This is a genomic window from Rhizobacter sp. Root1238, from assembly GCF_001425825.1.
In the GTDB taxonomy this organism is placed as follows: Bacteria; Pseudomonadota; Gammaproteobacteria; order Burkholderiales; family Burkholderiaceae_C; genus Rhizobacter.
The window spans coordinates 1-54,362 of the sequence record NZ_LMDM01000049.1; the positions used below are offsets into that span (position 1 = coordinate 1).

General features: G+C 70.7%; 54 protein-coding genes (1 of these 54 running past the window's edge). 30 read left to right on the forward strand and 24 right to left on the reverse strand.

Features of this window, described 5'->3' with window-relative positions; genetic code table 11:
- Positions 1–163 precede the first annotated feature (163 nt).
- Positions 164–568: a hypothetical protein gene (locus ASC98_RS27110; RefSeq protein ID WP_056813161.1), complete on the forward strand. Its 405-nt coding sequence runs from the start codon at positions 164–166 to the stop codon at positions 566–568.
- Positions 569–581: 13 nt separating this feature from the next.
- On the opposite strand, the gene ASC98_RS27115 is transcribed toward ASC98_RS27110, so the two are convergent.
- Positions 582–941 carry a phage holin family protein gene (locus ASC98_RS27115; RefSeq protein WP_056813778.1) on the reverse strand — a complete coding sequence of 120 codons (360 nt, stop codon included), beginning with the start codon at positions 939–941 and terminating at the stop codon, positions 582–584.
- 283 nt (positions 942–1,224) lie between these two features.
- On the opposite strand from ASC98_RS27115, the gene ASC98_RS27120 reads away from it, so the two are divergent.
- Complete coding sequence (locus ASC98_RS27120) at positions 1,225–4,392, forward strand: S8 family serine peptidase (RefSeq protein WP_056813164.1); 3,168 nt, start codon at positions 1,225–1,227, stop codon at positions 4,390–4,392.
- Positions 4,393–4,452: 60 nt separating this feature from the next.
- Here ASC98_RS27120 and ASC98_RS27125 read toward each other — a convergent pair whose 3' ends face one another.
- Both ASC98_RS27125 and ASC98_RS30895 read right to left on the reverse strand, forming a co-directional pair.
- Positions 4,453–4,761 carry a hypothetical protein gene (locus tag ASC98_RS27125; protein WP_157597918.1) on the reverse strand — a complete coding sequence of 103 codons (309 nt, stop codon included), beginning with the start codon at positions 4,759–4,761 and terminating at the stop codon, positions 4,453–4,455.
- Positions 4,749–5,351 carry an RHS repeat-associated core domain-containing protein gene (locus tag ASC98_RS30895; protein WP_157597919.1) on the reverse strand — a complete coding sequence of 201 codons (603 nt, stop codon included), beginning with the start codon at positions 5,349–5,351 and terminating at the stop codon, positions 4,749–4,751. Before ASC98_RS30895 ends, ASC98_RS27125 begins: the two co-directional genes overlap by 13 nt.
- A gap of 224 nt (positions 5,352–5,575) precedes the next feature.
- Here ASC98_RS30895 and ASC98_RS27130 point away from each other — a divergent pair, with 224 nt between their 5' ends.
- From ASC98_RS27130 to ASC98_RS27175, 11 genes are all read left to right on the forward strand, one after another.
- Positions 5,576–6,286 (forward strand): energy transducer TonB, encoded by a 711-nt coding sequence (locus ASC98_RS27130; protein WP_056813169.1) that lies wholly within the window; start codon positions 5,576–5,578, stop codon positions 6,284–6,286.
- Complete coding sequence (locus tag ASC98_RS27135; RefSeq protein ID WP_056813173.1) at positions 6,283–7,035, forward strand: MotA/TolQ/ExbB proton channel family protein; 753 nt, start codon at positions 6,283–6,285, stop codon at positions 7,033–7,035. Before ASC98_RS27130 ends, ASC98_RS27135 begins: the two co-directional genes overlap by 4 nt.
- Before the next feature lie 15 nt (positions 7,036–7,050).
- A complete protein-coding gene (locus ASC98_RS27140) occupies positions 7,051–7,476 on the forward strand; it encodes a biopolymer transporter ExbD (protein WP_056813176.1) in 426 nt (141 codons plus the stop codon).
- On the forward strand, positions 7,473–7,637 hold the full coding sequence (locus tag ASC98_RS31405; RefSeq protein ID WP_200953014.1) for a hypothetical protein: 165 nt from the start codon (positions 7,473–7,475) through the stop codon (positions 7,635–7,637). Before ASC98_RS27140 ends, ASC98_RS31405 begins: the two co-directional genes overlap by 4 nt.
- Before the next feature lie 117 nt (positions 7,638–7,754).
- Positions 7,755–10,034: a catecholate siderophore receptor Fiu gene (locus ASC98_RS27145; RefSeq protein ID WP_056813179.1), complete on the forward strand. Its 2,280-nt coding sequence runs from the start codon at positions 7,755–7,757 to the stop codon at positions 10,032–10,034.
- An 82-nt stretch (positions 10,035–10,116) separates the two neighbouring features.
- A complete protein-coding gene (locus ASC98_RS27150; protein ID WP_056813182.1) occupies positions 10,117–10,797 on the forward strand; it encodes a Fe2+-dependent dioxygenase in 681 nt (226 codons plus the stop codon).
- A complete protein-coding gene (locus ASC98_RS27155) occupies positions 10,797–11,444 on the forward strand; it encodes a PepSY-associated TM helix domain-containing protein (RefSeq protein WP_056813185.1) in 648 nt (215 codons plus the stop codon). The genes ASC98_RS27150 and ASC98_RS27155 overlap by 1 nt, the downstream gene beginning before the upstream one ends.
- A gap of 34 nt (positions 11,445–11,478) precedes the next feature.
- On the forward strand, positions 11,479–11,997 hold the full coding sequence (locus tag ASC98_RS27160; RefSeq protein ID WP_056813188.1) for a DUF2271 domain-containing protein: 519 nt from the start codon (positions 11,479–11,481) through the stop codon (positions 11,995–11,997).
- 10 nt (positions 11,998–12,007) lie between these two features.
- Positions 12,008–12,853 (forward strand): DUF4198 domain-containing protein, encoded by an 846-nt coding sequence (locus ASC98_RS27165; RefSeq protein WP_056813191.1) that lies wholly within the window; start codon positions 12,008–12,010, stop codon positions 12,851–12,853.
- Between the two features lie 8 nt (positions 12,854–12,861).
- Positions 12,862–13,905: an FAD:protein FMN transferase gene (locus ASC98_RS27170; protein WP_056813192.1), complete on the forward strand. Its 1,044-nt coding sequence runs from the start codon at positions 12,862–12,864 to the stop codon at positions 13,903–13,905.
- 94 nt (positions 13,906–13,999) lie between these two features.
- Positions 14,000–15,373 carry a sulfite reductase subunit alpha gene (locus tag ASC98_RS27175; protein WP_056813193.1) on the forward strand — a complete coding sequence of 458 codons (1,374 nt, stop codon included), beginning with the start codon at positions 14,000–14,002 and terminating at the stop codon, positions 15,371–15,373.
- Positions 15,374–15,380: 7 nt separating this feature from the next.
- Here the strand turns inward: ASC98_RS27175 and ASC98_RS27180 are convergent, their stop codons facing one another.
- Positions 15,381–15,959 carry a DJ-1/PfpI family protein gene (locus tag ASC98_RS27180; protein ID WP_056813196.1) on the reverse strand — a complete coding sequence of 193 codons (579 nt, stop codon included), beginning with the start codon at positions 15,957–15,959 and terminating at the stop codon, positions 15,381–15,383.
- Positions 15,960–16,275: 316 nt separating this feature from the next.
- Between ASC98_RS27180 and ASC98_RS29890 the strand changes: the two genes are divergently transcribed.
- Positions 16,276–16,710: an SWIB/MDM2 domain-containing protein gene (locus ASC98_RS29890; RefSeq protein ID WP_073465225.1), complete on the forward strand. Its 435-nt coding sequence runs from the start codon at positions 16,276–16,278 to the stop codon at positions 16,708–16,710.
- A 65-nt stretch (positions 16,711–16,775) separates the two neighbouring features.
- Here the strand turns inward: ASC98_RS29890 and ASC98_RS27195 are convergent, their stop codons facing one another.
- On the reverse strand, positions 16,776–19,115 hold the full coding sequence (locus tag ASC98_RS27195) for an ATP-binding protein (RefSeq protein ID WP_162249266.1): 2,340 nt from the start codon (positions 19,113–19,115) through the stop codon (positions 16,776–16,778).
- Positions 19,116–19,312: 197 nt separating this feature from the next.
- Here ASC98_RS27195 and ASC98_RS27200 point away from each other — a divergent pair, with 197 nt between their 5' ends.
- Positions 19,313–19,858, forward strand: coding sequence for a hypothetical protein (locus ASC98_RS27200; protein WP_056813207.1), 546 nt, complete (start codon positions 19,313–19,315; stop codon positions 19,856–19,858).
- Positions 19,859–19,912: 54 nt separating this feature from the next.
- On the forward strand, positions 19,913–20,074 hold the full coding sequence (locus ASC98_RS27205; RefSeq protein WP_156154667.1) for a hypothetical protein: 162 nt from the start codon (positions 19,913–19,915) through the stop codon (positions 20,072–20,074).
- 104 nt (positions 20,075–20,178) lie between these two features.
- Here the strand turns inward: ASC98_RS27205 and ASC98_RS27210 are convergent, their stop codons facing one another.
- The 4 genes from ASC98_RS27210 to ASC98_RS27225 form a co-directional block, all read right to left on the reverse strand.
- Positions 20,179–20,784, reverse strand: coding sequence for a 2-hydroxychromene-2-carboxylate isomerase (locus tag ASC98_RS27210; protein WP_056813210.1), 606 nt, complete (start codon positions 20,782–20,784; stop codon positions 20,179–20,181).
- 67 nt (positions 20,785–20,851) lie between these two features.
- On the reverse strand, positions 20,852–23,851 hold the full coding sequence (gene uvrA, locus ASC98_RS27215; RefSeq protein ID WP_082541886.1) for an excinuclease ABC subunit UvrA: 3,000 nt from the start codon (positions 23,849–23,851) through the stop codon (positions 20,852–20,854).
- 101 nt (positions 23,852–23,952) lie between these two features.
- Positions 23,953–25,122 (reverse strand): hypothetical protein, encoded by a 1,170-nt coding sequence (locus ASC98_RS32205; RefSeq protein ID WP_056820592.1) that lies wholly within the window; start codon positions 25,120–25,122, stop codon positions 23,953–23,955.
- Positions 25,119–25,751, reverse strand: a complete 633-nt coding sequence (locus ASC98_RS27225; protein WP_056813217.1) for a sigma-70 family RNA polymerase sigma factor — start codon at positions 25,749–25,751, stop codon at positions 25,119–25,121. The genes ASC98_RS32205 and ASC98_RS27225 overlap by 4 nt, the downstream gene beginning before the upstream one ends.
- 156 nt (positions 25,752–25,907) lie before the next feature.
- Here ASC98_RS27225 and ASC98_RS27230 point away from each other — a divergent pair, with 156 nt between their 5' ends.
- The 5 genes from ASC98_RS27230 to ASC98_RS27250 are packed head-to-tail and all read left to right on the forward strand — an operon-like array spanning position 25,908 to position 30,496.
- Positions 25,908–27,443 (forward strand): vWA domain-containing protein, encoded by a 1,536-nt coding sequence (locus tag ASC98_RS27230; RefSeq protein WP_056813220.1) that lies wholly within the window; start codon positions 25,908–25,910, stop codon positions 27,441–27,443.
- Positions 27,444–27,500: 57 nt separating this feature from the next.
- Positions 27,501–28,109: a TetR/AcrR family transcriptional regulator gene (locus tag ASC98_RS27235; protein ID WP_056813222.1), complete on the forward strand. Its 609-nt coding sequence runs from the start codon at positions 27,501–27,503 to the stop codon at positions 28,107–28,109.
- 37 nt (positions 28,110–28,146) lie between these two features.
- Complete coding sequence (locus tag ASC98_RS27240; protein WP_056813225.1) at positions 28,147–29,178, forward strand: MBL fold metallo-hydrolase; 1,032 nt, start codon at positions 28,147–28,149, stop codon at positions 29,176–29,178.
- A 53-nt stretch (positions 29,179–29,231) separates the two neighbouring features.
- The gene (locus ASC98_RS30905) at positions 29,232–29,642 is read left to right on the forward strand and encodes an Ig-like domain-containing protein (RefSeq protein WP_056813228.1); all 411 of its coding nucleotides are present in this window, start codon (positions 29,232–29,234) and stop codon (positions 29,640–29,642) included.
- The gene (locus ASC98_RS27250) at positions 29,642–30,496 is read left to right on the forward strand and encodes a MipA/OmpV family protein (protein WP_056813231.1); all 855 of its coding nucleotides are present in this window, start codon (positions 29,642–29,644) and stop codon (positions 30,494–30,496) included. Before ASC98_RS30905 ends, ASC98_RS27250 begins: the two co-directional genes overlap by 1 nt.
- Here the strand turns inward: ASC98_RS27250 and ASC98_RS27255 are convergent.
- Positions 30,493–30,918 carry a hypothetical protein gene (locus ASC98_RS27255; protein ID WP_056813234.1) on the reverse strand — a complete coding sequence of 142 codons (426 nt, stop codon included), beginning with the start codon at positions 30,916–30,918 and terminating at the stop codon, positions 30,493–30,495. The two genes, ASC98_RS27250 and ASC98_RS27255, sit on opposite strands and share 4 nt — an antisense overlap.
- 275 nt (positions 30,919–31,193) lie before the next feature.
- Between ASC98_RS27255 and ASC98_RS31410 the strand changes: the two genes are divergently transcribed.
- Complete coding sequence (locus ASC98_RS31410; RefSeq protein ID WP_056813237.1) at positions 31,194–34,817, forward strand: hypothetical protein; 3,624 nt, start codon at positions 31,194–31,196, stop codon at positions 34,815–34,817.
- A 6-nt stretch (positions 34,818–34,823) separates the two neighbouring features.
- Here the strand turns inward: ASC98_RS31410 and ASC98_RS27265 are convergent, their stop codons facing one another.
- Together ASC98_RS27265 and recQ are read right to left on the reverse strand one after the other, a co-directional pair.
- Positions 34,824–35,615 carry a CPBP family intramembrane glutamic endopeptidase gene (locus ASC98_RS27265; RefSeq protein ID WP_056813240.1) on the reverse strand — a complete coding sequence of 264 codons (792 nt, stop codon included), beginning with the start codon at positions 35,613–35,615 and terminating at the stop codon, positions 34,824–34,826.
- Positions 35,612–37,486: a DNA helicase RecQ gene (gene recQ / locus ASC98_RS27270; protein WP_056813244.1), complete on the reverse strand. Its 1,875-nt coding sequence runs from the start codon at positions 37,484–37,486 to the stop codon at positions 35,612–35,614. The genes ASC98_RS27265 and recQ overlap by 4 nt, the downstream gene beginning before the upstream one ends.
- A 109-nt stretch (positions 37,487–37,595) precedes the next feature.
- Between recQ and ASC98_RS27275 the strand changes: the two genes are divergently transcribed.
- Complete coding sequence (locus ASC98_RS27275) at positions 37,596–38,114, forward strand: cupin domain-containing protein (RefSeq protein WP_056813246.1); 519 nt, start codon at positions 37,596–37,598, stop codon at positions 38,112–38,114.
- Here the strand turns inward: ASC98_RS27275 and ASC98_RS27280 are convergent, their stop codons facing one another.
- Positions 38,115–38,705: a hypothetical protein gene (locus ASC98_RS27280; protein ID WP_056813249.1), complete on the reverse strand. Its 591-nt coding sequence runs from the start codon at positions 38,703–38,705 to the stop codon at positions 38,115–38,117.
- Positions 38,706–38,902: 197 nt separating this feature from the next.
- Here ASC98_RS27280 and ssb point away from each other — a divergent pair, with 197 nt between their 5' ends.
- From ssb to ASC98_RS27295, 3 genes are all read left to right on the forward strand, one after another.
- The gene (ssb, locus tag ASC98_RS27285; protein WP_056813252.1) at positions 38,903–39,442 is read left to right on the forward strand and encodes a single-stranded DNA-binding protein; all 540 of its coding nucleotides are present in this window, start codon (positions 38,903–38,905) and stop codon (positions 39,440–39,442) included.
- 102 nt (positions 39,443–39,544) lie between these two features.
- Complete coding sequence (wrbA, locus tag ASC98_RS27290) at positions 39,545–40,147, forward strand: NAD(P)H:quinone oxidoreductase (protein ID WP_056813255.1); 603 nt, start codon at positions 39,545–39,547, stop codon at positions 40,145–40,147.
- A 75-nt stretch (positions 40,148–40,222) separates the two neighbouring features.
- Positions 40,223–40,651 (forward strand): hypothetical protein, encoded by a 429-nt coding sequence (locus ASC98_RS27295; protein WP_200953015.1) that lies wholly within the window; start codon positions 40,223–40,225, stop codon positions 40,649–40,651.
- Between the two features lie 18 nt (positions 40,652–40,669).
- Here the strand turns inward: ASC98_RS27295 and ASC98_RS27300 are convergent, their stop codons facing one another.
- Together ASC98_RS27300 and ASC98_RS27305 are read right to left on the reverse strand one after the other, a co-directional pair.
- On the reverse strand, positions 40,670–41,272 hold the full coding sequence (locus ASC98_RS27300; protein WP_082541888.1) for a hypothetical protein: 603 nt from the start codon (positions 41,270–41,272) through the stop codon (positions 40,670–40,672).
- A gap of 8 nt (positions 41,273–41,280) precedes the next feature.
- Positions 41,281–42,126, reverse strand: a complete 846-nt coding sequence (locus ASC98_RS27305) for an outer membrane beta-barrel protein (RefSeq protein WP_056813258.1) — start codon at positions 42,124–42,126, stop codon at positions 41,281–41,283.
- Between the two features lie 184 nt (positions 42,127–42,310).
- Here ASC98_RS27305 and ASC98_RS27310 point away from each other — a divergent pair, with 184 nt between their 5' ends.
- Positions 42,311–42,616, forward strand: a complete 306-nt coding sequence (locus tag ASC98_RS27310) for a hypothetical protein (protein WP_056813263.1) — start codon at positions 42,311–42,313, stop codon at positions 42,614–42,616.
- Positions 42,617–42,625: 9 nt separating this feature from the next.
- Here ASC98_RS27310 and ASC98_RS27315 read toward each other — a convergent pair whose 3' ends face one another.
- Genes ASC98_RS27315 through ASC98_RS30920 form a run of 5 tightly spaced genes read right to left on the reverse strand, consistent with a single transcriptional unit; the run spans position 42,626 to position 46,559 of the window.
- Positions 42,626–43,888, reverse strand: a complete 1,263-nt coding sequence (locus ASC98_RS27315) for a cytochrome c (protein WP_056813265.1) — start codon at positions 43,886–43,888, stop codon at positions 42,626–42,628.
- Positions 43,885–44,592, reverse strand: coding sequence for a c-type cytochrome (locus ASC98_RS27320; protein WP_056813268.1), 708 nt, complete (start codon positions 44,590–44,592; stop codon positions 43,885–43,887). The genes ASC98_RS27315 and ASC98_RS27320 overlap by 4 nt, the downstream gene beginning before the upstream one ends.
- A 49-nt stretch (positions 44,593–44,641) precedes the next feature.
- Positions 44,642–45,277 (reverse strand): FMN-binding negative transcriptional regulator, encoded by a 636-nt coding sequence (locus ASC98_RS27325; protein WP_056813270.1) that lies wholly within the window; start codon positions 45,275–45,277, stop codon positions 44,642–44,644.
- A gap of 17 nt (positions 45,278–45,294) precedes the next feature.
- The gene (locus ASC98_RS30915) at positions 45,295–45,774 is read right to left on the reverse strand and encodes an OsmC family protein (protein ID WP_056813275.1); all 480 of its coding nucleotides are present in this window, start codon (positions 45,772–45,774) and stop codon (positions 45,295–45,297) included.
- The gene (locus ASC98_RS30920; RefSeq protein ID WP_056813278.1) at positions 45,771–46,559 is read right to left on the reverse strand and encodes an isocitrate lyase/phosphoenolpyruvate mutase family protein; all 789 of its coding nucleotides are present in this window, start codon (positions 46,557–46,559) and stop codon (positions 45,771–45,773) included. Before ASC98_RS30920 ends, ASC98_RS30915 begins: the two co-directional genes overlap by 4 nt.
- Before the next feature lie 76 nt (positions 46,560–46,635).
- Between ASC98_RS30920 and ASC98_RS27340 the strand changes: the two genes are divergently transcribed.
- Positions 46,636–48,090, forward strand: a complete 1,455-nt coding sequence (locus ASC98_RS27340; protein ID WP_056813281.1) for a PLP-dependent aminotransferase family protein — start codon at positions 46,636–46,638, stop codon at positions 48,088–48,090.
- A gap of 30 nt (positions 48,091–48,120) precedes the next feature.
- Here ASC98_RS27340 and ASC98_RS27345 read toward each other — a convergent pair whose 3' ends face one another.
- Together ASC98_RS27345 and ASC98_RS27350 are read right to left on the reverse strand one after the other, a co-directional pair.
- Positions 48,121–50,613 carry a bifunctional diguanylate cyclase/phosphodiesterase gene (locus ASC98_RS27345; protein WP_082541889.1) on the reverse strand — a complete coding sequence of 831 codons (2,493 nt, stop codon included), beginning with the start codon at positions 50,611–50,613 and terminating at the stop codon, positions 48,121–48,123.
- Positions 50,610–51,239: a hypothetical protein gene (locus ASC98_RS27350; protein ID WP_056813284.1), complete on the reverse strand. Its 630-nt coding sequence runs from the start codon at positions 51,237–51,239 to the stop codon at positions 50,610–50,612. The genes ASC98_RS27345 and ASC98_RS27350 overlap by 4 nt, the downstream gene beginning before the upstream one ends.
- A gap of 254 nt (positions 51,240–51,493) precedes the next feature.
- Here ASC98_RS27350 and ASC98_RS27355 point away from each other — a divergent pair, with 254 nt between their 5' ends.
- Positions 51,494–52,036: a CAP domain-containing protein gene (locus ASC98_RS27355; protein WP_235581414.1), complete on the forward strand. Its 543-nt coding sequence runs from the start codon at positions 51,494–51,496 to the stop codon at positions 52,034–52,036.
- A 7-nt stretch (positions 52,037–52,043) separates the two neighbouring features.
- Here the strand turns inward: ASC98_RS27355 and mnmA are convergent, their stop codons facing one another.
- On the reverse strand, positions 52,044–53,147 hold the full coding sequence (gene mnmA, locus ASC98_RS27360) for a tRNA 2-thiouridine(34) synthase MnmA (RefSeq protein ID WP_056813290.1): 1,104 nt from the start codon (positions 53,145–53,147) through the stop codon (positions 52,044–52,046).
- 1 nt (position 53,148) lies between these two features.
- A complete protein-coding gene (locus ASC98_RS27365) occupies positions 53,149–53,646 on the reverse strand; it encodes an NUDIX hydrolase (RefSeq protein WP_056813293.1) in 498 nt (165 codons plus the stop codon).
- A 139-nt stretch (positions 53,647–53,785) separates the two neighbouring features.
- On the opposite strand from ASC98_RS27365, the gene ASC98_RS27370 reads away from it, so the two are divergent.
- Positions 53,786–54,362, forward strand: the 5' portion of a protein-coding gene (locus ASC98_RS27370; RefSeq protein WP_056813296.1) for a Re/Si-specific NAD(P)(+) transhydrogenase subunit alpha. It continues 539 nt past the right edge of the window; the window shows 577 of its 1,116 coding nt (coding positions 1–577); the start codon lies at positions 53,786–53,788; the stop codon falls past the right edge of the window.

The window sequence follows — 54,362 nt, forward strand, 5'->3', positions numbered from 1 at the left end:
CCTCGCAGCGATCGCCTCGTTCTTCGTCTTCGTCTTGCTTGGCATACATGCTCCTGGTCGTCATGCTATGCCTCGCACACAAAATTACTGACAGGCTCAGCAAAATGACACGACCACGGTCAGCGGAGTCGCCCACGAGCCGAGTTCAGCAGGCTTCAATTCCTTGACCGAGTTGACCAGGCAGATCGAGAGTCGCGAGTACGAGCCCGCAAACTACCAGTACGCCGAGCCCGCTCGTGCCGACAATGGAAAGGGCGGCTTCCGGTCACATTGCATCGAGACTCTGGATGTCGTCGAGGACCATTGCCAAGCCGATGACACAGAGAAGGCTTACAACGTCTTCTATGGCTACGCGACCAGCGTTGCCGAACAGACGCAGCCTCAGCAGGTCCACCTGATCAACTACGCAGAACTGCTGTGGATCGCGAATTTCGTGCAAAGCAGCCTGCCTCAACTGTGTTCGCACTCCGTCAACGGCCAGAATGCCGCCTTCAGGACGTTGATTTTCAACATGCGCACGCAGGCTCTGCGTCTGCCTGATCCACAGTGCCAGGAAGCTCGCGGCTGATAACGCCGAGTCTTCAACCGGCCTTCGACGAAAACACCGCCTCCAGAGCGGTATCGATCACCACCCCGCACAAGCTGTAGATCAACGACCCGATCAGCGCCGCGAAGAACCCGGCGACCGCCAGCCCGCTGAGCAGCTGCGCCGCGAAATAGAACATCAGCGCGTTGATCACGAACAGGAACAGCCCGAGCGTCAGCACCGTGACCGGCAGCGTCAGCAGCACCAGGACCGGCCGCAGCAGCGCGTTCAACAGGCCCAGCACCAGCGCGGCCAGCATCGCCGAGCCGAAGCTGGTCACCGTGACGCCAGGGTAGAGGTGGGCCACCAGCAGCAACGCGGCGGCCAGCAGGAGCCAGCGGACGAGGGTCTTCATCCGCGTGAGCATACCCGCGGCCCTCGCGCGGCCGCAATCGGGAGGGCGCCCGTCGCAGCGCCGGCCCGGGCCGTGGTCCGACGACCCAGGGTTTTCCGCTCCCCCTAGGGATAGGGGGCATGCATTGTCACGCCTTGACACACCGAAGCCGGGCCGCCGAGCATCCAGCTTCCCATCAACCCCACGCACAGCGCCGTCGCACGCACCCGTGCACAGCGCTGTCCCGGTCCCGCTTTCATGCAGTCGGACGGATCGGGTGGACGTGCCCCACAAGGAGTGTCTCGTGTCTATCCGAATTTCCTGGAAAGCCGGGCTGGCGGTCGTTGCCGCGCTCGTCCTGTCCGCCTGCGGCGGCGGAGGCAGCAGCGGCAGCGACGGCGCGCCCGATACCGCGTCCGCCGCGGATGCGCCGCTCGCCGATGCCCCGGTGCGCACCGTGCAGCAGATCGCTCTGCCCGGCGGCCGTGCCGACGTGCTCGATGCGCGCCTGTCGAAGGCGGCCGGTGCGGTCGACGTGTGGGTGACGCTCGACGACGCGCCGGTGGCCGCTGCCGCCGCGCAGCTCGCGATCGCCGCGTCGACCACCGAACGCACGCTGAGCGTGAAGACGCTGCGCGAAGCGCCGCAGGCCACGCGCGAAGCGCTGGCCGCGCACCGCAAGTCGGTGCTGTCGCACCAGGACGCGCTGCAGTCGCGCCTGAGCACGCTCGGCGCCCGGGAACTCGGCCGCGTCCACATGGCGCACAACGCCATCGCGGTGCGCGTCGACGCCTCGCAGCTGAAGGCCATCGCCGCGCTGCCGGGCGTCGCCAAGGTGCGCCGCGTCAACCACTACGAGATGAGCCTGAGCGAGACGGTGCCGTACATCGGCGCGGCCGCCGCGCAGCAGGCGGGGGCCGACGGCACCGGCGTGCGTGTGGCGGTGCTCGATTCGGGCATCGACTACACCCACCGGAACCTCGGCGGCGCCGGCACGCCGGAGGCCTACCTGAAGGCCTACGGCACCGACCCGAGCGATGCGCGCAACACCACCATCGACCCGAGCGTCTACCCGACCGCGAAGGTCGTCGGCGGCTTCGACTTCGTCGGTGACGTGTGGCCGAACGGCCCGCGCACCGAAGACCCGAACCCGATCGACTTCCAGGGCCACGGCACGCACGTCGCCGACATCATCGGCGGCAAGAGCCTGGACGGCACCCACAAGGGCGTCGCGCCCGGCGCGAAGCTGCTCGCGGTGCGGGTGTGCAGCGCGGTGGCGACCAGTTGCAACGGCGTGGCCATCCTGAAGGGCCTCGACTGGGCGCTCGACCCGAACGGCGACGGCGACACCTCCGACGCCGTCGACGTCGTCAACCTGTCGCTCGGCTCCGACTACGGCCAGGTGATCGACGACTCGACCGAAGCCATCTCGACGCTGGTGGATGCCGGCGTCGTCGCGGTGGTGGCCGCAGGGAATGCGGCGAACAAGCCGTACATCGTCAGCTCGCCGTCGATCGCCCCCGGGGCCATCAGCGTCGCGCAGACGCAGGTGCCGAGCGCGGTGGCCTTCGGCCTGAAGATCAATTCGCCGGCCTCGATCGCCGGCACCTACGGCAACACCGCGACGGTCGACTGGGCGCCGATCGCCGGCGGCTTCAGCGGCGACGTGGTCTTCGTCGGCACCGCCTGCCCGGGCGAGGCGCTGAAGGCCGATCCGGCCGGCAAGGTCGCGCTGATCGATCGCGGCACCTGCTCGGTCAGCCTGAAGGTGGATGCGGCCGGCGCGGCCGGTGCCACCGGCGTGCTGCTCGGCCTGGTCGCCCCTGGCGACGCGGTGTCGTTCAGCAATGGCGGCGGCACCCACTTCGTGCCGACGCTGGTGATCACGCAGTCGACCTCGAACAAGATCAAGGCCAACATCGCGGCACCGGTCAACGTGACGGTCAGCGACGGCACCAAGGTCGCCCTGGTCGGCAGCATGGCCAGCACCTCGGCGCGCGGCCCGAGCATCAGCTACCAGACCATCAAGCCCGAGATCGGCGCGCCCGGCGCGTCGGTGTCGGCGGTGGCCGGCAGTGCGACCGGCGAAGAGGCCTTCGGCGGCACCTCGGGGGCGACACCGATGATCGCCGGCTCGGCGGCCATCCTGATCGGCAAGTACCCGAACCGCACGCCGCTGCAGATCAAGTCGATGCTGATGAACAGCGCCAACACGGCGGTCTACACCAACCCGGCGCTGCTGCCGGGCGTGCTGGCGCCGATCACGCGCATCGGCGCGGGCGAGGTGCGGGTCAACAAGGCGCTGGCGCTGAACGCCATCGCCTACGAACCGACCTCGCTGTCGGCGGCGCTGTCGTTCGGCGCGCAGGAGGTGTCGGCCCCGGCCGAGTACGAGAAGAAGCTGGTGGTCGAGAACTTCGGCAGCACTGCCAAGACCTTCGCGATCAAGAGCGCCTTCCGCTTCGCTGACGACCAGGCCAGCGGCGCGGTGACGGTCTCGGCGCCGAGCTCGGTGAAGGTGGCGGCGGGCGGCCGCCAGACGATCACCGTGAAGCTGCGCGTGAACCCGGCGAAGCTGCCCGAGTGGACGCTCGACAGCGGCGCACTGGGCGGCAGCGGCGACCTGCTCGATGCACCGGAATACGACGGCTACCTGACGCTGACCGCCGGCACCGAACTGCTGAGCGTGCCGTGGCACATCCTGCCGCGCAAGGCGGCGCAGACGCTCGCGGTGGCGGCGGTGCGCCCGAACTGGCCGGGCGGCATCATCCTGATGGGCAACGTCGGCGCGGCCGACACCGAGTTCGACATCTTCGCGCTCACCGGCACCAGCAAGAAGGCCGATCCGTCCGAGCTGCCGAAGCCGGGCGACAACTTCGCGTTCATCGACATGCGCGCGATCGGCGTGCGCTACGTGGCCGATGCGGGGGCGCTGCAGTTCGCGCTGAGCACCTTCGGGCGGCGCGCGACGGCGAACTACCCGGCCGGCTTCGAGGTCGACATCGACGTCGACCGCGACGGCGTGCCGGACTTCGCGGTCTACAACGCGGAGCAGGGCGGGTTCGGTGTCACCGGCATCAACCTGATCAACGTGGTGAACCTCGCGACCGGCGTGGGAGGCGCCTATTACTACGCGGATGCGGACTTCAACTCGGCCAACATGATCATGACGGTGCCGCTCGCGGCACTGGGCCTGACGCCGGACCAGCAGTTCGACTTCACCGCGAGCGCGGCCGACAACTACTACACCGGCAACGTGACCGATGCGTTCGACAAGATGACCTTCACGCCGGCCAAGCCGCGCTACGCGGTCAACGGCGACAGCAGCGGCATCGTGCGCAGCCTGCGCATCCAGCGCGTGGACACGCTGACGCCGGTGGGCGGCGCGACGGCGTCGCCGTCGCAGACCGGCTTCCTGGTGATGCTGCGCCGCGAGGCGGGCACGGAAGCCCAGGTGATCGTCGCGAAGTGACGTGACGGCTTGAACCGACGGGCCGCGTTCGCGCGGCCCGTTTTCATTGGCGCGGCGAGTTCATCGGCAGAAGCGGAGATGCTCGCCGTCGGTCGCCTGCAGGTAGACCGAATCGGCCTTGACCGACAGGAACTCGACGGCTGACGCGGCGGAATGCGCATTGCACGCTTCCAGCCGGGTGCTGCGTCGGATCTTGTCGAGCATCAGCTCGCGTTCATGGATGCGGCCGTCGTTGAAGCCGACCGCGCGATAGGCATCGCGTGTGCGCACGTGAACCCATGCCGAGACGCAGATCAGCGCGGTGCAGATCAGCACGAGTGTCACGATGGCCCCACGAGGCCAGGGCCGAGGGCCGTTCATCTTGGGCATGTGCAGCGACGAATGACGGGGGTTTGTCCCGAGCGGAATCCCCAGTCATTCTCAATCACCCCGTGGGGCGCAGCGGAAATGGACCGGCCACTGGTCGATGCGATGCCAACGTGCCCCTGCCAGGCCAGCAGGTCACCGGGTTGTGCCGGCCCCGTGACGACCGGCCATCCGGGAACGGTGTAGCCCGACGTCGACAGGCTTTGTGCTCCGGGTGGGTACATCTCCAATGCGCGTGCGAGGACGCTGCCACCGATGTTCGGAAGGTGGTATCCGGCTGTCTCGAATTGCTCGTCGGCAAACAGATTGCACTTGTAAGTTCCCGGCCCGAATGCCCTGTTGACGTCTGATCGATCGGCGGCCCTGCTCCAGTCTCGTCGGTCCGAGCGTGCCAGCTGGAGAACATCGAGCGACTCGCCGCAGGGGCACAGCCCGTCCGGATCGACGTAGCGCAGCGGGTCGCCGTTGGCGTACGTATATGTGCTGGTGCCCGCAGCGAGTCCGAAGGGATCGGACTGGACATAGCCAGCCAGGGAGGGCTGCGTGAGCGCCCCACTGAGGGCAATCACCAGACAGCCGCGTGCGTGTTTCATGAGATGCCCCGATCTTCGAGTGGATGTGAGCGGCGCAGTCTAGGAAGCCGGGTTCGGCCGCTCAACCCGGCCGGATGTCTCACTCGAAAACCCTCACGCATTGAACTGCATCGCCTCGGTCGAACTCGGTCAACGCCATCCAATGAGAATCGTTCTCGTTTGTGTTAAAGTTTTTGAAGTAGTTTGAAGTTCTCCCCGCAGTACCCGCACCTCCAACCTCTGCCATGGCCGCCGTTCCCGTCTCCGCGACGCATCCGCCGTTGCCGCCGCTCAGCCGTCGGCCGGTGCGGACCGACGGGCTGTCGCGGGCTCAGTTGCGTGGCGTGGTCGCGGCGATTGCGGCGATCCACGTCGGCGCCGGCTGGGCGATCCTGCAGGTGCCCGCGGTGCGCGAGGCCGTCGTGCAGGCCGCGCCGATCTTCGTCAACCTGATCGCGCCGCCGGCCCCGCCCACGCCGCCCGCCCCGCCGCCTCCGCCGGTGAAACCGGTCACCCGCACGCCGCCGCCACCGACCCCGCTGGTCACCGCCGCGCCGTCGCCCGCACCGGCCGCGTTCGTCGCGCCGCCGCCGCCGGTCGAGCTGCCCCCCCCGCCCGCGCCGGTCGCGGTCGAAGCGCCACCCGCCCCGCCCGCGCCCCCGGCACCGCCGAAGCAGATCCCGGCGTCCGCGGTGCGCTACCTGAAGGCCGAGCCGCCGGAGTACCCGCGCGCCTCGAAGCGCCTGAAGGAAACCGGCAGCGTCGTCGTGCGCGTCTGGATCGATGAAGGCGGCCTGCCGCAATCGGTGCAGGTCGGCAAGTCGTCCGGCTATCCGCGGCTCGACGAAGCCGCCGTCGACGCGGTGCGCAAGTTCCGCTTCGAGCCCTACACCGAGAACGGCCGCCCGACCGCGGGCTGGGCCCTGATCCCGTTGAATTTTGATCTGGAGAAATGACCGTGAACGCAGACGCTGGCTTGGGATTCGGCCACTTCATCGCCCAGAGCGACGTGGTGGGCAAGACGCTGCTCGGCATCCTGGTGCTGATGTCGATCGCGTCGTGGGTGATCATCGCGATCAAGGGCCTGTCGCTGATCTCGCGCCGCCGCCACAGCCAGAGCTTCCTGAACTTCTTCTGGAATGCGACCTCGCTCGAGGCCGTCGCCAACGAGATCACCACGCACGGCGTGCACGACCCGTTCTCGCACCTGACCAGCCACGCGATGCATGCGCAGGCCCACCACGCGAAGTACGGCGCCGCCAAGCTCGAAGAGGCCGGCACCTCGGGCGAATTCGTCACGCGCACCATCAAGAAGGTGCTCGACGAGGAAACCACGCGGCTCGAGAACGGCCTCGCGATGCTGGCCACCGTCGGCGCCACCGCGCCCTTCGTCGGGCTGTTCGGCACGGTGTGGGGCGTCTACCACGCGCTGGTCGCGATCGGCATGAGCGGCGCCGGCACGCTGGACAAGGTCGCCGGCCCGGTCGGCGAGGCGTTGATCATGACCGGCCTGGGCCTCGCGGTCGCGATCCCCGCGGTGATGGGCTACAACTGGCTGACGCGCGCCAACCGCGTGATGTCGTCCAAGCTCGATGCCTTCGCGTACGAGCTGCACACCTTCGTGTCGATGGGCCAGCCGCTGGGCAATGAAGCCGCCCAACCGGCCAACGTGCGCGCACTGGCCACGCGGCCGGCCGCCGCCTGACGCGAGGTCGCCATCATGGCCTTCGCCAGTTTCGATTCGAAGAACGCCAGTGCCCCGATGGCGGAGATCAACATGGTCCCGCTGATCGACGTGATGCTGGTGCTGCTGGTGATCTTCATCATCACCGCGCCGCTGCTGACCAATGCCGTCAAGCTGGAGCTGCCGAAGGCGAGTTCGCAGGTCAACCAGTCGCCGGCCGACAAGGTCGAGTTCGCGATCGACGCCGGCGGCCTGCTGTACTGGAACGGCGAGGTCGTCACCCGGCCCGAGGCGCAGAAGCGCTTCGCCGCCGAAAGCGGCAAGCAGCCGCAACCCGAGATCCACCTGCGCGCCGACCAGGCGGTGGCCTACCGCTACGTCGCGCAGACGCTGGCCGATGCGTCGAAGGCCGGCCTGACCAAGGTCGGCTTCGTCAGCGAGCCGGAAGCGGCGCAGCCATGAACGCGACGCTGCGCCTGTGGGGCTGGCCGGTCGGCCTGGCGGTGCTGAGCGCCGTCGGCCTGCTGTCGGCGCTGCTCGGCGACGGCGCCTGGGATGCGCTGTCATGGGCCGCGCTCGGCCTGCCCACCGGCATCGCGGGCTGGTACGCACTGCGCCGCTGACACGAGTTTCTCCATCCAGCCGGCGCCGGTCTCGGGCCGGCTGTTTTTACGATTCCACACGGTCCCGCCAGCCACCGCGCGAGCCACGACAACAACAAACCCCACCAGGAGCACCCCTTGGCCTACATCAAGAGCCGCAAGCACGCGGCAAGCAAGACATCCGCGTTGGCCCAGATCGGCCTGATGGCCGTCGCGTTGCCGGTGGCAGCGCAGACCGCACCGGTCGCCGACGCCCCGAAGAAGCCGGATGCCCCCGAAACCACGCTGCCCGCGCTGCGCGTCACCGGCCAGTCCGGCAGCGAGTTCAAGGCCGACAACGCGTCGAGCCCGAAGTTCACGCAGCCGCTGCTGGACACGCCGCAGACCATCACGGTGATCAAGAAGGAAGTGCTGCAGCAGCAGGTCGCGACCACGCTCGCCGAGGCATTGCGCAACACCCCGGGCATCACGATGCAGCTCGGCGAGAACGGCAACACGACGACCGGCGACTCGATCTTCATGCGCGGCTTCGACACGACGAACAGCATCTTCGTCGACGGCATCCGCGACCTGGGCAACATCTCGCGCGACGTGTTCAACGTCGAGCAGGTCGAGGTGATCAAGGGCCCGTCGGGCTCCGACAACGGCCGCGGCGCGTCGTCGGGCTATGTCAACCTGGTGTCGAAGACCGCCGGCCGCGAGGCCTTCGACAACGGCACGCTGACGGTCGGCACCGCCAGCCGCGTGCGCGCCACGGCCGACCTGAACCGTCCGCTGGACCTCGGCATCCCGGGCTCGGCGCTGCGCCTGAACGTGCTCGCGCAGGACTACGGCACGCCCGGCCGCGACGAGGTCAAGAGCAAGCGCTTCGGCTTCGCGCCGTCGCTGGTGCTCGGCCTCGGCACGCCGACGCGCACCACCTTCAACTACCTGTACGTCGACCAGAAGAACGTGCCGGACGGCGGCGTGTCGACCTTCGGCGTGTCCGACTGGCGTCCCGCCACGGGCATGGTGTCCGGCGCACCGGTCGATTCGAAGAACTTCTACGGTTCGACCGACGATTTCGACGACATCACGCTGCACATGTTCACCGCGCGCGTCGAGCACGACCTGTCGGCCGGCACCACGCTGCGCAACACGACGCGCCTGGGCCACACCGAGCAGGACTTCGTGCTGACCGGCGTCAACGCCGTGACCTCGCCCACCGGCACCGACCCCGCCACCTGGACCGTCGCGCGCACCCGCCAGGGCCGCCACCAGACGAACGAGATCCTGACCAACCAGACCAACCTGAGCACCGAGTTCAAGACCGGCGGCATCGGGCACTCGCTGTCGACCGGCTTCGAGTTCATCTACGAGCGCCAGAACCAGGTCAACAAGTCGGTACTCGGCGCGGCGCAAGGCGCGGCCAACCTGTACCACCCCAGCACCGGCGACGTGTTCCGCCCGCTCAGCGACACCGGGGCTTACACCAAGGGCAGCACGCTGAGCGCGGCGGCCTACGCCTTCGACACGCTGAAGTTCTCGGAGCAGTGGCTGCTGAACGGCGGGCTGCGCTGGGAGAAATTCCACACCGAGACCAACAGCGCCACCTACAGCGCGACGGCGACGCCCAACCTGGTCCAGAACCCGGGCCTCGGGCTGACCGACAACCTGCTGAGCTGGAAGGTCGGCGCGCTGTTCAAGCCGACGCAGGACGGCAGCGTCTACCTGACGGTGTCGAACTCCTACCAGCCGCCGGGCGGCGCGAACTTCTCGCTGAACGCCGCGAGCACCAACCAGGCGAGTCCGAACACCGATCCGCAGGAAGGCAGCAACATCGAGCTCGGCACCAAGTGGGACCTGTTCGGCGGCAAGCTGGCGGCCACCGCGGCGATCTACCGCAGCGAGAACAAGAACGAGCTGGTTTCCGACGGTGCCACGTCTCCGACCTTCACGCAGGTGGGCAAGCGCCGCGTCGACGGTGTCGAGCTCGGCCTGGTCGGCCAGGTGACGCCGGCGCTGAACCTGAGTGCGGGCGTGGCCTACATGGACCCGAAGATCATCCGCGGCGTGCCGGCCGGTGCCAGTGCGACCAACGGCGGCCTGATCGTCTACTCGCCGAAGGTGACCTTCAGCTCGTGGGCCTCGTACAAGGCGCTCGACAAGCTGACCGTCGGCGGCGGCGTGCGCTATGTCGACACCGTCGCGCGCAGCAGCAACCTCACCCCGGGCACCACGCCCAACCTGATCAACACCGAGTCGTACACGGTGGCCGATGCGATGGTGGCGTACGACCTCAGCAAGAACGTCTCGTTGCAGCTGAACGTCAACAACCTGTTCGACAAGGAGTACGTCGCGTCGGTCAACAATGGCGGCTCGCGCTACAAGCCGGGCGAACCGCGCAGCGCACTGCTGAGCGCCAACTTCAAGTACTGAAAATGAGGCCCCCACGTCGCTTCGCTCCTGCCCCCCGAGGGGGCGCTCAGCCTCCTTGGGGCGGCCCGGCGGAGGCTGGACGATGATGCTCCACGTGCCCGGCGTGCTGACGCCGTCCCAGGTCGCCGAGATCCGCGAGGCCATCGATGCGGCCGACTGGAACGACGGCCGCGAGACGGTCGGCGCGCAGGGTGCGCAGGTCAAGCGCAACCGCCAGCTGCCCGAGGCCGGGCCGCTGACGCAGCGCTTCGGCGCGGTCATCCTGAAGGCGCTGGAAGCGAATCCACTGTTCGTCTCGGCCGCGCTGCCGCTGCGCTACGTGCCGCCGCTGTTCAACCGCTATGAAGGCGGCGAGCAGTACGGCCTGCACGTCGACGGCGCGGTGCGCGCAGTGCCCGGCACGAGCCTGCGGCTGCGCACCGACCTGTCGTGCACGCTGTTCCTGGCCGACCCCGGCGACTACGACGGCGGCGAACTGGAGGTGATGGACACCTACGGCGCACACGAGGTCAAGCTGCCGGCCGGCGACCTGATCCTCTACCCGTCGAGCAGCCTGCACCGGGTGCTGCCGGTCACGCGCGGCGCGCGCGTCTGCTCGTTCTTCTGGCTGCAGAGCCTGGTGCGCGACGATGCGCAACGCGGCATGCTGTTCGAGCTCGACCAGGCCATCCAGCACCTGCGCGAGCGCCATGGCGACACCACCGAGCTGCTCGCGCTGACCGGCCACTATCACAACCTGCTGCGGATGTGGTCCGAGGTCTGATGGACTCCGCAGCACCCGCGAAGCATGCGACGGCCTCCGCGCCGCAGCGCGCCTACTGGCTGAAGACGCTGCACCAGTGGCACTGGATCAGCTCGGCGCTGAGCCTGGTCGGCCTGCTGCTGTTCACCGTCACCGGTTTCACGCTGAACCACGCGTCGCAGATCGAAGCGAAGCCGCAGGTCGCGAAGCGCGCGGCGCAGGTGCCGCCCGCGCTGCTGCCGCTGGTCACCGCGACGCCGGCAGACGACAAGCAGCCGCTGCCGCCGGCGCTGGCCGCCTGGGTCGAGCAATCGCTCGCGATCGAGGTTTCCGGCCGCGCGGCCGAATGGTCGCCCGAAGAGATTTACCTGCCGTTGCCGCGGCCCGGTGGCGACGCCTGGCTGCGCATCGATCGCGCCGAGGGCGCTCTCGAATACGAACGCACCGACCGCGGCTGGATCTCGTACCTGAACGACCTGCACAAGGGCCGCCACACCGGCGCGGCCTGGAGCTGGTTCATCGACCTGTTCGCCGCGTCGTGCCTGGTGTTCTCGGTGACCGGGCTGTTCATCCTGAAGATGCACGCCGCCAAGCGCCCGAGCACCTGGCCGGTGGTGGCCGGCGGCCTGGTGCTGCCGCTGCTGCTGGCGATCCTGTTCATCCATTGATCCCGCATTCCTGAATCTCTGCAGAAGGACCCCCATGAAACTGAGCTATTCGATGGCGATGGGCGCGGCCGCCGCGCTGGCCGCGCCGGCTTTCGCGGCCGATGCGAGCCTGAAGCTGGAGCTGCCGCAACTGAGCGTGGCCGAGTACCACAAGCCCTATGTGGCGGTGTGGGTCGAGAAGGCGTCGGACCAGGGCTTCGCGTCCAACGTCGCGCTCTGGTACGACCTGAAGAAGCGCGACAACGGCGGCGCGAAGTGGCTGAAGGACATGCGCAGCTGGTGGCGCAAGAGCGGGCGCGAGCTGCAGACGCCGATCGACGGCGTCACCGCGGCGACCCGCGCGCCGGGCGAGCACGTGATCGGCCTGTCGAGCGCGAAGGGGCTGGCCGCGCTGCCGCCGGGCAGCTACCAGCTGGTGGTCGAGGCGGCGCGCGAGAACGGCGGCCGCGAGGTGGTGCGCCTGCCGTTCGACTGGCCGGTGAAGGCGCCGCAGACCGCGAAGGCGCAGGGCGAGCATGAGCTCGGCGCCGTTGCGCTCGAACTGAAGCCCTGAGGAGCCGCGCATGAAGACACTTCACCGAATGAACCTCGCGCTGCTTGCCGCGGTCGCGTCGGCCACGCTGTTGCCCGGCGCCGCGCAGGCGCACCGCACCTGGCTGGTGCCGTCGGCCACCGTCGTCAGCGGCCGCGACGCCGCCGTCACGGTCGACGCCGCGGTCTCCGAAGACCTGTTCGAGTACGACACCAACGCGCTGGCGCTGGACAAGCTCAGCGTCGTCGCGCCCGACGGCAGCCTCGTTGCGCCCGAGAACCTCAGCACCGCGCGCCGCCGCAGCAGCTTCGACGTGAAGCTCGCGCAGCCGGGCACCTACCGCATCGTCAACAGCAGCGAGAGCGTGTTTGCGAACTACAAGCTGAACGGCGAGCCGAAGCGCTGGCGCGGCACCGCCGAGGCGATGGCCAAGGAGATCCCGGCCGATGCGAAGGAGCTGCAGGTCACGCGCATGCAGAGCCGCGTCGAGACCTGGGTCAGCAATGAGGCGAAGGGCGAGAAGGCCGACAAGCCGGCCACCGACAAGGCTTTCGCGCCGCAAGGCAGCGGGCTGGAGTTCATCCCGCTGACCGCGCCGACCGACCTGAGCGCCGGCGACAGCTCCAGCTTCCGCGTGCTGCTCGACGGCAAGCCCGCCGCCAACCTCGACGTGACGATCCTGCGCGGCGGCAACCGCTACCGCTACAAGCTCGGCGAGATCGCGCTGAAGACCGATGCGCAAGGCCAGTTCAGCGTCAAGTGGCCGGAGGCCGGGCGCTACTGGATCGGCGTCAGCCACAGCGTGCGCGCGGCCGAAGGTACGCTGCCGACGCGTCGCGTGAACGCCAGCGCGACGGTCGAAGTGCTGCCGCAGTAAAGACGACGATGCAGACGGCGCGGGTGCTGGTCCCGCAGCGCATCGCGACCCGCGCGCCGGCGCTCGGCGCGCAGGTGCATGCGCTGCAGGGCGTCACGATGGGCACGAGCTGGTCGGTGCGCGTCGTCGGCCCGCGCGCGCTCGACCTCGCGCCGGTGGCGCAGGCGATCCAGCAGGAGCTGGACCTCGTCGTCGCGCAGATGAGCCCATGGGAAGCGGGCTCGGACATCAGCCGCTTCAACCGGGCGCCGGCCGGCAGCTGGCACGCGTTGCCCGAGGCCTTTGCCGAGGTGCTGGATGGCGCGCTGCAGGTCGCGCGCGACAGCGACGGCGCCTACGACCCGACCGCCGGCGCGCTGGTCGACGCCTGGGGCTTCGGGCCGCGGCAGCGCCACGACGAGCCCGGCTTCATGCCGCCCGGCGAGGTGGCGGTGCAGGCGGCGCGGGCCGTCAGCGGTTGGCAGCGGCTGCAGACCGGCCTGCGTGGCGTGCGGCAACCCGGCGGCCTGCGGCTGGACCTGTCGGCGATTGCGAAAGGCCATGCGGTCGACCGCGTCGTGCAGCGGCTCGCACGTGCATTCGGGCTCGACGACGTGCTGGTCGAGGTCGGCGGCGAGCTGCGCGGCGAGGGCGTCAAACCCGACGGGCAACCGTGGTGGGTTGCGCTGGAACCGGTACCGCGCTGGCATGACGGCGGCTGGCAGGTCGATGCCGATTCCGGATTGACGCCGACGCGTGTCGCGCTGCACGGCCTCGCCGTCGCGACCTCGGGCGACCACCGGCGCTTCTTCATGCACGATGACCGCCGCTACCCGCACACGATCGACCCGCGGACCGGCCGGCCGATCGACCACGGCGTGGCGGTCGTGACGGTGCTCGACGCGTCGTGCATGCGCGCGGATGCGCTGTCGACGGCGCTGACGGTGATGGGGCCGCAGGCCGGCCTGCCGTGGGCCGCGCAGCGCGGCATCGCGGCCTTGTTCGTCACGCGGCGCGCCGACGGCGGGCTCGACGAGCACGTCACGCCGGCGTTCGCGGCGCTCGAACAGTGAAACATCCCCCCCGAAGCGCCTTCGGCGCCTCCCCCCAGGGGGCGCCGCCAGCGGCCCGGCAAAGCCGGTTCCGCGGCGTCCGCTGGATCACGCCATGAGCCCCGCGTCACGCACGTTGTGGGCGTGCGCCGTCGCGCTCGCCTACCTCGCGTTCTGCGCCTTCATCGCGTGGCGCGAACGGCGCCGGCGCGGCGCGGCGTCGCGCGATGCCGCCGCGCTCGACCATGCCGACGCGAGCGCCGCACCGGTGCTGGTCGCGTTCGCGAGCCAGACCGGCTTCGCCGAACAGCTCGCGTGGCAGACCGCGCGGCTGCTGCACACCGCCGGCGTGCCGGTGCGGCTGCTGCCGCTCGGCGAATTGCGGCCCGACGAACTCGCGCGCACCGAGCGGGCGCTGTTCATCGTCAGCACCTATGGCGAGGGCGACGCGCCCGATGCGGCCTCGGCCTTCGCACGCCACATGGTCGACGGCGGCCAGCCGCTGCCGCAGCTGCACCACGCGGTGCTGGCGCTCGGCGACCGCAGCTACGCGCAGTTCTGCGGCTTCGGCCGCCGGCTCGACGGCTGGCTGCAGGTGCAGGGCGCGACGCCGCTGTTCGAGCGCATCGAGCTCGACAACGACGACGCGGCGGCACTGAAGCAGTGGCAGCAGCAGGTCGCCCACCTCGCCGGCACGGTCGACCTGCCCGATTGGCAGGCGCCGAGTTTCGACGACTGGCGGCTGGTCGCGCGGCGCGTGCTGAACGACGGCAGCAGCGCCGCGCCGGTGTGCCACCTGGAACTGGAGCCGGCCGACGGCGCGCCGCTGCCCGCGTGGCAGGCGGGCGACCTGGTGCAGGTGCAAGCACCGGCCGACCCGCAACGACCGCGGGAGTACACGATCGCGTCGGTGCCCGCGGCGGGCCGGCTGCACCTGATGGTGCGGCAGGAGCGGCATGCGGATGGCGGTCTCGGCGTCGCGTCGGGCTGGCTGACCGCGCAGCTGCAGCCGGGCGATCGGGTGCCGCTGCGGCTGCGCGCGCACGGCAGTTTCCGGATCGGCGACAACGCGGCGCGCCCGCTGGTGCTGATCGGCAACGGCACCGGCCTGGCGGGCCTCAGAAGCCACCTGATGGCGCGCGCGGAAGCTCGGGCACCCGAGGCCTGCTGGCTGCTGTTCGGCGAGCGCCAGGCCGCGCATGACGCGCATTACGCCGACGACACCGATCGCTGGCAGGCGGCCGGCGTGCTCGCGCAGGTCGACCGGGTGTTCTCGCGCGACCAGCCCGAGCGGCACTACGTGCAGCACCGCGTGCTCGAAGAAGCCGCGCGGCTGCGCGAATGGGTGGCCGGCGGCGCCGCAATCTATGTGTGCGGCAGCCTGGCGGGCATGGCCGCCGGCGTCGACGACGCGCTCACGCAGGTGCTCGGCGCGGCGCAGCTGGCCGCATTGGCAGACGCCGGCCGCTACCGGCGCGACGTGTACTGAGCCTGCGTCAAAGCTGGATCCGGGTGCCCAGCACGGTGAGGAACTGCGACAGCCAGGCCGCATGCGCCGGCCAGGCCGGGGCGGTGACGAGCTTGCCGTCGGTCACCGCCTGGTCGACCTCGATCGCCGCATAGCTCGCGCCGGCCAGCTCCACCTCGGCCGCGCAGGCCGGGTAGGCCGACACCCGCTTGCCGCGGATCACGCCGGCCGCCGCGAGCAACTGCGCACCGTGGCACACCGCGGCGATCGGCTTGTCGGCGCGCGAGAAGTGCTGCACCAGCGCGATCACGGACTTGTTCATGCGCAGGTACTCGGGCGCCCGCCCGCCGGGAATCAGCAGCGCGTCGTAGTCCTCGCCCTTCACCGACGCGAAGCTCGCGTTCAGCGTGAAGCGGTGGCCGGGCTTCTCGGAGTAGGTCTGCTGGCCCTCGAAATCGTGCACCGCGGTCATCACGAAATCGCCGGCCTGCTTGTCCGGACAGGCTGCATGCACCGTGTGGCCGACCATCTGCAGCGCCTGGAACGGCACCATGGTCTCGTAGTCCTCGGCGTAGTCGCCGACCAGCATCAGGATCTTCTTGCCCATCGTTCGTCTCCTTCGACAGAGAACGGCGACGCACCATGCGAGGCCGTCGAGACGCATTCTGCGAGCGTTCGACGCGCAGCGCGAATGCCCCTCGACGGCACGTGTCGAGCACCTCGAGAGCACGCAGGTGAGGCTCACAGGCGACAAAACATCGCGCGAAGGCGCATGAATGCGTGTTTTACCTATGAAAACTGCTTCTCAATGCAGCACTCTCGCAGTAGTATTCGCTCCGCACGTGGACCTGGAGAACCGAGAGCTCATGCGGCTCTCACCCAACCCGGGCACATCAACAACGTTATTGATGGAGAAATTCAACATGGCAACTGCGAAACCGCCCGCTCGGAAAGCGGCTCCTGCAAAGAAAGCGGCACCGGCCAAGAAGGCTGCACCCGCGAAGAAAGTAGCGGCCAAGAAGGCCGCCCCGGCCAAGAAGGCCGCTCCCGCCAAGAAGGCAGCGCCGGCCAAGAAGGCCGCTGCGAAGAAGGCCGCTCCGGCCAAGAAGCGCACCCCGAACGCTGCCTTCATGAAGGCCATGACCCCGAGCCCGACGCTGGCTGCCGTGATCGGCGCCAACCCGCTGCCGCGCACGGAAGTGACCAAGAAGGTGTGGGAGTACATCAAGAAGAACGACCTGCAGGACAAGGCCAAGCGCACGATGATCAACGCCGACGCCAAGCTGAAGGAAATCTTCAAGAAGGCCCAGGTCTCGATGTTCGAGATGACCAAGCTGATCAACGGCCACCTGAAGTAATCAGGTTCCGTTCACCTCAAAAAGCCGCCTCCCACGAGGCGGCTTTTTTCATGGTGGCGCGTCACCTACGGGGGCGGGCCCACCATCGCCTTGGCGACGGCATCCAGCACGCGCGCGACATTGATCGGCTTGGTCCAGTAGTCGTCGAAACCGGCCGCGAGCGCGGCGTCGATCTGCGGCTGCATCGCGTCGGCCGACAGCGCGATGCAGCGCAGGCCGGCGGTGCGCGCATCGGTGCGCAGCTGGCGGATCAGCGCGATGCCGCTGGTGTCCGGCAGGTTCATGTCGATCAGCAGCAGGTCCGGGGCCTGCTCGCACGCGGCCCTGAGGCCGGCGGCGCCGTCGTTGGCGACGCTCAGCCGCCACTGCGGGCGGCCTTTGAAGACCTCCTGCATCAGCATCACGTTCAGCGGCTCGTCCTCGATGTACAGCACGTGCTTCTGCGCCGCGGCGGGTGCCGTTGCGGGCGCGGCCGACGGCGCGGCGGCACCGGGCCCCGGCACGGCACGGCCGGCCGGCAGCAGCAGCGTGAAGGTCGAACCCTCGCCCGGCGTGCTGCGCAACTGCAGCTCGCCCTGCATCGCGGCCGCCAGCGTGCGTGCGATCACGAGCCCGAGCCCGCTGCCTTCGATGCGGCGCTGCTCGGCGCCGAGCCGGTTGAACGGCTGGAACAGCTGCAGTTGCTGCGCGGTCGAGAGCCCCTCGCCCTCGTCGCGCACCGCCACCGCGACGCGTTCGCCCTGGTGCTGCAGCGCGAGCTCGACGGTGCCGCCGGGGCGGTTGTACTTGATCGCGTTCGACAGCAGGTTCAACAGCACCTGCTCGACCGCGCGCGCATCGGCGGTCGCCCAGCAGCCGCCCGGACAGTGCGGCGCGAGCAGCCGGATGCCGGCGTTGTCGGCCAGCGGCTGGATCATCGCGAGGCAGCTGCCGGCCGCGGCGGCGAGGTCGACCGGCGCCGGCTTCAGCGAGAAATCCTCCTGCTCGATGCGCGCCAGGTTCAGCACGTCGTTGATCAGTTCCAGCAGGTGGCGGCCGGCGTGCATCACGCTGTCGATGCGGCGGCGCTGGTCGGGCGCGAGCGGGTGCAGCCGGTCGAGCGACATCAGCTGTGCGAAGCCGAGGATGCCGTTCAGCGGCGTGCGCAGCTCATGGCTGACGCGCGACAGGAACTCGCTCTTCGCGCGGTTCGCCTGCTCGGCCGCCTGCTTGTCGCGGCGCAGTTGCTCCAGCGCCGCCTGCTGCGTGATGTCGCGGCAGGTGCCGACCAGGCCGTCGACACGGCCGGCGGCGTCGTGCGTGCAACGCGCGAAGAGTTCGAGCATCGCCGGCACGCCGTCGGAGCGCAGCAAGCGGTAGCGGGTCTCCAGGCGGCCGTCGGTGGCCAGTGCGCGCTGCATCGCGGCCTCGGTGGCGGCGCGGTCGTCGGGATGCACCGCCGCGATGAAATCGGCGAGCGTGTGGTGCGCGAGCGGCCACGGCTGGTCGTGGTTCGTGCAGGCGCGCCGGTCGAAGCTGACCTCGCCGGTCGCGAGCGAATACTGCGCGACGCCGATGCCCGCCGCCTCGGCGGCCATGCTCCAGCGCTCCTCGCTGCCGCGCAGCGCGATCTCGGCCTGCTTCTGCGCGGTGGTGTCGGCGGTGAAGCCGTGCCACAGCGTCGAGCCGTCGGCCAGCCGTTCGGGCATCGCACGCGTTTCCATCCAGCGCACGCTGCCGTCGTCGCGCACGATGCGGTAGCTGCGCTGCCACGGCGACAGCGCACGTGCCGAGGCCTCGATGCTGTCGGCGTAGCCGCGCTGGTCGTCGGGGTGAAGCAGCCGGAACGGCACGGTCGGGTCGCCGCCGTTGCCGTCGCGCGGCGGCTCCACGCCGAACAGCTCGCGCGAGGCGTCGCTCGCATACGGGTAGCTGACCGTGCCGTCGGGGTGCAGCTGGAACTGGAAGATCACGCCCGGCACCTGCGACGACAGCTTGCGCAGCAGCTCGGCCTGCGCATGCGCGTGGCGCTCGGCGGCGATGTGCATCGACACGTCGCGCGCGGTGCCGCGGTAGCCGGTGAACTGCCCCTGCGCATCGAACACCGGCACCGCGCTGCGCGAGATCTGCAGCACGCCGCGGCCGGTGTGCTTGTCGGTCAGCACGCGCGTGATCGGCCGGTGCTCGTGCAGCAGCTGGTGGAAGCCGCGACCGCCGGGCAGCGGGTGGGCGAGCTCGTCGAGCAGCGGCGAATCGGCGATCTGCTGGCCGATGATCGACTGCGGCGGCAGCCCGGTGATGGCCTCGAACGCGCCCGAGACCCAGGTGTAGCGCAACTGCGCATCGGTCTCCCACATCCAATCGCCCGAGGCACGCGCGAAATCGAGCAGGCGCGCGCGCTCCAGGTCGGGCGGTGGGGGGTGCATGGCGGACATTGTCGAGCAGCGTCGCGCGCCACTCAAGCGGCGTGAACCCGCGCGCCGGCATCGTCGGCAGCTTGTCACGCAAGGCTGTAGGGCAACTCCCACACCCGCAAATTGGTTTGTCCGGCAGACCGCGGCACACGCCCTGCCTAAGCTTGCCGCACCGGCTCTCAGGCCATTCCCATCGAGGAGATATCAACATGACCAAGCAACAATCGCTCTCGTGCATCACCGCCGCCGTCGCCGCGCTGATGTTCAGCACCAGCGCCTTCGCCGCCGACAAGACCGCCTACGACCAGGCCAAGGCCTCGGCCAAATCGACGTATGAGGCATCGCACAAGCAGTGCGAATCCTTGTCGGGCAATGCCAAGGACATCTGCGTCGCCGAAGCGAAGGCTGCCCGCGTGAAGACCGAGGCGATGGCCGAAGCCGACTACAAGGGCACCGCGAAGGCGACCTACAAGGCGAAGGAAGACATCGCCGAGGCCGACTACAAGGTCGCGAAGGAACGCTGCGACGACAAGGCCGGCAACGACAAGGACGTCTGCGTGAAGGAAGCCAAGGCCGTCGAGACCAAGGCCAAGGCCGATGCGAAGGCCGAGCGCGACACCAAGAAGGCGAATGCCGAAGCCACCGACGACAAGAAGACGGCGGCCTACAAGGCTGAAGCCGAGAAGTGCGACGCGCTGGCCGGCGATGCGAAGACGGCTTGCGTGAACAGCGCGAAGGCCAAGTACAACATGTGATGACGGGTGCGCACGCCGGCCGCGAGGCCGGCGGCGTGCCGACCGGAGACCACCATGAGCTTCTTCATCGCTGCAACCATCACCGTCGTCACGGCGGTCGGTCTCCTGGTCGCGTTGATCGCGCTGCTGCTGCAGCCGAACGTCGAGGAGTTGATCCAGGGCAACTGGGTCACCGATGCGTCGGACGCAGAAGGCTCCGCCGTTCGCAATGGGTAGATGACGACCCCTCGCCCGGCGGGTACGCCGGGCGGTCCCCCGCGGGGACCGCGGGCCGGCTTGGGAGCGGCCCGGCGCTCGGCCCGCTCCCGCTCGGCGGGTGCTCAGCCCTGCTGCAGGCGCCGCTGCACGAAATCGAGCCGGTCCTGCCCCCAGAAGATCTCGCCGTCGATCACGTAGCTCGGCGCGCCGAACACGCCGGCCGCGATCGCTTCTTCCGAATCCTGTTCATAGCGCTCGTGCACCGCCTGCGAGTGCGCGTCGTCCATGCGCTGCGCCGGCAGGCCCTGCTCGGCCACGATCGCCTGCAGCACCGCCAGGTCGGCGATGTTGCGTTCTTCGACCCACACCGCCCGCAGCACCGCCGTCGTGATGCGCAGCGCCGCATCGGTGCCGTCCTTCATGTCGACCGCGATGATCAGCTGCGAGGCGTCATCGCTGTTGACCGGGAAGTACTTCGGCTGCAGGTTGATCGGCTGGTTCAGCCACGCGCTGAAGCGCTTCAGCTCGACCAGGCGGTAGGCCTGGCGTTGCGGCGCGCGCTTCGACAGCGGCAGGCCGCCCGACACCGGAAACACCTTGCCGCCCAGGTCGACCGGCAGCACGTTGACCTTGGCACCGGCGGCCGCCGCGATCTCGCAGAAGCGCTGGTGGCCGAGGTAGGTGTAGGGCGAGTGCGGGGACAGGTAGTAATCAACAGTCAGGCTCACGGCAGGCTCCTCTCGAAGGGCTGCAGTCTAGCCACGTCCGGTGACACCGGTCGTGCGGGTGTTCCCGTCACTCGGCCAGCAGGGGCTTCAGGTACTGCCCGGTGAAGCTTGCCGGGTTTGCTGCTATGTCTTCCGGCGTGCCGCTCGCCACCACCATGCCGCCGCCGGCGCCGCCCTCGGGACCCATGTCGACCAGCCAGTCGGCGGTCTTGATGACGTCCAGGTTGTGCTCGATCACGACGATGGTGTTGCCGGCGTCGCGCAGCTGGTGCAGCACCCGCAGCAGCAGGTCGATGTCGGCGAAATGCAGCCCGGTGGTCGGCTCGTCGAGGATGTACAGCGTGCGGCCGGTGTCGCGCTTGGACAGCTCCAGCGCCAGCTTGACCCGCTGCGCCTCGCCGCCCGACAGCGTGGTCGCGCTCTGGCCGAGCCGCACGTAGCCGAGGCCGACGTCGAGCAGCGTCTGCAGCTTGCGCGCGATGTTGGGCACGGCGTTGAAGTACGCATGCGCGTCCTCCACCGTCATCTCCAGCACCTCGGTGATGTTGCGGCCCTTGTAGAGCACCTCCAGCGTCTCGCGGTTGTAGCGCTTGCCGTGGCACACGTCGCAGGGCACGTAGACGTCGGGCAGGAAGTGCATCTCGACCTTCAGCACGCCGTCGCCCTGGCAGGCCTCGCAGCGGCCGCCGGCCACGTTGAAGCTGAAGCGGCCGGCGCCGTAGCCGCGCTCCTTCGCGGTGTTCATTTCGGCGAACAGCTCGCGGATCGGCGTGAACAGCCCGGTGTAGGTGGCCGGGTTGCTGCGCGGCGTGCGGCCGATCGGGCTCTGGTCGACATTGATGACCTTGTCGAAGACGTCCAGGCCCTCGATGCTGTCGTGCGCCTCGGGTTCGGCATGGCTGCCGTACAGCTTGCGCGCGACCGTGGCATACAGCGTGTCGTTGACCAGCGTGCTCTTGCCCGAGCCGGACACGCCGGTCACGCAGGTCAGCAGCCCGACCGGGATCTCGACCGTCACGCCCTTCAGGTTGTTGCCGCGCGCGTTGACGATGCGCAGCGACTGCGGCCCGGCGTCGTCGTCCTTGCGGTCCTGCAGCCGGTGGCGCTTTGCCGGCACCGCGATGCGCAGCACGCGCGACAGGTAGCGGCCGGTCAGCGATTCGGCGCTGGCCGCCACCGCGTCGGGCGTGCCCTGCGCGATCACGTGGCCGCCGTGCACGCCGGCGCCCGGGCCCATGTCGATCACGTGGTCGGCGGCGCGGATCGCGTCTTCGTCATGCTCCACCACCAGCACGCTGTTGCCGATGTCGCGCAGGTGGCGCAGCGTTCCGATCAGGCGGTCGTTGTCGCGCTGGTGCAGACCGATGCTCGGTTCGTCGAGCACGTACATCACGCCGGTCAGCCCGGAGCCGATCTGGCTGGCCAGCCGGATGCGCTGCGCCTCGCCGCCCGACAGCGTGTCGGCGCTGCGGTCCAGGCTCAGGTAGTTCAGCCCGACGTCGTTCAGGAACTTCAGCCGCGAGCGGATCTCGCGCACCACCTTGTCGGCGATCTCGGCCTTCGCGCCGCGCAGCTTCAGGCTGCCGAAGTAGTGCAGGCACTCGCGCAGCGTGAAGTGCTCGACGCGGTAGATCGGCTCGCCCTTCCTGTTGCCGGCGTCGCTGCCCGCGTGGTCGTCTTCACCCTGCAGGAACACGTTGCGCGCCTCGCGCCGCAGCCGCGTGCCTTCGCAGTCGGGGCACGGGCGGGCGGCCTGGTAGCGGGCCAGGTCCTCGCGCACCGCGGCCGAGTCGGTTTCCTTGTAGCGCCGCTCGAAGGTCGGGATGATCCCTTCGAACGGGTGCATGCGCTTGACGCTGCGCGGCTTGCCCTTCGCGCTGCCGCTGCCTTCGCCCTCGTAGACGAACGCGATGTCCTCGTCGCCGGAGCCGTACAGCAGCACCTGCTGCCCCTGCTTCGGCAACTCTTCGAACGGCTGGTCGATGTCGAACTTGTAGTGCTTGGCGACGCTCTCGAGCAGCGAGAAGGTGTAGCCGTTGCGGCGGTCCCAGCCCTTCACCGCGCCGCTGGCCAGGCTCAGCGACGGGAAGGCGACGACGCGCTCCGGGTCGAACGCGGTCACCAGCCCCAGTCCGTCGCAGCTCGGGCAGGCGCCGACCGGCGAGTTGAACGAGAACAGCCGCGGCTCCAGCTCGCTCAGCGAGTAGCTGCAGATCGGGCACGCGAACTTGCTGGAGAACAGGTGCTCGCGGCCATGGTCCATCTCGAGCGCCATCGCGCGGCCCTGCGCAATGCGCAGCGCCGCCTCGAAGCTCTCGGCCAGGCGCTGGCGCAGCCCGCTGGCGGCCGCGTCGGGCTGCACCTTCACGCGGTCGATCACGACGTCGATGTCGTGCTTCTCGGCCTTCTTCAGCTTCGGCAGCTCGGCGGCCTCGTGCGTCTGCCCGTCGATGCGGAAGCGGATGTAGCCCTGGGCCTGCATCTCGGCGAACAGGTCGGTGAACTCGCCCTTGCGGTCGCGCACCACCGGCGCCAGCACCATCAGCCTGGTCTCTTCGGGCAGCGCGAGCACGGTGTCGACCATCTGGCTGACGCTCTGCGCCTGCAGCGGAACATGGTGGTCGGGACAGAACGGCGTGCCGGCGCGCGCATACAGCAGGCGCAGGTAGTCGTGGATCTCGGTGACGGTGCCGACGGTGGAGCGCGGGTTGTGGCTGGTCGCCTTCTGCTCGATGCTGATCGCCGGGCTCAGCCCCTCTATCACGTCGACGTCGGGCTTGTCCATCAGCTGCAGGAACTGGCGCGCATAGGCGCTCAGGCTCTCGACGTAGCGCCGGTGGCCCTCGGCATACAGCGTGTCGAACGCGAGGCTCGACTTGCCCGAGCCGCTCAGCCCGGTGATCACCACCAGCTTGTTGCGCGGGATGTCGAGGTCGATGTTCTTCAGGTTGTGCGTGCGGGCGCCGCGCACGCGGATCAGCGGCAGCTCGATCGAGGCGCCCGGAGTGGGTGGGGTCGCGGCGGAGGCCGCCGCAACGGCAGGGGCAGGGGGTCGGGGCGCGGGCATCGGGTCGCAGGCACGAAACCGGACATCATAAAGGCCCGAGGTTTCATGCGGTGGTCACGGGTCACCGCCGACCCGCGGATGCCGGCAGATCCGCCGCCCCGTCAGGGCGTCGCCTGCTCCAGCGCCTGGCGCAGTGCCGCCAGCGTCGCCGCATCCAGCGGCGCGCGCCATGTCTCGCCGACATCGCGCCGCTCCCACACCAACGCATCGTCGGTGACCTGCAGGCGTTGCGTGACCTCGCCGTCGCGCAACAGCTGCAGCTCGGTGCCCGGCGCCGGTCGGACGTTGCCGAGGCTCTGCCAGCGCCCGCGCGATGCGGCGTCCAGGCGGCCGAGCCACTGGCTCACGGCATTGTCGAACGGGTGCTGCGGGCCGCCGGGGCGCTGCCAGTACCAGTGCGTCGCGTCGCTGGTGATCTGCTGGCGCAACTGCGCGATGGCCGGGCCGCCGGCGAATCCGGCCTGCAGGCCGGCCGGCGCGGCCGCGTCGGGGACCACGGCCAGCGAGGCCGGTGCGGCCGCCTTGGCCGGGGCGACGCGCGCTGGGCGATCGGCGGTGCCGTCGCTGCGCTCGCGGCTCTCGTTGCGGCTGCGTTCGCTCAAGGTGCCGGCCGCGGCGGCAGGCGGCGGTGGCGCTGCAACTGGCGCGGGCGCGGGCGCGGGCGTGGGCGTGGGCGTGGGCGTGGGCGTGGGCGTGGGCGCCGGCGCGGTCGGTCGCGGCATCTGCAGCGTCGATTCCTCGGCCACGATGCGCGGGTCGGTGGCCGTGTCGCGACGCGGGGCGTCTTGCGCCTGCCGCGGCGCTGCGGGCGGCTGCTTCGGCTTCTCGGTGCGCACCGACGGCGCGGGTGCGGGCGCCGGCGCTGGCGCGGCCGCCCCCGCGATCGATGCTTCGGCGCCCTTCTTCTTCTCCGACGCCGGGGATGCCGGCTCCGCGGCCGGTGCAGCCGGCGCCTGCACCGCGGCACGCGGCGGCAGGGCCTCTTCCGGCGGGCGCTCGCGCCACAGCAGGCCGGCGAAACCGATCACCACGACTCCGGCCAGCGCACCGGCAAAGCGCGGGCTGCCGATCCACTGCCACAGCCGCCGTGGCCACGATGGTGCCGCTGCCGCCACCCGGCGCCCCTCGCGCGCCTTCGCCTGCGCCTCGCGCAGGATCAGGTCGCGCAGCGCCGCCGGCGCCGCCGCGTCGGCGTCCGGCGCATGGCGCAGCGCCTGCCGCAGGTGGCGGTCGCGTTCGATGTCGTGCTCGGTGCCGGCCGGGTCGCTCATCGCGAAGCCTCCGTGCCGTTCAACGGCGCGAGGTACGCCCCCATGCAGCTGCGCAGCTTGCTCATCGCATAGCGCAGCCGTGTCTTCGCGGTCTCGAAGCCGACCTCCAGCGCGCGCGCCACCTCGGCCAGCGGCAGCTCGTCGTCGTGGTGCAGCAGGAAGGCGCTGCGCTGCGGCAGCGGCAGCTCCTCCAGGCAGGCCAGCAGGCGCTCGCCGGCCCGGCGCCAGAACGCGATGTCCTCGCCCTGCGGCGCCGGCCACTGCTGCCACGGCACGCCGTTCGCCGCGTCGGGCTCCCACGGCGCTTCGTCGTCATCGGTCGTGATCGACACCTCGCGGCCGCTGCGCCGCCACACATCGATCACCCGGTGGTGCGCCAGCGTGAACAGCCAGGTGCGAAAGCTCGCGCCCTGCGGCTGCCAGCTGGCGCGGGCATGGACCACGCGCAGCCAGGTGTCCTGGAACACCTCGTCGGCCTGCGCCGCGAGCGCGCTGCCGAGCAGCCGGCGCACGAAGCGGTACAGCCCGGCCTGGTGGCGGGTGTACAGGGCTTCGAAGGCGGCCGCGTCGCCGCGCGCATAGGCACTCATCAGCTGGTCGTCGTCGGTGGTGTCGGGGCCGGGTTGCATGGCATGGCAGTCTGCCTGATACCGATGGTGTTACGCGCGGCGGCACGCAACGGGGTGAAACGACGGGCCGCAAAAAGAATTCGCACCCGGTTCACCCCATCGTGCCGGCTGCCGCGTGTCAGCCCGGGTCACGTTCCGACAACCCTGGAGACCCGCATGGACACGATGAAGACCCCGCGCCGCACGCTCACTTCGGTGCTGATCGCCTCGCTGCTGCTGGCCGCCTGCGCCGGCAGCCTGGACGGCAACCTCGCGCAGGCCGCCGAGCCCTGGCCGCCGGTCTGGCAGGACGCGCCGCCGCAGCTCGACGATGCACCGCCCGCGTTCAGCCCGCCGTCCGCGACCAGCTGCCACCGCCTGCCCGCGATGCGCGAGGTGCCCGGCGGCGCGGGCCAACAAGGCAACCGGCGCCTGGGCCGCGCCGACCGCATCGAGCGGGAATCGCTGAAGGCCGAACTGAAGGCCGCGCCGGAGCGGCGCGACGAGCCGGCGATGGCGGTGGGATCGGCGGCCGATTCGGTGCGCGAGCGCGCAGGGGCCCCGGTGTCGCCGGCCGCGAAAGCCGCGCCCGAGCCGAGCGCGTCGTTCGCGCCCGAGCCCTGGCCGGCACCGCCTGCACCGCAGCCGACGAAGCCCCGTCCGGCGCGCGAGACCGTCACCGCCGGCATGGTCGACGACAACGCCGACTTCGGCGAGTACCTCGCGTACCGGCAGCGCAACGCCGGCCTGCCGGTGCGCGAGCGCGACATCGCCGAGCGTTACCTGCTCGAGGTCACCGATGCGCAGGGCGATCCGGTGCACGATGCCGAGGTGGCGATCCAGCGCCCCGGCCTCGCGCAGCCGGTGATGTGGGCGCGGACCGACACCGCCGGCCGGGTCTGGCTGCACCCGCGCGCCTTCCTGCCGCAAGGCGTGCAGGGGGATCGCGTGCTCGGCATCGCGGTGCGCAAGAACGGCGTGCAGGGCCGCGCCCAGCTGCAGCGCGGCCAGGCGAGTGCGGTGCAGGTGCGGCTCGGCCAGCCGGTGGCCGCGCAGCGTGCGCGGCTCGACCTGGTCTTCATGGTCGACGCGACCGGCTCGATGGGCGATGAGATCGCCAAACTGAAGCACTCGATGCACGCGATGGCGCAGCAGATCGCGCAGCTGCCGTTGCAGCCCGACGTCTGCTGGGGCCTGGTGGCCTACCGCGACCGCGGCGATGCGTTCCTGACGCGCACGCAGGACTTCACCGACGACCTGCGCGGCTTCCAGCAGGTGCTCGGCCAGCTGCAGGCGAACGGCGGCGGCGACACGCCGGAGGCGCTGAACGAAGCGCTGCACGAGGTGGTGCACGGCCTGAGCTGGCGGCGCGACGCGGCCCGCATGGTGGTGCTGGTGGCCGATGCGCCGCCGCACCTGGACTACGGCGGCCCGCAGTACGACACCGACATGCAGGCCGCGCTCGCGAAGGGCATCAAGCTGTTCGCGGTCGGCGCGAGCGGGCTCGATCCGGTCGGCGAGTACATCTACCGGCAGATGGCGCAGTACACCGCCGGCCGCTTCGTGTTCCTGACCTACCGCGACGGCGCCGACCCGGCCAGCGGCCCCGGCACGCAGACGACGCACGACGTGAAGCAGTACTCGGTGCAGACGCTGGACCGGCTGGTCGTGAAGCTGGTGGGGGATGAGCTGGCCAAGCTGAAGCGCACTTGACAATATGTGCGCATGATGTAAAGTTGATGCAACCGATCAACTTGCATCGAATGCGTCATGCCCCCCGAGACCCTTGAGCCGACCAGCGCGCGCCGCGACGCCATCCTGCAGGCCGCGGCCGGCGTCTTCCTGCGCTACGGCTACCGCAAGACCTCGATGGACGACCTGGCGCGCGCCGCCGAGCTGTCGCGCCAGGGCCTCTACCTGCACTTCGCCAACAAGGAGGCGCTGTTCAAGGAGGTGGTGGTGCAGCTGATCGGCCAGAGCCGCGCCACGATGCGCGCGGCGCTGGCGCGCGACGAGCTGCCGATCGAAGAGCGCCTGCTGGCCGCCTTCATGGCGCTGAAGTCGCAGGCCGACGGCACCGAGCTGCCGCAGGAGCACCTGGCCGAGCTGTTCGCGACCGCGACGCAGCTGGTCGGCCCGGTGCTCGACGAGCTGGAGCAGGCGCTGGTCGCCGACCTGTCGCGCGCGCTGACGTCGAGCGGCGTCGCCGCCGCCTGGAAAGACGCCGGCGTCAGCGCGAAGGACCTGGCCCAGCACCTGTCCGCCGCGTCGCACGGCATCAAGCACCACGCGCGCAGCACGGCCGACTACCGCGAGCGCCTGCGCGTCGCGATCCGGCTGGTGTGCCGCGCGCCCGCATCCCCATCGGCGCGCCGCTGAACGCCCGCGCTGTTTCCGTCACCGGAGTGATCCCGCCATGAGTTCCGCCACCCTCTGCCCCCGCCGCACCGCAGCGGCCGACCACACGACGTCGCCGCAGCACCGCGACGGCAAGTTCCGCAACGTCGTGCCGCGCCAGTCGCCCGGCTTCCTGAAGACGCTCGGCATCGCCTGGCGCGTGCTGACGAGCAAGCCCGACACGACGGTGCCGCGCGCGCCGATCCCGGTGCAGGCGCTCAGCGCGGAGTTGCTCGCCGACGCGCCCGATGCCAGCCTGTTCCGGCTCGGCCATTCGACGCTGCTGCTGAAGCTGGCCGGCGAGTTCTGGCTGACCGACCCGGTGTTCTCCGAGCGCGCGTCGCCGGTGCAGTGGGCCGGCCCGAAGCGCTTCCATGCGCCGCCGATCGACATCGACGGGCTGCCGCCGATCAAGGGCGTGATCCTGTCGCACGACCACTTCGACCACCTCGACCACGACGCGATCCTGCAGCTCGCGCCGAAGGTGGAGGTGTTCGTCACGCCGCTGGGCGTCGGCGACCGGCTGATCGCGTGGGGCATCGATGCCGCGAAGGTGCGCCAGCTCGACTGGTGGCAGCAGACCAGCGTGCACGGCGTGCAATTCGTTGCCACGCCGGCGCAGCACTTCTCGGGTCGCAGCCTGCGCGACGGCGACAGCACGCTGTGGGCGTCGTGGGTGATCGTTGCCGGCGACCTGCGCCTGTTCTTCAGCGGCGACACCGGCTACCACGCCGACTTCAAGACCATCGGCGACCGCTTCGGCCCGTTCGACGTGACGCTGCTCGAGACCGGCGCCTACGACAAGCAATGGCCCGAGGTTCACATGCAGCCCGAGGAGACGCTGCAGGCCCACCTCGACCTGCGCGGGCGCTGGCTGATGCCGGTGCACAACGGCACCTTCGATCTCGCGCTGCACCCCTGGCACGAGCCGTTCGACCGCATCCTCGACCTGGCCGCGGCGCACGGCGTGCGACTGGCCACGCCGGAGATGGGCGAGCGGCTGTCGCTGAACGCGCCGCACCCCGGCCAGCGCTGGTGGACCGCGGTGTGAGGTCGTCGGCCGGCGCGGTGCCGCGCGCGCGACGAGCGGGGTAGCATCCGCGGATGCGACGATCTGCCCTTCTGTCTGCTGCATCTGCTGCATCCGCTGCGTTCGCCGGTGCCACCCTGCTGACCGCCTGCGGTGGCGGCTTCTATGTCGAATGGAGCGACGGCTTCGACAGTGACGGCCCGCCGAGCGTGCAGCTGGTCGCGTCGTCCACCTCGGTGCAGGCCGGCGGCTCGGTGAGGTTGGCCGCCGCGGCCAGCGACGAGAGCGGCATCGACGAGGTGCGCTTCTACCGCCTCGACGGCGGCAGCGCGGTGCTGCTGGGCGGCGACAGCTTCTCGCCCTACGAATGGACGCTGACCGGCCCGACCGACGGCCGCAGCACGGTGCGCGTCTATGCGCGGGCGGTCGACAACCACGGCCATGCGGCCGACAGCAGCGTGCTGAGCCTGGACGTGACGCCCTGATGCGCCGGCTGCCGCGGGTCCTCTCCATCCTCCTGTTCCTCGCCGCCCCGTTCGCCCACGCGCAGCAGGCCGAAGCGCTTCCCGCGACGGTCGAGGCCACGCCGAGCGGCAAGCCGCTGTGGGAGATCGGCGTCGGCGGCGTCGCCGTCAACGGCCCCGACTACCCGGCCGCCGGCACGCGCCATTCGCGCGTCGCGCCGGTGCCGATCTTCGTGTACCGCGGCGAGCGGTTGCGGGTCGACGAAGACGGCGTGCGCAGCCGGCTGTTCGCCGGCGGGCGGCTTGAACTCGATCTGTCCGGCGCGGCCGCGTTCAATGCGCGCGACAACGACGCCCGGCGCGGCATGCCCGGCCTCGACTACCTGTTCGAGCTCGGCCCGCAGCTGCGCTGGCGGCTGCCGCTGGAGAACGGGCAACAGGTCAGCGCCCACCTGAAGGCGCGCGCGGTGTTCTCGACCGACGGGCGCCGCATCGACCGACACGGCAGCGTCGTCGAACCCGAGCTGCGCTGGCAGCGTCGCGGGTGGCCCGACAGCGAAAGCCAGGTGCAGCTGAGCGTCGTCAGCACCTGGGCCAGCGAAGCGCTGCACGACTACTTCTACCAGGTGGACCCGCGCTACGCGACCGCGCAGCGGCCGAGCTACGACGCGACGGCCGGCTACTTCGGCAGCGGCCTGCGTGCGTGGTGGTCACGGCGCATCGCGACCGACACTGTGCTGAGCCTCGGGGCTTCGCTGAACAACCACGGCGGCGCGGCCAATCGCGCGAGCCCGCTGTTCGAGCGCAGCAGCACGGCGAGCTTCGCGGCGGCCTTGATCTGGACGCCGTGGCACAGCGCGGAGCGTGTGCCTTAGAACTCCACCATCAGGTGCAGCACGTGCGAGCCGATGCGTTTTTCGACGCGCGGAATGAACGCGATGCGCGCCGTCACGCCTTGCACGGTGAACAGAGACACCGTCGGCACGAACAGCGGCTGCACCGCATGGTCGTAGCCGGTCACGCCGCCCATCGTCACGCCGAAGCGGCCGTGCTCCAGCGTGTAGCCGGCGTAGACGCTGTTGCGGCGCAGCGAGTTGTGGTACGCGCCGACGGTCCAGTTCTCGTCGCTGCGGTAGTAGGCACCGGGGTTCGAGTTGTTGTAGCGCTTCGCCGGGATGTGCTTGCTCGCGATGTGCAGGCCCCAGCTCTCGGCCGAGGCCGCGGGCGCGAAGGCCGCCACGGCCAGGCCGACCAGGGCGGAGAGGCATGCGGCGTGGGAGAGGCGGGGCAGGAACATGGGCAGGCTTTCGAACAGGTCTGTCTGTGCTCCTTCTTTTCGACGTCACCGCGTTCGCACGAAGCCATCGTTTCGGACCCTGACGCCTGTCTGCGCACAAGACCACGGCATTTGTTGACGTTCGTGCCGGCGGTTACAGCTGGGTTTCACCGGGCTGACACGCCCTGTCAGGCGTCCCCCTAGATCGCCGGTCAGGCAGCGGCTGACAAGCCTCGCGAGCGGTCCTACAGTCGCGCCGAGGCCGCCACGCGAACGGCCCCAAGGGGACACGGCTCATGAAGCCAGACGACGCACCGGCATCCGCCGCTTCAGCTCCATCCACGCTGCCCGACGACTGGCCGGCGCTGCACCAGGCCGAGCGGCTCGCGCTGCAGGCGCGGCGGCGCTGCGCGCTCGGCCTGGCCGACGATGCCGACCACCCGGCGCTGGCGCTGCCCACCGTCGGCCTCGCGCTGTCCGGCGGCGGCGTGCGCAGCGCGACCTTCGCGCTCGGCCTGCTGCGCGGCCTCGCGCAGAACCACGGCCAGCCGAACAGCGAACGCGCCGACCCGGCCGACCGGTCGCTGGTGGCCGACGGCATGCTGGGCCGCGTCGACTACCTGTCGACCGTCTCCGGCGGCGGCTACACCGGCGCGATGTTCGGCCGGCTCGTGCAGGCGTTCGGGCTGCCGCAGGCGCAGGCGCTGCTCGCGCGCAGCGATTCACCGGTGCTGCAATGGCTGCGCCGCAACGGCCGCTACCTGTCGCCGGCCGGCTCGCGCGACCTCGGCATCGCGGTCGTCACCTACCTGCGCGCCTGGCTCGCGATCCACACCGAATTCATGTTCGCCTGCATGCTGCTCGGCCTGCTGGTGATCGCACCGCACCTGGCGCAGCACAGCACGCAGCGGCTCGACCCGCAGGGCTGGGAGCGCTGGTTCACGCCGTGGTGGCCGGTTGCGCTGGCGCTGTGGGCCGCGACCGCACCGGGGCTGGTGGCCGGCTACTGGGCGGCGCGCGACAGCCACGACCCCGGTGCGCGCGCGGTCGGCCCGGGCTGGCGCGACGTGGTGTTCGTCGCCGCGATGGCCTTCGCCGCCTGGCTGCTGTTGCGCGAACTGCGCAGCGGCGACACGGTGAACCCGGTGCACGACGCGCTCGACTGGGCCACCGCCGCCTTGCTCGCGCTGCTGTCCATCGTGGTCGGCCAGCTGTTCGTGCAGGCGCGGCTCGCGCTCGGCCGCGAGCCGCATGCGCTGGCGGTCGCGCGGCTGCGCAACCAGCTGACGCGCTGGCTGAAGGCGGCCACGCTGGTGGTCGTCGCGATCGGTGGGCTGGGCGCGCTCGACCGCGGCAGCTGGTGGGTGCTGGAGGAACTGCAGTCGGGCAACCAGTGGCTGTGGGGCGGCGTCGGCTTCGGCGGCCTGGTGGTGCTGGTGCTGCGCCGGCTCGCGCAGCCGCTGCAGCAGATGGCGGCCGAGGCCGGCGCCCGCGCGCGCGGCTGGCTGCCGCGGCTGATGGACGTCGGCTCGCTGGTCGGCCTGCTCGCGCTGGTGACGGCCTGGCTGGTCGTGCTGCAGTGGTTCGTGTTCGCGCCCGACACCTTCAGCGCGCTGCGCGAGGTGCCGGCGTGGATGCGCGCGCTGCTGGTCGGCGGGCTGTGGCTGGGCTGGATCGTGCTGACCGCCGGCAATGCGCAGATGGCGAACACCTCGTCGCTGCACAGCTTCTACCGGGCGCGGCTGACGCGGGCCTACCTGGCGGTCGGCAACCCGCGGCGCGGGCTGGCCGGCGGGCCGCTGCCGCGCGCCGACGGCACCCGCAAGGCCACCCACGACGTCACCAGCGTCGTCGACGGCGACGACAGCGCGCTCGACAGCTACCGCCCCGAAACGCGCGGCGGCCCGATCCACCTGGTCGGCACCTGCCTGAACCAGACGCGCGACGACCAGAGCGGCCTCTACAACGCCGACCGCAAGGGCACCGCGGTGACGGCGACCTGGCGCGGGCTGGAGATCGGCCCGGCCGAGTTCGTCGCGCTGCAGCCGGGCGATGACACCGGCACGCTGGGCCGCTGGATCGCGGTGTCCGGCGCGGCGGCCTCGCCGGGGGCCGGCTCGTACACCTCGCGCGGGCTCGCGCTGCTGGTGTACTTCCTCGGCGTGCGGCTCGGCCACTGGGTGCGCGCGCCACGCGAATCGGTGCAGCTGCGCTGGCTCAGCCGCCTCGCCTGGCGCTTCGCGCCGAAGCCGCTGATGCTGGCGAGCGAGGCCTCGGCCACCTTCTACGGCGTCGAGCGGCCGTGGTGGTACCTGTCGGACGGCGGGCACTTCGAGAACAGCGGCATCTACCCGCTGCTGAAGCGCGAGACCGACTTCATGGTGCTCGCCGATGGCAGCTGCGACGGCGACTACAGCTTCGGCGACATCGAGAACCTGGTGCGCAAGGCGCGCATCGACTTCGGCGCCGAGATCGACTTCTACACCCGCGAGGAGGCCCAGCACCTGTTCAGCCTGGCTGGCAGCGACCTGACCGTGCTGTCGCCGGAGCACATGGCCGACAACCATTCGAGCCGCGGCGTGCTGCTGGCGCGCGTGCGCTACCGCGAGCGCATCGGCCCGCGCGGGCCGTGGCGGCCCGAGGCGACGCTGCTGGTGGTCAAGCCCAACCTGCACGACGCGCTCGACGTCGACCTGCTCGCCTATGCGCGCCAGCACGAGCGCTTTCCGCACGAATCGACCGGGGACCAGTCCTTCGACGAGGCGCAGTGGGAGAGCTACCACCGGCTCGGCGAGGATTTCGGCCGCGCGCTGCACGACACCTGGCTGGCGCAGCTGCCCGGCTGGCGCAGCCCGGCGCGGCACGGGCTGCGCGTGGCCGCGCGGCTGCGCAGCGCCGGCGACGAGGCGGCCGCCGGCGCGAAGGCCGAGCCGCTGTGGCGGCGCGCCGCGAAGGCCACCGCGATCACGACGACGATCGGGCTCGGCGCGTCGGGCACGCTGCTGCTGTCGATCTGGCAGGTGCAGGAGCAGTTGCAGCGCAACCGCGTCGACCAGCAGACCGAGGCGCGCGCGCTGTTCACCGAGGTGTCGAAGGCCTTGCAGGACTTCAATGGCCGCTGCCCGAAGGTGGCCGAGCACGTGGTGACGCAGGCCTCGCTGCTGTTCGACCTGCGAGGCAGCCCGGCGATGCGCCCGCTGGAGCGCGCCGGCGTCGAGCGGCTGGCCGGCCGCATCGCCGACGAATGCCGCAAGGACGCCGACCCGAGCGCCGACTGCGTGGCCGCCAGCCAGCGGCTGCGCAACGACCTGTGCGCGGTGGTGCAGAAGCCGCCGACCGAGAACACCGCGTTCAGCTACTGGCACCCCGGCACCTCGCCCGACGAACAGGCGGAGGCGGCGCGCCGCATCTGGCTCGCGCTGACCGGCCGCGCGTCGCAGCTCGCAAGCGCGGCCCACGTGGACCTGCCGGCGCCGCCCCCGGTGCCGGCGCTGCCGGCCGATTCGCCGCAGCGGGCAAGCCTGGGCGCCTGCCGCCAGGGCGACGAACGCAGCACGCTGTACATCGAGATCTACGACGAGGCCTCGCGCGAGGCGGCGAGCACGCTGCGCCAGGCGATCCAGCAAGAGGCCGACGTGCTGGTGCAGGTGGCGCCGATCGACAATGCGGCGCGCAATGCCGAGCTGCGCCAGCAGCGCCGCCCGGTGCCGTGGCCGGTGCCGACCTTCGTGCTGCACGACCCGGCCAGCCGCGAATGCGCGCTCGCGCTGTCGCGCTTCATCGGCGAACCGTGGGTCACGCCGACGCGCATCGACGGCGTGTGGATCCGCGAGCGGCGACGCTCGGCGGTGCCGCGCCCGGGCGTGATCGAGCTGTGGCTGCCGCCGGTGCTGGTGGCCGGCCAGTCGGCCGAGCCCTGAGGCGGCCTACGCCTTCGACGGCAGGCGCAGCACGCGGCGCAGCCCCCAGGCGAACAGCGCCAGCGAGACCGGCAGCCACAGCGGCTGCCCGATCGCGTCGGCCAAGGCCTGGCCGTCGCTGCTGGCCATCCACAGCACACCGGCGTTGAACGCGGCGTGCAGCAGCACGCAGGGCCACAGCGAGCGCGTGCGCTGGTACGCCAGCCCGAGCACCAGCCCGGTGCTGAAGCCGACGAAGAACTGGTAGACGTTGAAATGCGCGAGCCCGAACAGCGCGGCCGAATGCACGATCGCGGTGGCCGGCGGGTAGCGCAGCAGCAGCCCGCGCAGGATCAGCCCGCGGAACAGCATCTCCTCGAGCACCGGCGCCAGCACGCAGGCCGACAGCGTCGATGCGAACGAGCCGTCGACCGCATGCGCGAACCACTCCGCCTCCCAGGCCGACAGCGGCAGCAGCGCCTGCAGCAGCCAGTCCATCCAGCCGTTGACCGACCACAGCAGCGGCAGCAGCGCGAGCAGCGGTGCGGCGGTCATCAGCAGCGTGCGCAGCGGCGGCGACGGCGCGTCGTGCAGCATCTGCGCATGCGTCAGGCCGCGCCAGCCGAGCAGCGTCGACACGACGAGGCCGGTGGCCAGCACGCGCGTCAGTTCGCCGAGCTGCGCGTCGGTGATCGCGAGGGTGTCCTGCAGGTCCGCCAGCAGGCCGCCGAGCAGCATCTCCAGCAGCACGAAGGCCAGCACCGTCAGGATCGCGGCGCCCAGCCCGTACGGCAGGGTTTCGGGACTGCGCCCGCTCATTCGCCGAGCACGCGCAGGATCTCGCTGCCGTACGCTTCCAGCTTCTTCGCGCCGACGCCGCTGATGTGGCCGAGGTCGCCCAGCGAAGACGGCTGCGCGCGCGCCATCTCGGCCAGCGTCGCGTCGTGGAAGATCACGTAGGCCGGCAGCCCGTGCTCGCGGGCCACCTCGGCGCGCCAGGCCTTCAGCGCGGCGAAGCGCTGCAGCCCGTCGCCGTCCAGCGGCACCGGCGGCGGCTTGTCGCGCCCACCGGCCGTCTTGCCGGTCTTGCCCTTGCTGCCGCCGCGCCGCGCCTTCGGCGTTTCGCTCGCTTCGCGCAGCAGCAGCGGCACCTCGCCGCGCAGCACCTCGCGCGCGCTCGCGGTCAGCTCCAGCGTGTTGTATTCGCCTTCGGTGCGCAGGTGGCCGAGCGCGATCAGCTGGCGCAGCACCGCGCGCCACTGCACCTCGCTCAGGTCGGCGCCGACCCCGAAGGTCGACAGCGACTGGTGGCGGTACTGCGTCACCTTGTCGGTGGTCTTGCCGCGCAGCACGTCGATCAGGTGGCCGGCACCGAAGCGCTGGCCGTTGTTCTGGTGGAAGCGGTAGATGCAGCTCAGCGCCTTGCGCGAGGCCTCGGTCGCATCCCAGGTGGCCGGCGGGTGCAGGCAGTTGTCGCAGTTGCCGCAGGGCTCGCTCGCTTCGCCGAAATAGGCGAGCAGCCGCACGCGGCGGCAGTCGTGCGCCTCGGCCAGCGCCAGCAGCGCGTCGAGCTTGGCGCGCTGGCCGCGCTTGAATTCCTCGCCGGCCGGGCTCTCGTCGATCATGCGGCGCTGGTTCACCACGTCGGCCAGGCCGTAGGCCATCCAGGCGTCGGCCGGCAGCCCGTCGCGGCCGGCGCGGCCGGTCTCCTGGTAGTAGCCCTCGATGTTCTTCGGCAGGTCGAGGTGGGCGACGAAGCGCACGTCGGGCTTGTCGATGCCCATGCCGAACGCGACGGTCGCGACCATCACGACGCCCTCTTCGCGCAGGAAGCGGTCCTGGTGGCGCTTGCGCACGTCGGCGTCCATGCCGGCGTGGTACGGCAGCGCGTTGATGCCCTCGGTCTTCAGCCAGTCGGCGGTCTCGTCGACCTTCTTGCGCGACTGGCAGTAGACGACGCCGGCATCGCCCTCGTGCTCGTCGGTGATGAAGCGCAGCAGCTGGGCGCGCGCGTTGTCCTTCTCGACGATGCCGTAGCGGATGTTCGGCCGGTCGAAGCTGCTGATGAAGACGCGGGCGTCCTGCAGCTGCAGCCGCTCGATGATGTCGGCGCGGGTCAGGTCGTCGGCGGTGGCGGTCAGTGCGATGCGCGGCACGCCGGGGTAGCGCTCGTGCAGCACGTTCAGCGAGAGGTAGTCCTCGCGGAAGTCGTGGCCCCACTGGCTCACGCAATGCGCCTCGTCGATCGCGAACAGGCTCAGCAGCCCGCGCTCGTGCAGCGAATCGAGCTGCGCGAGGAAGCGCGGCGTCGTGATGCGCTCCGGCGCGGCGTACAGCATCACGAGGCGGCCGCTCATCATCTCGCGCTCGATCTTCTGCGTCTCGTCGAGCGTCAGCGTCGAGTTCAGGAAGCTGGCGTGCACGCCGGCCTCTTCGAGCGCGCCGACCTGGTCGTGCATCAGCGCGATCAACGGGCTCACCACCAGCGCCACGCCGCGCCCGGCGCGGTGCCGCGCGATCGCGGGCACCTGGTAGCACAGGCTCTTGCCGCCGCCGGTGGGCATCAGCACCAGCGCGTCGCCGTCGGCGTTGACGTGGTCGACGATGGATTCCTGGGCGCCGCGGAACGCGGTGTAGCCGAACACCTCCTGCAGGATCTGCAGCGGTGCGGTGGAGGCTTCGGGGGTCACGTGGGGCGGGCGGGCAGGGCGGAGCGAGGCCGCGATGTTACTCGGGGCGTTGTCCGGCGCGTTCCGGGCCGGTTTCTGGCACCCTTGCGCCTTCACCAGGAGACCGCCGATGACCGACCTCCACACGCCGCGCGCCGAGCAGCTGCGGCAGCTGTTGATCCGCAACTTCGAGAGCGCCGCGCGCACGCACGATGTGCGCGAACCGCTGTACGACTCGATGAGCGCGCGCCTGGCCAAGGGCACGGCGGCGCTGAAGCTGGGCGCGAGCATCGACGTGGTGGCGCCGGGCAAGCGCAGCTGCCCGTACCACTTCCACTACGCGCAGGAAGAGATGTTCATCGTGCTCGAGGGCGAGGGCACGTTGCGGGTGGCTGGCGAGCACCTGCCGCTGACGGCCGGCGACGTGGTCTTCATCCCGCCGGGGCCGGAGTACCCGCACCAGATCATCAACACCTCGGATGCGCCGCTGAAGTACCTGTCGATCAGCACGAAGGACAGCCCGGAGGTGGTGGAGTACCCCGACTCGGGCAAGTACCTGGCGACCGCGACGCGCGACGGCGATCCGTTCGGCTTCGGGCGGATGCACCGGGCCGACACGGATCTCGAGTACTGGGACGGCGAACCCTGATCAGCCCTTGCGGACCTGCGCGTCCGTCTTCTGGCGGTGGATCTTGCGGCTCTGGCGGTTCTCGCTGCGCTGGATGCCGCGCTCTTCCGCCGCGCCGACGTGGCCGTCACGGGCGGCCGCCGCTTCCTTGCGGTCGACGTGCGCCTGGCCGCGCTCCAGCTTGGCGGCCTCGTGGTTCGTCAGCGAGCCGTTCTGCACGCCGGCCTCGACGCGCTTTTCCTGGTTGACGTTGCGCTGAACGTCGGCCTGCATGCGCTGCGACGAGGCGGAATTCGGGTTGCCGGTGACGCCGTTGTGCTTGGCGGCGGCAATGTCGCGGCTGGCCTTGTTCTGGGCGGCTTCGAGGCGGGCCTTCTCGGCCGGCGTCAGCTTGCCGTCCTTCAGGGACTGCGCCTGCAGCTTGTCGACATGGCTTTCCTCGCGTTCGAGCTTGCCCGCTTCCTGGGTGGTCAGCTGGCCGCTCTTCAGGCCTTGCTCGATGCGTTCTTGCTGGTTCACGTCGCGCTGGACGCTGCCGGCCGTGGTGGATTGGGCAAAAGCGCCGGCGCTGGCGGCCAGCATCATCGAGCCGATCAGGATGGTGAGCTTCATGGTGGGAACTCCGGTTCAGGGTGGTGGGTGAAGAGTGGCGCGACCCTGCACCGACAACGGCAGCGCCGGAGCGACGTTGACCCTGGTCCGTGTGAAGTTTCGTTGCCCGGGCGTGACCAGATGCATCGCTGATAATCGGGGCATTCCCCTCGCCGCACCCCTCTTTCCCCTGTTCCACCTTTTCAGGAGCCGCTTCCATGGCCTCGATCAACAAAGTCATCCTCATCGGCAACCTGGGCCGTGACCCCGAAGTGCGCTACTCCGCCAACGGCGCCGCGATCTGCAACGTGACCATCGCCACCTCGCGCAACTGGAAGGACAAGACCTCCGGCGAGAAGATGGAAGAAACCGAATGGCACCGCGTGGTGTTCTACGACCGCCTGGCCGAGATCGCCGGCGAGTACCTGAAGAAGGGCCGCTCGTGCTATGTCGAAGGCCGCCTGAAGACCCGCAAGTGGCAGGACAAGGACGGCGCCGAGAAGTACACCACCGAGATCATTGCCGACAACATGCAGCTGCTGGGTGGCCGCGACGGTGGCGGCGGTGACGAAGGCGGCGGCGGTGGCGGTGGCGGCTACAGCCGTGGCGCCTCGGGCGGCGGTGGTGGTGGTGGCGATCGGCCGGAGCGCGCCGAACGGGCCGAACGCCCCGCACCGGCCTCGCGCCCGGCAGCCACCAAGCCGGCCGCGAAGTCGTCGACCGGCTTCGACGACATGGACGACGACATTCCGTTCTGATCCCAGGCCGTTCAGCCGATTTGAAGCCTGTGTTCGCTCCGGTGCAATCCGCGCCGGCTGCCGGCGCCCAGAATGCGCTCAGCCCACCAACCAGGAGCACACATGGCAGCCAAGGTTCTCGTCCTCTACTACAGCAGCTACGGTCACATCGAGACGATGGCCCAGGCCGTCGCCGAAGGTGCGCGTGGCACCGGTGCCACCGTCGACATCAAGCGCGTGCCGGAAATCGTGCCCGAGGCGGTCGCGAAGGCCTCGCACTTCAAGCTTGACCAGGCCGCGCCGATCGCGACCGTCGACGAGCTGCCCAACTACGACGCGATCATCTTCGGCGTGCCGACCCGCTTCGGCAACATGGCCGCGCAGATGAAGAACTTCCTCGACCAGACCGGCCCGCTGTGGTTCGCCGGCAAGCTGATCGGCAAGGTCGGCTCGGTGTTCGCCAGCACCGCCACGCAGCACGGCGGCCAGGAAAGCACCATCCTCAGCACGCACACCGTGCTGCTGCACCAGGGCATGGTGATCGTCGGCCTGCCGTACGCCTGGCAGGGCCAGATGAAGCTCGACGAGGTGAGCGGCGGCAGCCCGTACGGCGCAACGACCATCTCCGCCAGCGACGGTTCGCGCCAGCCCTCGGCCAACGAACTCGAAGGCGCGCGCTTCCAGGGGCGCCACGTTGCCGAGATCGCGGCCAGGCTGGCCCGCTGACGGTAGACTTCCGGCGCAGCAAAACCGAGCCGCGCGATCGACGCGCGGCCGCCCCTGTCTCCCGGAGGAAGCCCGATGCGCGCGATGAAATGGTTGCTGGTGCCCGTGGTCCTGGTGGCCCTGGTGGTGCTTTATTTCTTCGGCGTGATGAAGTGGAGCTACTCCGACGGCGAGCGCGCCGGCTGGGTGCAGCAGCTGTCGCACAAGGGCTGGATCTGCAAGACCTGGGAAGGCGAGCTGGCGCTGGTGTCGCTGCCCGGCAGCACGCCGGAGAAGTTCCGCTTCACGATCTGGGACGACGAGGCGGCTGCCAAGGTCAATGCGGTGATGGGCAAGCGCGTCGCGCTGCACTACGAGCAGAAGGTCGGCCTGCCGGGCAGCTGCTTCGGCGAGACCCGCTACTACATCACCAACGTGCGCGTGCAGGACGAGATCTCGCTCGCGCCCGGTGTGATCGTGCCGGTGCCTACCCCGCCGGCGGCGTCGGCCGCGTCGAAACCCTGACGGCGACGCGCGGTCGCGTCACGCGATCACGTCATACAGCCGCACGATGAACGACGCCTGGTACAGCAGGTTGCCCACCGCGAACACGCCGTGGAACACCGGGTGGCGGATGATCGCGGCGGCCGCGCACAGCAGCACGTAGGCGGCGGCGCGCAGCGGGTACTCGAGCCCGAGCTTCGGCAGCAGCGCGCTGCCCTTGATCCAGGTGTCGCCGAGGTCCACCAAGAAGCTCAGCGCCAGCAGCGCGAAGAACCAGCGCCGGCGCGAGATGAAGTAGTCGCGCCAGCCGTCGTATTCGTCGAGGTCGTTCGGGAACAGCACCGCGCACAGCAGGTAGTTCAGCCCGGCGTAGAACAGCACGTAGGCATAGAGCTCGAAGCGCCACACCGGCAGCTGCGCGAGCCGGAACTCCCACCACCAGAAGTGCACCAGCAGCAGCAAGGTCGATGCGACCCACAGCAGGTGCACCCAGTACGCCTTCTGCCGGCCCGGGTGCTGCACGAACACCGCCAGCCCCGACAGCAGGCGCGCGATGCTCAGGCTCACCACCATGCTGAGCACCACCCGCACGTGCAGGAACACGGCGGGATCGGGCGCGGACACTGCGGCGGTCGTTTCCACGAGGCGGTTCAGAAGCCGGCGTCGATGAAGACCTGCGGGCCCTGGAAGGTGTAGCGCACCTCGCCGCGCGGGTCGCGACGCGTCTCGGTGACCTTGTACTGGTCGTAGCGGTAGCCGACGCCGAGCGCGAAATTGCCGGTGAAGCGGTACTGAACATTGGCCTGCAGGTTCAGCAGCCGGCCCTTGTGGCCCCTGTAGTCGATCGCAAACGCATCGGCGCGGCCCGAGGCCAGCCAGTTCGGCGCGAACGCACAGGTGCCGTAGGCGCCGATGGTCGGCAGCGGCACGGTGTGCGCAGCCTCCTCGCGGCGGACCGCCACGGTGCTGCCGTCGATCTGCCCCAGGCCCTCGACGCTGAACTTGAAGCGCGTGACGTGCAGCCCGGCCACCACGCCGGCCTCGGCCTCGTCGGTCTTGTAGAACGAGTAGCCGACGCTCGCGCGCGCCACCTTCGAGTCGAACTCGCTGTCGATCGCGGCCGACACCGGGAAGGTGGTGTCGTCGACCACGATCTCGGTCTCGAGCACCGTCTTGTCAGCGCTGCGCTTCAGCGAGAAGTATTCGAACTCGGCGCGCCAGCGGTCGCCGAAGCGCGCGCCGACCAGCAGCGTGCCCAGCGTCTTGTGCTCCGGCAGGCCGAGCTCGTCCTCGAGGTGCAGGTCGGTGCCGGCGGCGCCGGTGTTCGAGCGGTCGACCTGGACGTGCGAGCTGATGGACGGGCGGAACGCGCCGATCTGCACCCACAGTTTCTGGTTCAGGTAGTCGGCCGCGTCGGCGGCCTGCGCGCCAGTGGCGGCCAGCAGCGGGAGCAGCCCGAAGGCGGCGGCGAGCGGACGGCAACGGCGCAACGGCATCGTGTGATCTCCCTGCAGTTCGTGAAATCGTTCGCGGTCTGCAGCCTATCCGTGCTCGCCAGGGGCGTCAATCGCGCGCACAAGTCGGAGCAGGTGCGGGATTCGCCACGGTTTCACCGCCTGTTGCAGCGATCGCCCGGGCGCCGTCCTGCGGACAATGGCGGCTCCTTCCAGAGAGCCTCCCATGCCGCAGTCGACCGGTCCGTCCCCTTCCTCCGTTGCCACGTCGCGCGATTCGCTGATGTCGATGGGGGCCGGCGCGCTGATGGGCGTGATCGTGATGCACATGGCCGACCAGCGCGCCGACAGCGGCCTGAGCCTCGCGATGGCCGTGCTGTTCGTGGTGTCGGGCAGCGCGTCGGTGGTGCTCGCGATGCTGAGCCGCCCGCACCGGTTGCGGCCGGCGCAACGCCGCGGCGAGGTCAAGGGCTGGCTGCTGGCCCTCGGGCTGGGCCTGCTGGCCGCCGTTCAGGTCAGCGCGCTGGTCTGACGCGGGGCGTCATTTCCGCAGCCGCGCGACGTCCAGCGGCGACACTTCCGTTCCTGCGTTCCCCCAGGAGCCGCGCACGTGGCTCAGCACGCTGGCCAGTTCGGCGTCGCTGAGCACGGTCGCGAACGGCGGCATGCCGTAGGGCCGCGGGTTCGCCGGCGTCGACGGCGCGAAGCCGCCTTCCAGCACGATGTGCACCAGGTTCGCGGCCGACGCCATCGTCACCGCACGGTTGCCGGCCAGCGGCGGATACGCCGGCGGCGCGCCTTCGCCCTGCTTGCCGTGGCAGCCGACGCAGTGCTGCTCGTAGAGCTTGCCGCCGTGCTCCATCGCGGCGGCCGAGATCGGCGCGGGCTTCGGCGGATCCTTCACGTCGTGCGGCGGCAGCGCCTTCAGGTAGGTCGCCATCGCGAGCAGGTCGTCGGCGCTCAGGTGCTGCAGGCTCCCGGTCACCACCTCGACCATCGGGCCGGTGACGCTGCCGCCGCGCGAGGGGTGGGCGACACCGCTCTGCAGCAGCGTGACGATCTGCGGCAGCGTCCAGTCGGCCACGCCGGCTTCGTCCGCATCGTTGAGCGACGGCGCATACCAGTTCTGGATCGGGATCAGCCCGCCGCCGAGCGCGATGCCCGAGCTCGCGCCGAGCGCATTGCGGCTCGAATGGCAGGCATTGCAGTGGCCGAGGCCCTCGACCAGGTACGCGCCGCGGTTCCAGGCCGCCGAACGGCCGGCGTCGTGCGCGACCGAGCCCGGCCGGAAGAACGCGGCGCGCCACACCGCCAGCGCCGCCTGCGTGTCGTACGGAAAACTCAGCACATGCGGGCGGTTCGGCGTGTCGGCGACCGGCAGGCTGCGCAGGTAGGCGAACAGCGCATCCGAATCCTCGCGCGTGATGTGCGTCAGCTCGGTGTACGGGAACACCGGGTACAGCAACCGGCCATCCGCCGAGCGGCCGTTGTGCATCGCGCGCCAGAACAGCGCCGAGGTCCAGCCGCCCAGGCCGTGCTGCGGGTGCGGCGTCAGGTTGGGCGCGAACACCGTGCCGAACGGCGTCGCGATGCCGCGGCCGCCGGCATACGGCACGCCGCCGCGCTCGGTGTGGCAGCCGGCACAGTTGCCGGCGCGCGCCAGGTACGCGCCGCGCGCGACCTGCTGCGCGGTGAACGGTGCGGCATCGGCCAGCAGCGGCGCTTCGTCGCGGAAGTTCAGCGCCAGCACCAGCGCGACGACCGCGACGAGCAGCAGCACGACGGCGATCAGCACGCGCTTCATGGCACCGCCTTCGTCACGTCGGGCACGCCGCCGCAAGCGATCGGCAACGCCGCGGGCAGCGTTGCCGACGGGTGGGCCGGCTCGGGCACCGGCTGCACCGCCAGCCACTGCGCGATCGCGCTGACCTCGTCGGTCGTCAACGCCTGCGCGACGTGCGCCATGCAGTCGGGCGCCATCGCCCGCCGTGTGCCGGTGCGCCAGGCGCCAAGCTGCGCAACCAGGTAGTCGCGCGGCAGCCCGAGCAGCCCGGGGATCGCCGGCGCGACGCCGGTCAGCGCGCTGCCGTGGCACTGCGTGCAGGCGGGCAGCTTGCGGGCGGCGTCGCCGTCGCGCGCCAGCGCTTCGCCGCGGCGGGCCACCTCGGCTGGCAGCGCGGGTCCGGGCGCGGGTGGCGAATACGGCAGGTCGAGCGACGAGAAGTACGCGGCGATCTCGCGCAGGTAGGCGTCGCTCAGCGGGTCGAGCAGGCCGGTCATCAGCGCGTACTGGCGGCGGCCGTCGCGAAAGCCCTGCAGCTGGTGGTACAGGTAGTCGGCCGGCTTGCCGGCGATGCGCGGGTAATAGCCGTCGCGCGCGGCGCGCCCCTCCTTGCCGTGGCAACCGGTGCAGGCCTGCAGGCGCTGCGCGATCGTGTCGGGCACCGGCGGCGCGGCCCGCGCGCTGAAGGCGGCGGCAAGCAGGAGCAGGGCGAAGAGGGGTTTCATCGTGCGGTGTGCCGCTCGGGCGGCGCAGCGCGAGTATCCCCCCGGGGACTCACGCGCCGGGCTGCACCAGCCTGGACATAGTGTCCGCATCGTCGCCGCCCTGGGCGCGCAGCCCCGCGGCGACACCCTCGCGGTCGGCGCTCGACCGGTTCTGGCTCACCTTCCACTTGCCGACCAGCGCGTCGACCGGGATCTCGATGCCGACGATCGCGCGCAGCAGGCCGTCGACGAAATCGGCCGGCGCGTCGGCCACCGCCCACGGCTGCGGCAGCGTGGACTCGTGGCGCTGCGTCAGCCGCGTCACCAGCGACAGCAGCCACGGCGCGTCCTCGTGCACCTGCAGCCGGCCGCGCGCCTGCACCATCACGTAGTTCCAGGTCGGCACCACCTTGCCGTGTTCCGCCTTCGTCGCGTACCAGCCCGGCGACACGTACGCCTGCGGCCCCTGGAACACCACCAGCGACGCGACATCGCGGCGCGCCGCCTGCCACAGCGGGTTGGCACGCGCGACGTGCCCGCGCAGCACCGCGCGGCCGGCCGCGTCGTGCTCCAGCAGGAAGGGCAGCGCGTTTGCCGCGAGCTCGCCGTGCGCGTCCTGCGTGACCAGCAGGCCGAACGGATGGCTGCGCACCAGCTCGTGCAGCACCTCGGGCCGGGTCTCTTCGAAATGACGGGGGGCGTACATCGGGGGCTCCTGTGGGGTCAGTCGATCGTCACTGGCTCGCAGCGCACCTCGGACTTCACCGAGTTCGCGATGTAGCAGGAGGCATGCGCGGCGTGGTGCAGCCGCGCCTGTTCGGCGGCATCGGGCCGGCGCTCGCCGCCGTAGCGCACCGCCGGGTGCAGCGTGACGACGGTGACCGCGACCTGCCCCTGCGCGTTCGGCTCCATGAGGCCGACCGCCGCATCGCGGTAGTCGTCGACCACCCAGCCGGCCTTCGCGGCGAGGCCGAGGAACCACAGCATGTGGCAGCTGGCGATCGAGGCGACGAAGGCTTCCTCCGGATCGACCGCGCTCGGGTCCGACATCGGCACCCGGACCGAATGCGGCGACGACGACCCCGGCACCGTCGCGCCGCCGTCGAAATGCCAGTCGTGCCGGCGGCTGTAGCGGTTGTCGACGAAAGGCTGGTCGCCGCGCGTCCAGTGCACTTCGGCGTGGTAGTCGTGCGGTGTGCTCACAGGCGCTCCAGGTAGCTGAAGGTGCCGCGTTCGCGCACCTCGGTGGCGGCGTCCAGCAGCCCGCGCATCGCGGCGCGGTACAGCGAGGTCGCGAGGCTGATGCGGCGCACGCCGGCGGCCTCGAGTTCGGCGACGCTGAACGACTTGCCCTTGATGCCGACCATGAAGTTCAGCGGCTTCGTCAGCGCGCTGCACACGGTGCGCACCGCGGCGAGGTCGGGCAGGCCGGGCGCGAACAGCACGTCGGCGCCGGCGCGTTCGAAGGCCTGCAGCCGGCGGATCGTGTCGTCGAGGTCGGGGCGGCCGCGCAGGAAGTTCTCGGAGCGCGCGGTCAGCACGAAGCCGCCGGGCACCGCACGGGCGGCCTCGACCGCGGCGGCGATGCGCTCGGTCGCGTGGCCGAGGTCGTACAGCGGCTTTGCGTCGTCGCCGCTCGCGTCCTCGATCGAGCCGCCGGCCAGGCCGATCGCGCCGGCGCGGCGGATCGTCTCGGCGGCATCCTGCGGCGTCGCGCCGAAGCCGTTCTCCAGGTCGGCCGACACCGGCACGTCGACCGCCTGCGCGATGGCCTGCGCATGCGCGATCGCCTCGTCGCGCGTCAGCTGGCCGTCGCGCCGGCCGGCCACCGCGGCGGCCGCGCCGCTGGAGGTGGCGAGCGCCGCGAAGCCGAGGCCGGCCAGCGCGCGCGCCGAGCCGGCATCGAAGGCGTTGGCGATCACGAAGGCGCGCGGGCCGCGGTGCAGCGCGATGAAGCGTTCGATCTTGTCGCTGGTGGTGTCGCTCATGGAGAGGCTCCCGTTCGGTTCCGGATTGGTTCCGCATCGTAGACACTGCAGAGGCTTCATGAGGAACCAATCGACCATGCCCCGAGGAACCAATCCGCCGGCCGCGACGCTGCGCCAGCAGGTCTACCTGCAGCTGCGTGGCGCGATCGAGCAGGGCACCTTCGCACCGGGCGCGCGGCTGCCGCCGTCGCGCGAACACGCGCTGGCGCTCGGCGTCGGGCGCAACACGGTCCTGTGGGCGCTGGAGCGGCTGCGCGCCGAGGGCTATGTGCTGGCGCGCGTCGGCGACGGCAGCTACGTCGCGCCGGGCCTCGCGGCGTTGCGCGGCGGCCGGCGCAAGGTCGCGGCCATCGTGCCGGGCGGTGCGCTGTCGCGCCGCGGCCAGGCCATCGCCGACATCGCGCTGCGCTGGCAGCCGCCGACGCAGGTGCCGGTCGCGTTTCGCATCGGTGCGCCGGCCTCCGCCGAGTTTCCGTTCGCGCTGTGGGACCGCCTCGCGCGCGACACCGCGGTGTCGCGCCGCCGCGCGCTGTCGCAGTACACCGACCCGGCCGGCGAGCCGGCGCTGCGCGAGGCCATCGCACAGTGGCTGCTGGTATCGCGCGGCATCCGCTGCGAGGCGTCGCAGGTGCTGGTCACGTCCGGCTCGCAACAGGGCATCGACCTGATCGGCCGGCTGCTGCTGGACCTGGGCGACGAGGTGATGGTCGAGGACCCGGGCTACCCCGGCATCCGCGCCAACCTGCTCGGGCAGGGCGCGGTGGTGCGCCCGGTGCCGGTGGATGCCGACGGGCTGTGCATCGCGCAGGGCGCGGCGCGCTGGCCGCAGGCGCGCATGGCGGTCGTGACGCCGACGCACCAGTTCCCGCTGGGTGTGCGCATGAGCCTGGCGCGGCGGCTCGCGCTGCTCGACTGGGCGCGCACGCGGCGCGCGTGGGTCGTCGAGGACGACTACGACGGCGAGTTCCAGTACGGCGCGCACCGCATGCCGGCGCTGTGCAGCCTGCCGCAGTCGGAACGCGTGCTGTACGTCGGCACCTTCTCGAAGACGCTGCACCCGGGGCTGCGGCTGGGCTTCATCGTGATGCCGCTCGCGCTGGCGCCGGCCTTCGCCGGGGCCAAGGCCGTGACCGACCGGCACAGCCCCGGCGCGGCGCAGGACGTGCTGGCCCGCTTCATCACCGAAGGCCACCTGCTGCGCCACCTGCGGCGCATGCGCGAGCTGTATGCGCAACGGCAGGCGCTGGTGGTGGACGCGCTGGCGAAGGCCAGCGGCGGTGCACTGCGGCTGCTGCCGAGCGAGCACGGCATGCACCTGGCGCACGAGGACGAAGCGGGTCGGGCGGACGAGCCGCTGTCGGCGCGCGCGCAGGAAGGTGGCGTCTACCTCGCGACGCTGTCGCGCTACGCGATCGAGTCGCCGAGGCGCGGGTGGCTGTTCGGCTATGCGGGGTACGACGAGGCGGCGCTGCGGGCCGCGGCGCGGACGGTGGGCCGGCTCGTCGCCCGGATGCCGATCCGGGGATCGTGACCCCGACCCCGGATTGGCATCCGGGCTGCCTCAATGCAGCGTGATCGCCACGTCGGGCCCCTTGCCGAGCGTCACCGTCATCGCCTGGCGCGTGCTCCAGCCGGTCGACCAGCGCGCGAACTCGGCGGCCGGCATCGGGCGGCCCATGTGGAAGCCCTGGGCCTCGTCACAGGCCAGTTCGCGCAGCAGTTCCCAGACCTGCGCGTTCTCGACGCCCTCGGCCACCACCGTCAGCCCGAGGCCGTGCGCCAGGTCGATCGTCGAGCGCACGATGCGCGCATCGTCGAGGTCCTTCTCCATGTTCAGCACGAAGGACTTGTCGATCTTCAGCTCGTCCACCGGCAGCCGCTTCAGGTACGCGAGCGACGAATAGCCGGTGCCGAAATCGTCGATCGACAGCCGGAAGCCGAGCGCGCTCAGCTTGTCGAGCGTGGCCTGCGCGCGCTGCGGGTCGTCCATGATCGCGCTTTCGGTGATCTCGAGGCAGAAGGCCTCGGCCGGCACCGAATGCCGCACCAGCAGCGCATCGAACTTCTGCGGCAGCTCGGGGTCGAGCAGGTCGCGCGTCGACAGGTTGACCGAGATCGTCAGCGTCTGGCCGCCGTCGTGCAGCCGCTTCCACATCTGCGCGGTCTGCTCGAAGATCCACAGCGTCAGCACGCGGATGAAGCCGGTCTGCTCGGCGAACGGGATGAATTCCACCGGCGGCACCAGGCCGCGGCGCGGGTGCTGCCAGCGCACCAGCGCCTCGGCGCCGACGACGCGCGCATTGCCGAGCGCGAGCTTGGGCTGCAGGTACAGCCGCAGCTCGTCGTGGTCGACCGCATGGCGCAGCTCGCTCAGCAGCGACAGCGTCTGCGAGCTGGCGGCGTCGAGCGCCGGGTCGTAGACCATCGGGCCGTCGTGGCGGCGCTTCGCGGTGTACATCGCTACCTCAGCGCGGCTCAGCAGCACGTCGGCATCGCCGGCATGCAGCGGCCAGTTTGCAAGGCCCAGGCTCGCGCTGATGTCGACCGTCTGGTCCTCCAGCGTCAATGCCGCGTCGAAGGCCTGCTGGATGCGTCTGGCGACGGTGCCGGTCAACGCCAGGTCGGTGGCGGGATCGAGCCCGGCCAGCAGCACCGCGAATTCGTCGCCGCCCAGCCGTGCGACCAGGTCGCCGCCGCGCACCGCCTGCTGCGTCAGCCGCTCGGCCACGCCGCGCAGCAGCAGGTCGCCGAAGCGATAGCCGAGCACGTCGTTGACATGCTTGAAGCGGTCGAGGTCGAGCATGATCACCGAGACGCTGCGGCCGTTCTTCCCGGCGGCGACGATCGCATCGCGCACCGCGTTGCGGAACTGCACGCGGTTCGGCAGCGCGGTCAGCGGATCCCAGTACGCGAGCTTCAGGATCTCGTCCTGCTGCTCGCCGATGTTCTCGCGCATGCGCTCGAATGCGCGGGCCACGTCGCCGAGCTCGTCGCTGCGGGTGAGGCCGCGCAGCGGCGTCGAGTAGTCGCCGGCCCCCAGCCGTTCGGCCGCGGTGGCCAGGCGGCGCAGCGGCGTCGTCACGTGGCGCGCGGTCAGCACGCTGCCGATGCCGAACACCAGCACGCCGACCAGCGTCAGCGCGGCCAGGCCCAGCTGCAGCTGGCGGTACGGCGCGACCGCGTCGTCGACCGAGCGCAGCAGCAGCGCCGAGACGGCGGCACCGTCGTGTTCGGCCAGCATCACGGTGCGGCCGCTGTATTCGTTGTCGAGCAGGCTCAGTGTCAGTGCGGCCGAACTGGCGGGCAGGGCGTCGCCGCTCACCCGGTCCAGCGACAAGGCCGCCTGCTTCTCCAGCGCATCGCGCGTCGCCGGCGGCAGCGTCGAGACTGCGGTGGACCACTTCGATGCCGCGTTCGTGCGCACCTGCAGGCTGACCTGCAGCGACGACAGCGCATGCATGTCGTCGACCAGCCGCTGGTCGATCGGGAAGCCCATCAGCACCCAGCCGACCACGACCGGCGCGCGCATCGGCACCATCACCAGCTGGAACGGGCGTTGGCCGAGCACGACGATCTCGCTGGCGCGCTTCGACGCGAGCGCCCGCGCGGCCAGCCGCTGCGTGACCGGCAGCAGCTCCTGCAGCCCGGGCTGCGCGGCGGCGCGCAGCTGGAATTCGGTGTCGAGCAGCGCGGTGACGGTGGCGCCGATGCGTTCGCCGTGGTTGGCCAGCACCGACGCGGTGGTGTCCGCGTCGTTGCTGCTGACGGCGGCACGGAAGCCGTAGTCGGCCGCCAGCAGGCTCGCGCCTTCGGCGAGCTTCTGCGCGTTCTGGTCGAGCACGCGAGTCAGCACGCGTTCGCCGACCTGCAGCTCTTCGGTGATCGAGGCGCGTGCGTTGCGGTCGATGCTGGCGCGGATCGCGAAGAAGCTGGCGGCCTGGACGATCAGCAGCAGCCCGAGGAACAGCACGACGATGCGCGTGCCGAGCGAGCTGCCGATCCAGTGCGGCCACCGGGTCGGGCGCAGCAGCTCGCGCAGCGGGGTCGGCGTCATGGCGCGCCTCCTGCGGTCACCGGCAACTGGATGCCGGCGCTGGTGTCGGCCGGGCCGATCGCGAGCGCCTGCGGCGCGAGCTCCTGGCCGGGTGCGACGCCGGCATGCCAGCCGCGCAGCCGGTAGCTGCCGGGCGGGACGCCTTCGACGCGGGCGCGGCCGTCGGCACCGGTGCGGGCGAAGTACGGCGTGTCGACGACGACGACCCAGGCGCTCATCCGGTCGTGGATGTTGCAGCCGAGCACCGCGGCGCCGGGCTGGTCGAACACCACCGGCGCGCTCGGCACGCCGGCGTAGAGCTTCAGCTCGAAGGTCTTGACCGGTGAGAACGAGTAGACGTGGTGGCGAACGGTGTCGAAGTTCGGGAAGGTGACCGGCGTGCCGACCGTGACGACGGTCAGCGACGGGTGGAACTGGCGCTTGCTCTGCGAGATCTCGATGCCGGCCATCGGCTTGACGGCGGCCTTGCCGCTGACCGGCTCCAGCATCACCACCGCGTCGACCAGCGCGCGGCCGGCCGGATCGGTCACCGCGACGTTGACGGCGGCCCCGTGCGCGGCGGCGGCCAGCGACAGTGCGACAGCACAGAGGCCGTGTCGGATCGGGGACGAAGGGCGCAAACGCATGGTGGGTCGGAGGTCGGGGTCGGTGAGCGATCGGTGCGGCACACGCCGCACCGCCTTCGGATATCGGCGGGCGGCCGACCGACTGAAGCCGGTGCCGGCGGCCCGTGCGGTGCATCACGCTTCGGATGGCCGCAGGCGCCGGGTCAGCAAACGCTTACGTTTTGGGTGTGTCGCTTGGCCCGGTCGCGTTTAGGCTGTGAAATCCCTGGCTTCGGATTCAGATCTTGTCGACCTCCTCACGACGCGCCCGCTTGGTGGCGCCCTGGTTGATGTTCATCGCCGCCTGCGGCGGCAGCGGCGACTCCGGCACGGCCGACGCCGCCCCGGTGGCGCCCGTGCCCGCCCCGGCCGCCTCCGGCACCTGCGACATCCCGGATTTCAATGCACAGATGCTGGCGCGCATCAACGCCTTCCGCGCGAGCGCGCAAAGCTGCGGCAGCTCAGGCAACTTTCCGGCGGCACCGGCGCTGGCCTGGAACGAGAAGCTGACGCAGGCCGCCGCCGGCCATTCGCAGGACATGGCGACGAAGAACTATTTCTCGCACGATAGCCAGGACGGCCGCAGCTTTGGCGACCGCATCACCGCCGCGGGCTACAGCTGGAGCGCGATCGGCGAGAACATCGCCGCCGGCCAGAACAGCATCGACAGCGTGATGACCAGCTGGCAGAACAGCGCCGGCCACTGCGCCAACCTGATGAGCAAGAGCTTCACGCAGGTCGGCGTGGCCTGCGTGCCCGGCGCGTCGGGAGCCGCGTACAGCCGCTACTGGACGATGGACCTCGGCAAGCCCAGGTGACCGCGCCTCAGGCGGCGCTGGCGATCACGCCGCCGCCGAGGCAGACCTCGCCGTCGTACAGCACGGCCGACTGGCCCGGCGTCACCGCCCACTGCGCGGCGCCGAAATTCAGGCTGAACGCCGCCGCGCCGCCGCCGTCGAGCACGCAGCCTGCATCGGCCTGGCGATAACGCGTCTTCGCGGCCATCGCGCCGGCGTGCGGCGGCGCGCCGGCCACCCAGCTCGCGTCGTCGGCCGTCAGCGCATGCGATTGCAGCCACGGGTGGTCGTGGCCCTGCACCGCATACAGCGTGTTGGCCGCCATGTCCTTGCGGGCGACGAACCACGGCGCGTGCTCGCTGCCGCCCTTCATCGCGCCCTTGTCCTTCAGCCCGCCGATGCCGATGCCCTTGCGCTGGCCCAGCGTGTAGAACGACAGCCCGACGTGCTCGCCGATCACGCGGCCGCGGTCGTCCTTGATCGGGCCGGGCCGGTTCGACAGGTAGCGGTTCAGGAACTCGCGGAACGGGCGTTCGCCGATGAAGCAGATGCCGGTGGAATCCTTCTTGGCCGCGTTCGGCAGCGCGATCTCGGCGGCGATGCGACGCACCTCGGTCTTCGGCAGTTCGCCGACCGGGAACAGCGTCTTGCTCAGCTGTGCCTGGTTCAGCCGGTGCAGGAAGTAGCTCTGGTCTTTCAGCGGGTCCAGCCCCTTCAGCAGCTCGAAGCGGCCGTCGCGTTCGCGCACGCGAGCGTAATGGCCGGTCGCGATCTTCTCGGCGCCCAGGCGCATCGCATGGTCGAGGAAGGCCTTGAACTTGATCTCGGCGTTGCACAGCACGTCGGGGTTCGGCGTGCGGCCGGCCTGGTACTCGCGCAGGAATTCGGCGAAGACCCGGTCCTTGTAGTCGGCCGCGAAGTTCACATGCTCGATCTCGATGCCCAGCACGTCGGCCACGCTCGCGGCGTCGAGGAAGTCCTGGCGCGTCGAGCAGTACTCGCTGTCGTCGTCGTCTTCCCAGTTCTTCATGAAGATGCCGATGACCTCGTGCCCCTGCTGCTTCAGCAGGTGGGCACTGACGGCGGAATCGACGCCGCCGGACAGTCCGACGACGATGCGTTGCTTCTTCACTTCAGGCTCGCTCGACAAGGGGAGGCACGAAGACCGACTCGTCGGTCGTGATGAGGGACAGCGGGAAGTTCACGCCCGCCAGGTGGTCTTCGACGCAGCGCAGCAGCAGCGGGCTGCGGTGCCGGTGCGCGCTCGCGCGGATCTCGTCGGGCGTCATCCACAGCGCCCGCACGATGCCGGTGTCGAGCGCGCGCGACGCGTCGGGCTCGCCGACCGTGCCGCGGAACGCGATGCGCAGGTAGGTGGTGTCGCGCCCGGTGCCGGCGCGCTGCGTGCGCGACAGGTAGATGCCGACGATGCCGGTCGGCACGAACGCCCGTGCGGTCTCTTCGAGCGCTTCGCGCACCACGCCCTGCAGCGGCGATTCGCCCGGATCGAGGTGCCCGGCGGGGTTGTTCAGGCACAGCCCGTCGGACGTGTGCTCCTCCACCAGCAGGAAGCGGCCCAGGTGTTCGACGATCGCGGCAACGGTGACGCTGGGTTTCCAACGGGAGGACATCCGGCTGATTTTAAGGGCGGGTGTTGTGGCCCTGCATCGCGTGAGGGCGTGTGCCGGTTGTGAGCGCGAAAGCTTTGTGTAAGCTCTCGCGCGGGTCGCAGCACACCTGCACCACAACAACGCACCCGAGGAGTCCGCCATGCTGATAGGGGTCCCGCTGGAAACAGCGGCTGGGGAAACGCGCGTCGCCGCGACCCCGGAGACGGTCAAGAAGCTCAAGGCGCAGGGCCATGTGCTGCGCGTGCAGTCGGGGGCCGGCGTCGCCGCCAGCGTCACCGACGAAGCCTATGCGGCGGCCGGTGCCGAGATCGTCGACCGGGCCGGGGCCTTCGGTGCGGAGCTGGTGCTGAAGGTGCGCGCACCGTCGGCCGACGAGCTGCCGCTGGTGAAGAGCGGCACCGCGCTGGTCGGCATGCTGAACCCGTTCGACCGTGACGGCCTGCAGCGCATGGCCGACGCCGGGCTCACCAGCTTCGCGCTCGAAGCCGCGCCGCGCACCACGCGGGCACAGAGCATGGACGTGCTGTCGTCGCAGGCCAACCTGGCCGGCTACAAGGCGATCATGATCGCGGCCGACCGCTACCAGCGCATCTTCCCGATGCTGATGACGGCGGCCGGCACCGTGAAGGCGGCGCGCGTCGTGATCCTCGGCGTCGGCGTGGCCGGGCTGCAGGCGATCGCGACCGCGAAGCGCCTGGGCGCGGTGATCGAGGCGA

What these genes read in the sequence shown, in the direction of transcription:
- ASC98_RS27115 (WP_056813778.1), bottom strand. Translation starts at nt 941, where the DNA reads ATGAAGACCCTCGTCCGCTGGCTCCTGCTGGCCGCCGCGTTGCTGCTG.
- ASC98_RS27125 (WP_157597918.1), bottom strand. Translation starts at nt 4,761, where the DNA reads ATGCCCAAGATGAACGGCCCTCGGCCCTGGCCTCGTGGGGCCATCGTG.
- ASC98_RS30895 (WP_157597919.1), bottom strand. Translation starts at nt 5,351, where the DNA reads ATGAAACACGCACGCGGCTGTCTGGTGATTGCCCTCAGTGGGGCGCTC.
- ASC98_RS27130 (WP_056813169.1), top strand. Translation starts at nt 5,576, where the DNA reads ATGGCCGCCGTTCCCGTCTCCGCGACGCATCCGCCGTTGCCGCCGCTC.
- ASC98_RS27135 (WP_056813173.1), top strand. Translation starts at nt 6,283, where the DNA reads ATGACCGTGAACGCAGACGCTGGCTTGGGATTCGGCCACTTCATCGCC.
- ASC98_RS27140 (WP_056813176.1), top strand. Translation starts at nt 7,051, where the DNA reads ATGGCCTTCGCCAGTTTCGATTCGAAGAACGCCAGTGCCCCGATGGCG.
- ASC98_RS31405 (WP_200953014.1), top strand. Translation starts at nt 7,473, where the DNA reads ATGAACGCGACGCTGCGCCTGTGGGGCTGGCCGGTCGGCCTGGCGGTG.
- ASC98_RS27150 (WP_056813182.1), top strand. Translation starts at nt 10,117, where the DNA reads ATGATGCTCCACGTGCCCGGCGTGCTGACGCCGTCCCAGGTCGCCGAG.
- ASC98_RS27155 (WP_056813185.1), top strand. Translation starts at nt 10,797, where the DNA reads ATGGACTCCGCAGCACCCGCGAAGCATGCGACGGCCTCCGCGCCGCAG.
- ASC98_RS27160 (WP_056813188.1), top strand. Translation starts at nt 11,479, where the DNA reads ATGAAACTGAGCTATTCGATGGCGATGGGCGCGGCCGCCGCGCTGGCC.
- ASC98_RS27165 (WP_056813191.1), top strand. Translation starts at nt 12,008, where the DNA reads ATGAAGACACTTCACCGAATGAACCTCGCGCTGCTTGCCGCGGTCGCG.
- ASC98_RS27170 (WP_056813192.1), top strand. Translation starts at nt 12,862, where the DNA reads ATGCAGACGGCGCGGGTGCTGGTCCCGCAGCGCATCGCGACCCGCGCG.
- ASC98_RS27175 (WP_056813193.1), top strand. Translation starts at nt 14,000, where the DNA reads ATGAGCCCCGCGTCACGCACGTTGTGGGCGTGCGCCGTCGCGCTCGCC.
- ASC98_RS27180 (WP_056813196.1), bottom strand. Translation starts at nt 15,959, where the DNA reads ATGGGCAAGAAGATCCTGATGCTGGTCGGCGACTACGCCGAGGACTAC.
- ASC98_RS29890 (WP_073465225.1), top strand. Translation starts at nt 16,276, where the DNA reads ATGGCAACTGCGAAACCGCCCGCTCGGAAAGCGGCTCCTGCAAAGAAA.
- ASC98_RS27195 (WP_162249266.1), bottom strand. Translation starts at nt 19,115, where the DNA reads ATGCACCCCCCACCGCCCGACCTGGAGCGCGCGCGCCTGCTCGATTTC.
- ASC98_RS27200 (WP_056813207.1), top strand. Translation starts at nt 19,313, where the DNA reads ATGACCAAGCAACAATCGCTCTCGTGCATCACCGCCGCCGTCGCCGCG.
- ASC98_RS27205 (WP_156154667.1), top strand. Translation starts at nt 19,913, where the DNA reads ATGAGCTTCTTCATCGCTGCAACCATCACCGTCGTCACGGCGGTCGGT.
- uvrA (WP_082541886.1), bottom strand. Translation starts at nt 23,851, where the DNA reads ATGCCCGCGCCCCGACCCCCTGCCCCTGCCGTTGCGGCGGCCTCCGCC.
- ASC98_RS32205 (WP_056820592.1), bottom strand. Translation starts at nt 25,122, where the DNA reads ATGAGCGACCCGGCCGGCACCGAGCACGACATCGAACGCGACCGCCAC.
- ASC98_RS27225 (WP_056813217.1), bottom strand. Translation starts at nt 25,751, where the DNA reads ATGCAACCCGGCCCCGACACCACCGACGACGACCAGCTGATGAGTGCC.
- ASC98_RS27230 (WP_056813220.1), top strand. Translation starts at nt 25,908, where the DNA reads ATGGACACGATGAAGACCCCGCGCCGCACGCTCACTTCGGTGCTGATC.
- ASC98_RS27235 (WP_056813222.1), top strand. Translation starts at nt 27,501, where the DNA reads ATGCCCCCCGAGACCCTTGAGCCGACCAGCGCGCGCCGCGACGCCATC.
- ASC98_RS27240 (WP_056813225.1), top strand. Translation starts at nt 28,147, where the DNA reads ATGAGTTCCGCCACCCTCTGCCCCCGCCGCACCGCAGCGGCCGACCAC.
- ASC98_RS30905 (WP_056813228.1), top strand. Translation starts at nt 29,232, where the DNA reads ATGCGACGATCTGCCCTTCTGTCTGCTGCATCTGCTGCATCCGCTGCG.
- ASC98_RS27250 (WP_056813231.1), top strand. Translation starts at nt 29,642, where the DNA reads ATGCGCCGGCTGCCGCGGGTCCTCTCCATCCTCCTGTTCCTCGCCGCC.
- ASC98_RS27255 (WP_056813234.1), bottom strand. Translation starts at nt 30,918, where the DNA reads ATGTTCCTGCCCCGCCTCTCCCACGCCGCATGCCTCTCCGCCCTGGTC.
- ASC98_RS31410 (WP_056813237.1), top strand. Translation starts at nt 31,194, where the DNA reads ATGAAGCCAGACGACGCACCGGCATCCGCCGCTTCAGCTCCATCCACG.
- ASC98_RS27265 (WP_056813240.1), bottom strand. Translation starts at nt 35,615, where the DNA reads ATGAGCGGGCGCAGTCCCGAAACCCTGCCGTACGGGCTGGGCGCCGCG.
- ASC98_RS27275 (WP_056813246.1), top strand. Translation starts at nt 37,596, where the DNA reads ATGACCGACCTCCACACGCCGCGCGCCGAGCAGCTGCGGCAGCTGTTG.
- ASC98_RS27280 (WP_056813249.1), bottom strand. Translation starts at nt 38,705, where the DNA reads ATGAAGCTCACCATCCTGATCGGCTCGATGATGCTGGCCGCCAGCGCC.
- ssb (WP_056813252.1), top strand. Translation starts at nt 38,903, where the DNA reads ATGGCCTCGATCAACAAAGTCATCCTCATCGGCAACCTGGGCCGTGAC.
- wrbA (WP_056813255.1), top strand. Translation starts at nt 39,545, where the DNA reads ATGGCAGCCAAGGTTCTCGTCCTCTACTACAGCAGCTACGGTCACATC.
- ASC98_RS27295 (WP_200953015.1), top strand. Translation starts at nt 40,223, where the DNA reads ATGCGCGCGATGAAATGGTTGCTGGTGCCCGTGGTCCTGGTGGCCCTG.
- ASC98_RS27305 (WP_056813258.1), bottom strand. Translation starts at nt 42,126, where the DNA reads ATGCCGTTGCGCCGTTGCCGTCCGCTCGCCGCCGCCTTCGGGCTGCTC.
- ASC98_RS27310 (WP_056813263.1), top strand. Translation starts at nt 42,311, where the DNA reads ATGCCGCAGTCGACCGGTCCGTCCCCTTCCTCCGTTGCCACGTCGCGC.
- ASC98_RS27315 (WP_056813265.1), bottom strand. Translation starts at nt 43,888, where the DNA reads ATGAAGCGCGTGCTGATCGCCGTCGTGCTGCTGCTCGTCGCGGTCGTC.
- ASC98_RS27320 (WP_056813268.1), bottom strand. Translation starts at nt 44,592, where the DNA reads ATGAAACCCCTCTTCGCCCTGCTCCTGCTTGCCGCCGCCTTCAGCGCG.
- ASC98_RS27325 (WP_056813270.1), bottom strand. Translation starts at nt 45,277, where the DNA reads ATGTACGCCCCCCGTCATTTCGAAGAGACCCGGCCCGAGGTGCTGCAC.
- ASC98_RS30920 (WP_056813278.1), bottom strand. Translation starts at nt 46,559, where the DNA reads ATGAGCGACACCACCAGCGACAAGATCGAACGCTTCATCGCGCTGCAC.
- ASC98_RS27340 (WP_056813281.1), top strand. Translation starts at nt 46,636, where the DNA reads ATGCCCCGAGGAACCAATCCGCCGGCCGCGACGCTGCGCCAGCAGGTC.
- ASC98_RS27345 (WP_082541889.1), bottom strand. Translation starts at nt 50,613, where the DNA reads ATGACGCCGACCCCGCTGCGCGAGCTGCTGCGCCCGACCCGGTGGCCG.
- ASC98_RS27350 (WP_056813284.1), bottom strand. Translation starts at nt 51,239, where the DNA reads ATGCGTTTGCGCCCTTCGTCCCCGATCCGACACGGCCTCTGTGCTGTC.
- ASC98_RS27365 (WP_056813293.1), bottom strand. Translation starts at nt 53,646, where the DNA reads ATGTCCTCCCGTTGGAAACCCAGCGTCACCGTTGCCGCGATCGTCGAA.